Origin of the sequence: Paenibacillus phytohabitans, from assembly GCF_013141775.1 — a bacterium.
In the GTDB taxonomy this organism is placed as follows: Bacteria; Bacillota; Bacilli; order Paenibacillales; family Paenibacillaceae; genus Paenibacillus_AQ; species Paenibacillus_AQ phytohabitans.
The window spans coordinates 1-57,671 of sequence record NZ_WHOB01000088.1; the positions used below are offsets into that span (position 1 = coordinate 1).

Here is a 57,671-nt window from a genome sequence, read left to right on the forward strand (position 1 = left end):
TGGTCTGCAGGCGCTGGACTTCATCTTCGTTAAATATAAGCTTCGTTGACGCCATGTCCACCCTCCCGCTTTGTCCGCACAGCAATATTTCCTATGTAATTTATAATTAAATATATAGGATATTCTTTTTTATTATCGGATTATTTTTCCATGAATTTTATAGTTATCCATCCCTCCGGCATTTCCTTTAACCTTGATCCGTTATCATTCAATCTTCTTCTGCTTTTTTGGCCAAATAAAAACCTCCTGAAAAGTGTAGTGTACTTCTTACACAATTCAAGAGGTTGGGAAGCCGTGATTAACGGCTGCATATTCAGCTGTCTATATTAGATTCCAGTGCTAAATCCCATCATTTACCCGTCTTAGCAAGGCTCAGCCGCCGGCTTGCCTGCATCTTCCTTCGTACGGAAAGAAGATCCGCAGCCGCACGTAGCAGTGGCGTTCGGATTGTTAATGGTGAAGCCGCCGGTCATGCCGGATTCTTCGAAGTCGATCTCCAGGCCGTCGAGGTAACGGATATCGTCTTTGCTTACGACTACCTTCAAGCCCTCAATGTCCATATACACGTCCTGCTCGCTTTCGTTATCATCGAAGCCCATGGCATAAGAGAACCCGCTGCAGCCCCCGGGAGTTACGCCCAGACGGAGAAACATATCAGGTACTTCCTGCTCAGCAAGCATGGTCTTCAATTGGCCTGCTGCTAATTCACTAATGTTAATCATAACTTTAACCTCCCAAAAGTTTTGTGAGCATATTTTTGCAATAGCTTTTATCAACCAGCCCTAAGGCCTCAGGTAATGTTCAAATAATTTGCACTTCTATAATTTAAATTAAGTATACTCCACTATTCTCTTAGCCTCAAGTCGCAAACGTACCGCAGTTATGCATTTCATGCCGGGTTCCCTTAAGTTTTCTGGCGGTTGCTCACCCTCCGGGAGAGGTTTATAATAGGAAAAGCGATATACGTAAAAATTCGGAAATTTGTCACGAGGTTACATCTAACCTCTATTTCATGCCGGTCTGCTGCCGGCTCATTTCATTAGCTCACGATTCTGCGATGCAGTTGCCTCGCCAACCTTCAGGAGGAAATTATATGTCTACCCTTATAACACCCCACATGGATGCCCGGATGGCGAACATCATTGAGAAGGTCCGCGGCGGAGAAAGATTAAATTTGGAAGATGGCGTTTATTTATATGAGAGCAATGATTTATTAACGATCGGGCAATTAGCCAATGAGGTTAACCAGCGAAAAAACGGGAATAAAGTATATTTTATCGAAAACATGAGTCTATATTTCACCAATGTCTGCGAATCCCGCTGTGCATTCTGCAATTTCCGCAAGGATGAGGGAGAAGACGGCGCTTATACCCTTTCCGGCGAGGAAATGGTGCAATATGTGCAGCAGCATATCCATCCCGGCGTACGCGAGTTCCACATTGTCGGAGGCCATAATGATAACGTGCCCTTCCAGTACTATGTTGATTCGCTAAAAGCCTTGAACGAGCACTTCCCTGACGTCACTCTCAAGGCCTACACCGCAGCAGAGATTGACTTCTTCACCCGCATCAGCGGCCTTAGCATCCGTGAAGTACTGGAGCAGCTGCGCGCCGCCGGACTGAAGACCCTTACCGGGGGAGGGGCAGAGATTCTGTCCGACCAGTACCGCAAAAAAATGCGTGTGGACAAAGCCAATGTTGAGGAATATCTGGAGGTTCACCGCACTGCCCATAATATAGGTATGAGAACACATACGACTATGCTGTACGGCTCCATTGAGTCCCGCGAGGACCGCATCCGCCACATGCTGCAGATCCGCGAGCTGCAGGACGAAACGGGCGGATTCATGGTGTTCATCCCGCTCTCGATGCAGCCTAAGAACAAGAATGCAGGCATCATGCGCCGGAACTCTGCTTACGAGGATCTTAAGACGATTGCGGTAAGCCGCCTGATGCTGGATAACTTCGACCATATTAAGGCTTACTTCATTAATATTGGAGCACAACTGACTCAGGTAGCCCTCAGCTTCGGAGCTTCAGATGTACATGGCACGATTCTCAAAGAACGGATCAGCCATGCCGCAGGCGCATTGACCCCGGAAGGTCTGACACGTGAAGAGCTGATCTGGCTCGTCAAAGGGGCCGGACGGATTCCGGTTGAACGGGATACTTTCTACAACGAGATTAAAGTATACGAGTAACAACCAACCGCACCAGCCTATAATCCTGCGGAACTGCCTTGCCCATCTCGCACCATACCTGAAAGGAAGATCGGTTCGCATGAGAACTCTACTTGTCCTGGGCGGCGGCTACGGCGGTCTTGCCCTCATTCAGCAGCTACTTAACAACCATCTCCCCCATGATGTGGAAATCGTCCTGGTTGACCGGATGCCGTATCAGGGAATTAAGACGGAATATTATGCACTGGCCGCAGGAACTGTAACGGATTATCATCTGCGGATTCAATTCCCGGTTCATCCCCGCTTAACGATCCGCTATGGTCAGGTGGGCTCCATCGATCTGGAGAGCCGGGTGATATTCCTCGATACCGGGGAGCCGATATCTTATGATATTCTCGCGATAGCGCTAGGCTGCACCGATAATTACCATAACATTCCCGGAGCCGAGCACTATGCCTGCAGTATTCAGAGCTTTGCCGGGACCCGCGAAACCTACCGCCGGCTGAACGATGTGAAGCCTTACGGAACGGTCAACATTGTAGGCGGAGGACTGAGCGGAGTTGAGATTGCCTCAGAACTGCGGGAGAGCCGGCCTGATCTGAACATCTCCATTCTGGACCGCGGGGAACGGGTATTGTCTTCTTTCCCGGCCAAGCTGTCACAGTATGTGGAGGAATGGTTTAATGAGCATCATGTGGAGACCATAGGACGGGTATCCGTCTCCCATGTAGAAAAGGATGCCATCTTCAATGGCACCCAGGCAATTCCTGCTGATGTTACGGTCTGGACTGCCGGCATTCAGCCGGTGCAGGTGGTCCAGCAGCTTGAACTCCCCAAAGACCGTGGAGGACGGATCATTGTGGGCAATTATTACAATGTGACCGACTATCCGGAGGTATACGTGATTGGAGACTGCGCCAGCCTGCCCTTCGCACCAAGCGCACAAGCCGCAGGTGCCCAGGGAGAACAGGTGGGGCAGATTATTCAGGCCCTATGGCGGGGTGAGACGCCGAAGCTGCATAAGATCAAGCTTAAGGGCACTCTCGGTTCACTGGGTAAAAATGCCGGCTTCGGCCTGATGGGCCGCCGCTCCGTCATGGGCCGTGTTCCGCGCCTGCTCAAAAGCGGCGTGCTCTGGATGTCTAAGCGCCATTTCGGGTAGGACAACCAAACCACGGCTGCGGTTTAGTCGATTTCAAGGCTATCCCATGCCTCAGCCTCTTTAATGGCTGCCTCAATCGCCTCTTCAAGTCCGTCGGCGGATTCGGCTTCAATAATCTCCCCGTCGACCATGGCGAAGGGCTGCAGATAACATTGTCCGCAGTTGTTCAGACAGCCGTACTCCACCACATCGTATTCGGGGTTTTGCTCCAGCTTATTTTTGAGCTTTTCTGTACCATGTCCGATATTACTGGCACAAAATTCTATAATTGGTCTCATGATGATCTCCCTATTCTGCACTAACCATTTTATTTTTTAACTTTTTGTACTATAATAAACATACGAAAGGAGTGATTGAGAAATGAGTGAGAATGTACAAAGTGCAACCATGTACGATGAAGTATTGGAAGTGCTCGATAAACTTCGTCCGTTCCTGCAGCGCGATGGCGGTGACGTCGAACTGATCGATGTAGAAGACGGCATCGTTAAGTTGAAGCTTATGGGTGCCTGCGGCAGTTGCCCAAGCTCCACGATCACGCTGAAAGCCGGGATCGAACGCGCTCTTGTTGAAGAAGTAGAAGGCGTGGAAGAAGTTATTCAAGTATTCTAATCCCGTATCATAGATCATCCCGGCCTCCGTTGAGAAGGCCGGGATTTTTTTTATTATAGTGGATTTCACAGGCAGGATCAACCCGCCGCGTTCCCGGTAAACTTACCCATCCCTCCCAAAGGCCAGAAATGCCCTGTTAACCGTTCCCGGCTGACAGGGCATTTCTGGTCTTCTCTTTAGTTGTTCAGCTTAAGCTTTAGGCTTAGAATGCAGGGATAATTGCACCTTCATATTTCTCTTCGATGAAGGCTTTGGCTTCAGCAGAGTTCAGGGCCGCAGCCAGCTTCTGGATCGCATCGGAATCTTTGTTGTCCGGACGGGCTACCAGCAGGTTGGCGTAAGGGGAATCTGCTCCCTCGATGAACAAAGCATCCTTGGTTGGAACCAGGCCGGCTTCCAGCGCATAGTTGGTGTTAATCAGCGCCAGATCTACCTCGTCCAGCTGACGCGGCAGCATTGCTGCATCCAGCTCAATGATTTCAAGCTTCTTAGTGTTCTCAGTGATATCAGCTTTGGTGGAAGTGATGTTGGTGTCATCCTTCAGTTTGATCAGACCGTTCTTAGCCAGCAGGATCAATGCGCGTCCGCCGTTGGTGGCATCATTCGGGATAGCAACCTTGGCACCGTCAGCCAGTTCGCTGATCGCTTTGATCTTTTTGGAATACGCGCCGAAAGGCTCAACGTGAACTGCGGTTACAGATACAAGATCCGTGCCGTTCTTGGCATTCTGGTCATCCAGGTAAGGCTTGTGCTGGAAGAAGTTCGCATCCAGCCCCTTCTCGGCAAGCTGTGTATTCGGAAGGATATAGTCCGTGAATTCTTTGATCTCAAGCGTAATGCCTTGTGCTTCAAGCAGCGGGGCAATAGCTTTCAGAATTTCTGCATGCGGTACAGGAGAAGCTCCAATGACCAGGGTTACCGGTTCTGCAGCAGGTTCAGTGGTCGGTTCTGCAGCAGCAGCTTCCGTTGGCGCCGTTGTAGCCGCAGAGTTTGCCGCGTTATTCGCAGCGTTATTGTTGCCGCAAGCTGCAAGCACCAATATCATGGTCAAGCTGAAGAATGTGAGCAGTACTTTTTTCATCTGTAAATCCCCCTCTAATCAATAATTTGTATGAATAAGGCTCTATATGGACATACCTTATTTCCGTGTAAAATGTCTTACCAGCCGGTCACCGGCCATTTGCAGCAGCTGCACCAGAATAACCATCAGGGCCACCGAGATAATCATGACTTCCTTCTCATAACGGTAATAGCCGTAACGGATCGCCAGGTCACCCAGACCGCCGCCGCCTATCATCCCCGACATTGCGGTATACGAGACGAGGGTAACAATCGTAATCGTAACACCGGCCAGCAGACCCGGACGAGCCTCCGGCAGCAACACGCGCATTACAATCTGTCCCGTGGATGCTCCCATACCCTGCGCCGCTTCGATGATCCCACGGTCAACCTCCCGCAGTGCGGTCTCTACCAGTCTGGCGAAGAATGGAGCCGCGCCGATCACCAGCGCCGGAATCGTTCCAAGTACGCCTATCGAGGTACCCATAATCGACTTGCTGAACGGAATCAGGGCAACCATCAGAATAATAAAGGGAACCGAACGCAGAATATTTACGACGAATGATAATACCGAGTAAACAACCCTGATAATAGTGTTATTAGACTTGCCCCATAAATATAACACAATTCCGAGCGGTAAACCAAGGATAATTGTGAATATTCCTGAAAAAGCTAACATTTTTAATGTTGCGACCGTGGCATCAAGCATTTCTTCCCAGTTAATCGCGCTAAAATCCAGTCCGCCCATTAAGAAATCACCTCCACATCAAGGCCTTCAGCCGCAAGCTCGGAAAGTGTTGCTTCCACGGCTTCGGATGGCCCTTCAAACCGGACAATCAGCTGACCATAAGGAACATCCTTGATAGTAGAAATGGTTCCCTGCAGAATGGCGAAATTAACTCCGGTTCCCTGAGCCACATGGGAAAGGGTCGATTCGTACGTCTTTTGCCCGAGAAAAGTAATTTTGACCGCCTTAGTATATCCGGCATGTACAGCATCAATCGCTTGCCGCAGCGGTCCGTCTGCCTGAGTTTCACTGCGGATGAATTCTTTCGTAACCTCATGCCTCGGTTTCAGAAAAACCTGGGCAACGTCGCCCTGCTCCACAATCCCGCCCCCATGAATGACAGCCACCCGGTCGCAAATGCTCTGAATGACATGCATCTCATGCGTAATCAGCACAATGGTCAAGTGAAATTTCCGGTTAATATCCAGCAGCAGGCGCAGAATTGAATCCGTTGTCTGCGGGTCCAGTGCTGAAGTCGCTTCATCGCACAGCAGAACATCAGGATCGCTCGCCAGAGCACGGGCTATTCCGACCCGCTGTTTCTGGCCTCCGGACAGCTGAGCCGGATATTTGTTCCGGTGCTCCTCAAGTCCGACTAGAGCCAGCAGATCCTGAACCTTCCGCTCAATCTCCGTCTTGGAGGTTCCGGCCAGCCGCAGCGGAAAGGCGATATTGTCATAGACGGTTGCGGAGGAGAGCAGATTGAAATGCTGAAAGATCATCCCGATCTTGCGCCGCTGCTCCTGCAGCTGTCCCTGGCTGAGTGCGGTCAATTCCACCCCATCCACCCATACTTCACCCTCGCTCGGACGTTCCAGCAGATTAATGCAGCGGATCAGCGTGCTTTTGCCGGCACCGGAGTGGCCGATCACACCGAATATCTCCCCCTTCTTAATCGACAGGCTTAGTCCGGAAAGCGCCGTTGCGGCCTTGCTTCCCTTACCGTATACTTTCGTTAAATCTTTCAACTCTATCAATCGCCCCGTCCTCCTTCTTCCATGCAATTTATAACAAAAAAGACCTCTTACGATCCGTGCAGATCGGAAGAGGCCGTGTGTGTGAAGTAAACAATGCCGTCTCATCTGCCAAGACCGCAAACCTAGCGGCATTGTAGGAATTAGCACCATGACATTTGCAACCAGCAGCTAAGCTGTGTACAAATCGGTTGCCGGGCTTCATCGGGCCTATCCCTCCGCCGCTCTCGATAAGATTATAGTATGAAGTTATATATGCCGTTTCATGTTAGAAGTAAATACTTGCATAAGTATATTAAGTTTCCGGTTCTTTGTCAAAGGTAAGTTTTTACGGCTGTCGGTGCTCTGAACGCTGGCTGGATGCAGCTTTATTCTTGTGCCACTGCTCATTGCTGTACCTGAAGGCTGCCGCCAAAGATTTGCACACCATCTCCAGGCTCTGCCTCAAATCCTCCAGATGGCTGTCGAGATCCTCCAGTTGGATTTTGTCATGCAGCCCCTGATGGCGCTGCCAGAGATCATCCGTCATCTCAGCGTTCATGTAGTGAATCTCGGCATTGCGCCGTTTGCGCAGATTCTCCACCGGTTCGCGGTAAGAGCTCCTGATCTTCTCCAGCTCATGGGCCAGCGGGTTGTGCGCCTGAAGCAGCTGAAATTGGCGAAGCACTGTGAAGTAAGAGAAATGTGCTTTGACTTTACCTGTATTCAGATCATACAGACTGTTCAGGACCGTACCCAGCTTGTCCAGCAGGGAGAACACCCGGATGAAGCCATCCTTATAGAAATACACATACCTGGCGTACTCTCCCTGCTCCGTGGGCGACATATCATCCATATAACCGGCAACCACCGACTTCCGGTAAAAGGCGGCGGCGAACCAGCTCTGCTCCAGCTCGTCCAGCGATGAGATCAGACCGCGTGTCCATATCTCCAGCTTGCGGTATTCATGGTCACGGTCTTGATGTGTGTTCATCTCCTTGCGCAGCATGGAGGCGACCTTCGCCATATTGTCCATGGCTTCGGCCAGTACCCCGCTGTTCTCGCGGGGCGGCTCTCCCAGTAATGTCCGCAGCATATTTGTCCTCCTCAGAATACTTAAGATCTATACAAGAGGGAAATAACGGTTCCAGTTCCGGTTCACCAGTTCAACCGTGTCCTCATGCGGAACCAGCTCCTCCGGGTACCCCGGCTTCATCCGGGCATCTATTACAATCGGCAGGGAATAGCTGATTGCGTTACGCAGTACATGGGTCTCCGCATAAATATCATCCGCCGGATTAAACCGGGTGAACACTGTCCACAGGAAGGAGGTTTGTGTGCGCACCGCTTCTGCAGTATCGTCCACCAGAACAATCAGCGGCCAGGCTGTACTCTTCTCCTTGAAGGAAGCGGCCAGCCTGACGGGAAGCTCAGGGTCTTCTATATAGGATGCTCCGGAAACGGCTAAACATCCGCCGCAATAGGGCACGGCGCCGGTGATTGCTGGAAGCAGGCCCTCCGTATAGGTTCTGGGCAGCTCACGCACCGGGTTGCCGGTGCCCATCATCACAGCCTTACTACCATGATTCAGCTTACGGCCGGTATAGTCAAGGGTATCCATGGAGGTGTTAGCGAAGATCACCAGATCGGATGCCGGATTAAAGCGTTCAAGCACGGTTTCCAGCAGTTTGGGGAAATCCGTAAGCTCAACCGGTTCATTCGTCAGGAGCAGGAATTTCGTTAAGGAGAGCTGGCCTTCCCCCAGGATACGGAAAGCCGAAGCCAGTCCCTCACGCGGATAGCTCTCCCTGACAACAGCCGAAGCCAAGGCGTTTGAGCCGGATTCGGAGTACGCCCACAGAGCTTTTACTGAAGGCATCATCAGCGGATAGGCCGGAGCCAGCAACCGCTGCAGATAATCCTTCAGATAATAATCCTCCTGGCGGGGTTTACCGGTAATCGTGGCCGGAAATATCGCGTCCTTGCGGTGCCACATCCGCTGCACATGCATCACGGGAAAATCATGCTGCAGCGAATAATAGCCGGATTGACTGCCATAAGGGCCTTCCGGTCTCCGCTCAAACGGAGACACCCGCCCGCGGATGGAGAATTCGGCTTCTGATGGAATGCGGTGACCGCCCAGCGGGTCCTGCACCATAGGAAGCTTACCGCCCAGCATAAGGGATGCCAGCATCAATTCAGGAAGCCGCTCTGAAACCGGGGCAACAGCAGCTGCAATCAGGGCAGGAGGCCCGCCGATAAAGACAGAGACCGGAAGGGTCTCCCCCAGCAGCTCAGCCTGGCGGTGATGGAAGCCGCCCCCTTTATGGATTTGCCAATGAATGCCGGTCGTGCTGTCATCATGAATCTGGACCCGGTACATCCCGAGATTATGGTCTTTGGGGTTGGTTATGCTCTCTGTATAGACCAGAGGAAGGGTGATGAACGGCCCTCCGTCCTTAGGCCAGCTGGTAATTCGGGGTAATTCCTGTAGCGGATTACTGCTGCGGCAGATGCCTAGTACCGGTGCTTCACCTTGCGGTATATTCTTGGTTCCTGCTCGGATCAGGTCAAGCAGCAGGCCCTTTTCTCTCCATAGTCCGGCAGCTGATGGCGGAATCATCGTTTCCATAGCTGCCGTCATGGATTTCACTAACTGTTCCGGGCGGGTCCCGAAGGCCTTGTTCACCCGGCGGACAGTACCGAACAGATTGGTTGCAACCGGGAACGGCGTTCCTTGTACATTAGTAAACAGCAGCGCCGGGCCTTCCTCACCGGCCACCCGGCGGTGAATCTCGGCCAGCTCCAGATGCGGATCAACCGGAGCATCAATCACAGCAAGATCCTTGTCTCTGCGGAGCTGTTCGATCCATTGTCGCAAATTACCGTATCCCACTAAGCGTTCCTCCTCGAACCGGGCCCGAACCTTGTCCCCATGCCCTTAACGGTAATCTTATCGCTTCTTGTCCGTTCCGCTTAACTGCCAGACACGGACACTCATATAACATAGAACCCCAAACAAACCGGCAATCAGCAAAATATGCGACAACGCGGTAAATATGTACAGTCGTTCATTATACAGCGTATGAACCACAGCAGCTCCACTGAATACCTGCATCAGGCAGAGCAGCACTGCAGCAAGACCCAGAGCCCTCAGCTCCGGCAGCTCTTTGTATTTCCAGAAAGCCAGATGTCCCAGAATAGCAGTCAGCAGGAACAGCAGCGCCGCTGCAACCCGGTGTATGAATACAATGCCCACCCCGCCAGACAGCTCGGGAATCCATTCCCCGTTGCACAGCGGCCAGCCTGAACAGCCCCCCTGCGAATCGGTATGGCTTACATAAGCTCCAATATACACGACCATATAAGAATATAACGCAGTAAACCAGGTTAAGTTACGGAAGCCCCTGCTAACTTTCGGTTCTGCAGTGCTATTCTCTTCCCCAGAAAGGTAGATCCGTCTGGCTCCAAGCGCAAGCATCAGTGAGCTGGCGAACGCAATCAGCGAGAATCCCATATGTAGAGCCATTACTGCAGCAGACTGCGACTTGATTACCGCAAGCGCTCCCATTCCGCCTTGCACCACTACGAATATAAGGGTTAACAAGGCATAGGTAAGCAGATCCCTGCGCTTACGGGCATAACGCCAGAACGCAAACATGGAAGCCAGTGACATTAGACCCGCAAGTCCGCTGAACAGGCGATGGGTATATTCAATCAGGGAGCCTACGGTATAAGCCGGAATCAGCTTTCCGTGACACAGCGGCCATTCATTCCCGCATTCCAGTCCCGAACCTGTCTTGGTAACCACCGCTCCGCCGAGCAGCGCCAGAAACATAACGAGGCAGGTTATATAGCTAAGCCATTTTAATTGAAGGGTCGTCAATGTTATCACCCGCATTTTTATAGGAATGAATTAGTATAATGATTGCGCCCGCAGACCATTCTAGAAAAAAAACACCGCTTCTGCTCGGGTAGGGCGAAAGCGGTGCTGCTTCATTACTTGTGGATACTAAGGTAAACATCCAGCGCCGTATTCAGGAAATTCTCAATTTCCTCACGGGACTTACGAAGCTTATTCACGAATCTGACCAGTTCCCGTCCATCGGTATACGCGACAAAGCTCGGAATGCCCAGAATATTCTGTTCCTGGCTGACGTCGCCTACTGCATCGACATCCACTTCAACGAGTGTAAGGCGGTCACTATATTTCTGTTCCACATCCGGCATGAACGGATCCATGAATTTGCAATCCGAGCACCAATCCGCCTTGAATACCGCCACCGTTAAGCGCGGAGATTGTATTGACACCTGAAACTCAGCAGGAGAACTAATTTTGTCCATCTATTATCCATCCTTTCTCATCTAACCGTTACCCATGATTCTCTTCTCTTTAAGTGAAGCAAAATGTACGGAATAAGTCAAATAAAAAAGACAAAATAAGACAATGATCACAGCTTTATTCGTTTGCACGCACGTGCGCAGGCTGCAGCTTCATTAAAGGATTCAGCAGTTTGCGCAGCGGACGCGGGTAACCAGCGATTTCCTGGCTGCTCAGTACACCCAGAACAATCAACAGCACCAGGTAAATGATAACCACGGCAGCTCCAACGACCAGACATGTAATCAGGAATGCCAGTCTTGCCGGCATCAGATGAGTCAGCATAATCCCCGCTTCATTGAGGCCATAACCGATTCCGGCCGATGCGAGTACAGCGATTGAGAATCCGCCCCAGCGTTTGCCGAGAATTTCAAAGGGAATAATCTTTTTGAGCATCCGCAGATTAAGCAGCGTAATGACAATGAAGCACAGGGCCGTAGAGCCGATGATGCCATAAATGCCGAACAGCTGGCTGAACAGGAAGTTGGATGCGAACTTCACAATAATCCCGGCAAGCACGTAATACATCGAAATCCGTGATTTGCCCATTCCGAGCAGAATAGAGTTCGTAGTCATCATAGTGATTTGAAAAATAGTGCCCAGCGTCAGCATCGCTACAATCCCGCTGCCGTCCAGACTGCTGAAGATCAGTCCATTGACAGAATATGCCGCCACAACGAGAGAGAGTACAATCGGTGTGCCGGTAAGAATGGAAATACGCATGGCCAGGGTAACCTGGCGTTTCAGATGCTGTTCATCTTTGCGGGCGTACGCCGCTGAAATAATCGGAATGAGCGACGTACTAAGCGCGATGGAGAGCACCGGCGGAATACCCGCTATACTCTGTGCACGGCTGCCGAAGATCCCCAGAGCCCGGGTAGCTTCCTCCATTCCGATCCGTCCGCTGAGCAGCGGTACAATAAAGGAAGTATCGATAAAGTTCACAACAGGTACTGTGATCGAAGATAATACAATTGGAATGGACAGCTTGAAAATATCTTTATAAATTCCAAGTAACGGAAGGCGTGCCTCATTCGATTCATAAAGAGCAATCTGCTCCTCGCTGCGGCGCATCTTCATTGCGTAATACAGCATGACACCGAAAGCGCCGACGCTCCCGAGCACACTGCCGAAAGAAGCGCCTGCAGCCATCCATGTGTTGCTGTAGCCTTGGCGCAGCAGAATAAAAGCCAGCAGAATTGCCGTAGATACCCGGGCAATCTGCTCAATAATCTGTGAGATACCTCCGGCCATCATATTATTGCGCCCCTGGAAGTAACCGCGCATCATCGCGATTGCGGGGAACAGCAGCAGCGCCGGGGCAATCGCCCGGATTGCCAGCGTACTCTCAGGAACTTTGGTGTACTCCGCATAATACGGAGCGGCTATGTACAGTATTGTACTCATTACAACACCTACAACAGCTGCAAAAATAAGGGCGGCACGGTATACCTGCTGCGCTTCATGCGGACGGTTCAGAGCATAACGCTCTGATACCATTTTGCTCAGCGTGCTGGGTATTCCGGCGGTCGCCAGCGGAAGGAGCAGGAGATACACATTGTTAGCCTGTGTAAAGGATGCATTCCCGATATCATTGAATAGATGTTCCAGCGGAACCCGCTGGGCAAGTCCAAGGATGCGGGCCACAAGTGCGGCCGCAGCCAGAATAAGCGTGCCTTTAACAAAAGATTCTTTCTTGGTGGACAAGCTGTTTCGCCTTCTTCACAATAAATTTAATACCGTCCGATCCAGATAAAGAAGAGGACGACCATAACAATCTGCAAAATGATCTTGACTACGGTACTGCTGAACAGCCCCAGCAAGGAGCCGAAGCTGACCTTGACCGCCTTGCCGGGCTTCGAGCCGGCAATCAGTTCGCCGACAAAGGCCCCGAGGAACGGGCCGATCAGCAGACCAAAGGCCGGAATAAGAAAGGGGCCAATGATCAAGCCGATCGTGCTGCCGATGACGGATGCCCGTGAGCCGCCGAACTTTTTGACTCCCCAGGCCCCGACCACATAATCGGCAACGAACAGGACCACTACAATCAGTGTCTGGATAATCCAGAACCAGGCGCCGAAGGAGTGGAAGGAAAAGAACCAGCCGTATACGAAGAAGGCCAGATAAATCGCCAGCGCGCCCGGCAGGATTGGATATACCGCTCCTGCCAGCCCTACTGCAAACAAAGCAATGATCAGAATCCAACCCAGGATCGTCAATTCCTTCAACTCCTCAAGTTTTGATAGCAATAAAAGAACTCCAAAAGGTGTCGCTCGTAACTGCGGTGAATGTTTGAGCTTCCGGCCGCTGTTGCCCCCGGATTTCTTGATCTATACCGCTATTCGCGGTGGAAATCCGGTGGCAAAGGCGGTCGCTACCGCTCCTACAGCTCAAACTTCCCCTCCGTTACTCCCACCAATTGTTGTCTTTCAGATCAAGCTATAAAAAATTTGATAATCCCAAACTCATCACTACATCTACTAAGCCTGCTTAGAAATTCTGCCGGCCGAGGTTCCGGCCTCCGCCAGAATATACTTCTGGATCACTTCCGCGATCCCGTCATTATTGTTCGTAGCCACAACAGCATCGGCTTCCTGCTTAACGGTCTCCTGGGCATTGCCCATCGCTACGCCTAATCCGGCCTGCTGGATGGCCGCCAGATCATTCAGACTGTCGCCGACAGCCACAACCTGGGACATGTTAATGCCAAGCAGCTTGCAGACTTCCAGAATGCCGGATGCCTTGTTGACGCCAAGCGGATTAATCTCCAGATTGAACGGCGAGGAATTGGTGATCTCCAGCCCGCCCAGCTCCTGCAGACGCATCAGCAGCTTATGGCGGATATCATTATCCTCGGTAGAATAACCGAACTTCAGCCATTCCCTGCTGTCAATTTCGCCGTCCCAGGTGTCGCGGTTGTATACTTCATCCACGGAATATGCCCAGAACCAGATATCGAACTCTTCGGCAATCTTATGCATCTGTTTGACCAGTTCCACATCCATCAGGGACCGGCGGTATAGCTCTCCCGGTGCGCGCCAGACTTCACTTCCGTTTACCATAATCATCGGGGTCTCCAGGCCAAGCTGCACGGCATAAGGCATCGCACTCCGGGACGAACGTCCGGTAGACAGGCAGACATGTACGCCGGCATTCATCGCTTTTTTGATCCATTCCACCGTTTTGGGGGTAATTTTCTGTTCATCATTCAGTAGGGTTCCATCCATATCCAATGCAAGCAGGCGGTATTTGGCAATCATTTGCCACCCCTCCATTCTTGTATGTCTCCCGGTCGGGAGCAGCTGTGTATTTGTCAATCAGGCTACGGCGGTTCGTCAGTTTGTTCCTGTCGTTCCGGCAGTTCCTGCCGCATTATCTGCTCCTTCCGAAGTAGTTTCAGCATCTCCGTTGGCCGGATCTGCAGTTTTTACATTTTTCTTCGGGTTGCCATCCAGGCCGTACTCCCAGTCATACGCATCGAATATTTTACGCGCGACCGGCGCGGCACTGTTGGAACCAAACCCGCCTTCAGGGATGACCACAGCAACTGCTAACTTAGGATTATTACGCGGGGCAAAAGCAATAAATACCCCGTTATCACGCAATTCACCTTTCCCCAGCTGCTGGGAGGTACCTGTCTTACGGGCAAAATCATAAGGGAAATCCGTAAATGCAGTAACCTTACTGTTCATGCCCTGTTTGATTTCTCTCCAGAAGGACGGGTCAAAGGTCGTTACTTCATCCAGCACCTCGCGCTCAAACTTTTTGACCACATTGCCTTCAGAGTCGGTGATCTTGCTGACCAGCTGCGGCTTGATGCGCACACCTTCATTGGCAAGCGTTGAAGCGTACTGTGCCAGCTGCAGCACCGTATAACGGCCCTGCTGTCCGAAGGAGGCATAGACCAGTGCGGCTTGCGCACTGCCCGCTGCCTTGATATCGGTATAGTTAATCTGTCCCAGATACTCATTGGGAAGCCCGCTCTGTGTGGAGACACCGAGGCCGAACTCCTTCATATACTTATCCCAAACTTCAATCCCCTTGCCCTTATATTGCTCATAAAGCTTCTTGCCGACCATATCCACCATGAATACGTTGGAGGAATCCTCAATCGCTTTGGCCGGGTCCATCGAACCGTAGACATGTCCGGAGGAATTGCGTACGGAGGATTTGTCATCCTTACCGAAATAAGCGATCCCTTTATCATTGTACCGGTAAGAGGTGCTGAAGAATCCTTCGTTCAAGCCCACAAGCACACTCAGCGGCTTAATGGTTGAACCCAGCAATACAGTTGAACCGAATCCATGGCCCGACATCCCCGAAGAATACGGAGTAATCGTCCCATTCTGATAGTTACCCATAATTTTATTCCAAGTATCTGAATCCAGCTTCTCCGCCGTCCAGACATTGGTATCATAATCCGGCATACTGGCCATGGCAACAATATTGCCTGTATCCACTTCCATAGCTACGGCATAACCCGTGAGTGCATCGGGGTGGGTTTTGCCCTGTACGGCATGACTGTGCAGCCAGCTGATCTGCTCCGTAATGGCCTCTTCCGTCTTGAGCTGGACGTTCTTATTAATCGTCATCCAGACATCATTACCCTTGACCGGCGGCACAACCTCTTCAACCTTCTCGGCCATATTCTGCGGATTCACTGAAATGACCTGATAACCATTCTTGCCGCGCAGCTCCCGCTGATATTGCAGCTCCAGACCGTCAAAGCCGACAAACTCATCATCTTTATAGTTCAGGCCGGGATCGGCATCGATCTTCTTCATTGCGTTCTGTATGTTCTTATAGATATTAAGTGTACTGGACGATTTGAAGGGCTTGATATACCCGACTGTCTGCACAGCAACTGTGTCCTTGTCATAATGCCGCACGCCTTCTTCAACAATCTCAAGACCGGGGAACTCGCTTTTATGCTCCATGAAATAAGCAACTTCCTGGGTGGTAAGACCGGATTTGATCTTGCGTGCCATATAACCCGAATATTTTTTGAAATATAAATCCAATGAAGTAATTACATTATTCACCGTCAGCTTCTCGCCGTCCGGATCACCATGTTTATCGAATTCCTCGACCAGCCGGGTTGCCAGCGCATAGGCGTTAGCTCTAGATTCCGGCTTCAGTGCACTGATTCCGGTCTCCTTATCCACGGCTTTGGCCGTATATTCCTTCGTCAGGGTGATATACAGTGATTGAACGGAGGTCGAATAGGCAATTTCTTCTCCTCCGGCTGCGCGAATCGCACCACGGATGGACGCGAGCGGTACACTTTTGGTATCCCGGCTGGTCTCCACCTCGGTCAGCTTAGGTCCTTCCACAAACTGCACAACAGCCAGACGGATAATAATTACGCAAAAGATTACAAACGTGCTGAAGAAAAACACGTTGAGCCGCAGGCCAAGCGAACTCTTGCTGTCCTTCTCGTCCGGGGGAGAGGCCTGCTTTCGGAAAACACTCACAGTTTTTCACTCCTCTACATCTCAAGTGGAAACGGCTTGGCTGCCCTTGATAAGGACAGCACCGTTTCAGCGGGAAAAATAATATAAACCTCTTAGTTCACAGTTGACTCTTGTTTCTCCGCTACTGGCGGAAGATTTTTTTTGGGGACTCCATCGAGCCCATATTCTGAGTCATAAGCTTCAAATATTTTGCGGGCCACCGGTGCAGCACTGTTCGATCCAAAGCCGCCTTCCGGAATGATCACCGCTACAGCAAGCTTGGGATGCTCGCGCGGAGCATAAGCAATGAAGACTCCGTTGTCACGGACCGCACCGTACGCATCCATTTCAGAGGTCCCTGTCTTGCGGGCGAAGTCATACGGGAATCCGTCAAACACCTTAACTGACGTGTTCATCCCCTGCTTGATCTCCTTCCAGTACGAAGGATCAAACGTAATTTTGTCCAGCACTTCCCGTCCGAATTCCTTAACCGTATGGCCTTCGGCATCTGTAATCCTGCTGACCAGCTGCGGCTTGATCCGTTCCCCTTCATTGGCAAGCGTCGCTGTATACTGGGCAAGCTGCAGTGCGGTATATTTACCTTTCTGACCGAAGGAGGCAAAGACTAACGCCGCCTGGACAGAACCCGCTTGCTTCGTGTTAATATAATCGGCAACTCCGGCACTCTCACCCGGCAGTCCGCTTTGTGTCGACACCCCAAGTCCGAAGGCTTTCATATACTTGTCCCATACCGCGATTCCTTCACTCTGATACTTCTTATAGAGCGCATTGCCGACCCAGTCTACCATAAAAGCATTGGATGACTCCTGGATCGCCTTGGCCGGATCAAGCGGCCCCAGAACGTGACCGGAGGAATTGCTCACTGAGGAACTGTCATCTTTGCCGAAATATGCGATTCCCTTGTCCGTATACGTATCGGTGGTGGTGAACAATCCTTCATTTAGACCAATTAACACACTTAACGGTTTGATCGTGGAACCCAGGAAAATCAAGGACTTCAGCCCATTGCCTGAGAAGCCGGAGATATTCTCATTAATCGTCCCGTTCTGGTAATTATCCTTGATCTTATCGTACACTTCCGGCAGCAGCTTCTCGGCATTCCAGACATTCGTATCATAGTCAGGCATACTGGCCATGGCTACCACATTGCCTGTATCCACTTCCATCGCAACCGCATACCCGGTTAGGGCATCCGGATGATACTTACCCTGTACCGGATTGGTATGCAGCCAGCGGATCTGATCCATAATCGCCTGCTCTGTCTTCATTTGCACGCTTTTATTGATCGTCATCCAGATATCGTTGCCCTTGACAGGCGGAACCGATGCAATGACTTCCTCAGCCATGTTCTGCGGATTAACGGAGAGGGTCTGATAACCGTTCTTGCCTCTAAGCTCGCGCTGATATTGCTGTTCGAGACCATAGATACCGACAAATTCATCTTCCCTGTAAGTCAGGCCGGGATCAGCACCCGTTTGTTTCATGGCATTACGGATATTCTTGTATATATTATAGTCCTCTGTAGAACGGAACAGCTTCATATAACCTACCGTCTGAACTGCCACTGTATCCTTGTCATAATGGCGGACGCTTTCTTCCACAACAGCTACCCCAGGATAGCTTTCCTTGTTCTCCATGAAATGAGCGATTTCCTTCACTGTCAATCCCGTCTTGATTTTGCGCGGGACATAACCAAGCGATTTCTTATAATCAAGATCCAGCAGAGCAAGGATATCCTCCTGCGAGAGTTTTTTGGCGGAAGGATCACCATATTCATTAAAAACTGACGTGAGCCGCGCCACCAGTGAATTCGTCCTTGCCTTGGCTTGAGCAGTGAAGTCGTATACTCCGGTGTCCTTATTCTTGGCTTTGGCTGTATATTCATTGGTTAAAGTGATATATAACGACTGAATGGATGTGGAATAGGCAAGTTTCTCACCGCCGGCAGCATGAATAATTCCCCGGATCGCCGCAAGCGGCACATCCTTGGTCTCCCGGCTGGCCTCGACCTCAGTAAGCTCAGGACTCTCCACAAACTGCAGCCCTGCAAGGCGGATAATAATGATGCAGAAAATAAAAAAAGTGCCGAAGAAAAACAGATTTATGCGTAAACTCAGGTAGTTTCGGGCAGAACCTCCATCCGGGCGGGAGCCCGGCTTACCGAACCATCTCACAGCATGTCCTCTCCTTGTATGTTATGCAAAACCGTGTATCCGGCAGTCCACAGGCAGAGCTCTTCTTACACGCTGTTATTGTACCATAGATGGAGGAGCTCCCGCTTCTTGTCAGAGGATGTTTTCCTTGATATGCGTTGAATCGAAATCCTTGGTATTGAACCAGTTACCGCTGCTGGCCCAGGTAGAATCCAGCGGAATCCAGGCTTCCCTGCTGCTGATATAGACCTCATTCCAGGCATGGGGGCCATAACCGCCCTGCCCGTCATAGCCCCTGCCGGTTACAACCCGCACCTGAAGGCCCTGCGAACGGGCCATCATGGCATAGAGGCGGGCATAATCTATACATACCCCCAGCCGGGTATCAAAGGTATCCTGCGGAGTCTGCTCATGCCAGATCCGTTTCTGCTCATAGTTCTCTGCCTTGGTATAGTCATAGGTGATGCGTGAGCCGATCCAATCATAGAGCAGCTTGGCCTTCTCTTCATCCCCGTCAGCCTGTCCGGCAATATCTGCGGCTGCACCGGCGATGTCCGCGGAGATATCATGGTCAATCACTTCATATTTGCGCCGCAAAATATCATTCATCTCGGCGGCTACCGCCTTGGTCAGCACCGGAAGCTTACCCCGGACCTGTTCACCGGCCAGCGGCTCAAATACCGCTGCCGCACTCTGGCTGTAGATCGGCGAGGACTCCACGTAGCGGCTGAAGCCGCTGTCCGGATTCAGCCCTACGCCGATGTAGAGCGCGAAGACCAGGACAAGTGCGCGGGCAAGCCCTGCAGCGAAGCCGAGAACGGCACCGCTCAGGCGGCTGGCCCCCGTAATCTTCCCTGTAGTCCTTGAAGAAAAGCGCGGCAGCCGGAAAGGCAGGAGCAGGAACAGCAGACCCAGCATTAGGCGGATCAGGCTGTAGGACAGAAGGAGCAGGAGCAGGAACCGCACAAGAGGAGAGTTCGCCAGCACCGATACTGCTGTGTAATACACCTGCTGCCACTGGCTCAGCCGGATGTCAGGCAGAACAACGCCTGATGCCCACTCCCCGGCTAGTGGCGAGAGGTATACAGCGGCCGGAACCGCCATGATCAGGGCCGCGATCGCCATTATTCCTGAGCCGAGCAGTCCAAACAGCCCTCCGGCTGCTCTTTTGAAGCCCCGGCCCCAACCCTGCAGTACGGAGAACAGCACGACCACCAGCAGGACGATCGAGATGATATTGGCCTCACTAAGACTATCTATCCAGCTGTTTAGCATCTCTCTCGCTCCTCCTTCTGCGGCTATATAGTCCTTGGTTCAGCTGCACTTTTATTTGCCGGCCTGTTTCCGGGCTTCATCGATAAATGTTTTGGTGGTATCCGTTACACTCCACTTTCCAAGACTGACCCCGCGGAAGATTACTTCAACCTTATCCTCTGCTGCTGAGCCCTTCACTTCCAGGTTCGGAGTCGTGATCGTAAAAGTACCGTCACCGCCGGAGGTATACACCGCATCCTGCGCTTCCTTAAGCATGACTTCCTGCGCTTCGTTCTTCAGTGTGCTGACCGTCCCGTCCGCCACTTTGTTAACAGCATTACCTATCTGATCCATGGTCACCCCGCTGTAGATGAACAGGCCTGCAACGATAATGATAACAATTGCCCATTTCAGTACAGTCTTAACGAGATTAATTACTGCAAACAGCAGGACAAGCGCAATAACGATAACAAGCCAATTCTCTCTGATAAATTGTGACCACACTGCCGGATCCATCAATTTCACAACACCCCTATCGCAAATTTCGCCACTCCGGAACTCCTGTCCCGTCAGACATTTCAATAATAATCATTATTATACATGAATGCCTCTTATAATTCATGGTTCCCGGGCTGCAGAAGCGCATACAGAGTTTGGCCAAGAAAATGGTATAAGCCCCCTCCGGCGCACGTAAAGTACAAGTAGGCCGTTTCTTCCAAGTGAATTCCGTTCCATTACTCATCGGCTGGCCACCAATCTGGAGGTGTTACCCGTGAAAACCGCGCTGTGGCTGTATCTATTTCTGTTCCTGGCCTTCTTTGATCTGCATGCCCAGTATCCCATTCTGACACCGTTTGCCATGTCTTTGGGAGCTGGGCCGGCCTTCATCGGCTGGATGATGGGGATGTATTCGCTGACCCACCTCCCCGGCAACCTGCTGGCCGGTGTACTGGTTGACCGCAACGGCAGCCGCCGTTACATCGTCTTTGCCCTTACAGCAGCCGGGCTAATTCTGCTGCTGCAGGCCCATGCCCAGCTGCCCTGGCATCTGCTGCTGCTGCGCGCAGCAAGCGGCTTCGCACTGGCCTTCCTCTCGCCTGCCTGCATGACCCTGCTGGCCTCCCTCTCCTCTGACCCGGCTACCCAGGGCAAGTACATGTCAGGCCACGGGATCATCCACACGCTGGCCTCTGTGGTCTCACCGGCGGCCGGTGCGTTCATCGTGGCCAAGGCCGGATATTCCGGTACCTTCAGCACGCTGGGCTGGCTGCTGATCCTGACAGGTGTGATGGCCTTCTTCAGTGTCCCGAAGCATTCTCCTGCGCTGGCTGTACACAAACCCGCTCTGCCGCTGCCGCAGGAGAAAGCGGCGAATCCGCTGTCAGCCGATATTCCAGTCTCTAAGCGCTACTATCTGCTGCCTTTTTTCGTATCCTGCTCCCAAGGGGTACTCTTCTTTGAACTTCCGCTGTCTCAAGGAAGCGGCGGAATGATTTCGACCGGAATTCTGCTGTCGCTGCTCAGCTTGGGGGCACTACTGACCCTCAGCCTGTTCTTCCTGAACCGGCTGGCCCCTGGCATCCGCATTGCTGCCGCCCTGCTGGGAATGGCGATCTGCTTCTTCACTCTGGCCGCCTTCCGCAGCATCCCGGCGGGAGCCGTTCTGTTCATGCTGGGCGCAGCCAAAGGTGTGTTATTCCCGGCCATGGCTTCCCTATTCATCAGTCTGGGCGGTGCAGGCCGGATGGGCCGTACCTTCTCGCTGCAATCCATCGCCATGTCGCTCGGGGCATTTGCCGGGCCGGTAGCCGCCGGACAGCTGCGGGACTATGTCTCCCCTTACTTCATTGCCTTCGTGCTGCTGATGACAGCCCTTCTGCTGCTTCCCCCCGGGAGATCCGGCAGTCCCGCTGCATATTCTCCGAGCTTGAACGGCCATGCCGCCTGATTCCAGCCGCATTCGCCAGCAATCACCCGCATTTTTTCTGCCGGGTGATTGTTTGTTTGATGACGTTTGTTTTTACGACATTTCCCGGGGAATGAATACATATTGCTCTTTGAACTGTTAAAATTGGCGAAGCTTAGGTACAATATCGTCATAACCAACTACGATCCGGGAGTGAGCAACAATGTCTATTACCATTATTGTCGAAGGCAAGAATGACCGCAGCCGGCTGAGACGGCTGCTCGCGCCGGAGGTCGACATTCTGTGCACTTTCGGCACCTTGAACACACTCAAGCTGGAATCCCTGCGCCGCACTGTCGGTGATGGAGAAGTATACCTGTATATGGACAATGACAGCTCCGGCAAAAAAATCCGCGGCGTACTGCGCGATGCCTTTCCCGATGCGGTGCATATGTATACCCGGCGGGGTTATGCCGGTGTCGAAGGCACTCCTGACGAGTACAGCATCACCCAGCTTGAAAAAGCCGGGCTTGAGGAATATATTCTCTATCCGCAGCCGTTCAGCAACAACTAGCTGGCTCCGGTCTATAGTCAACACCAAAAACGCCTTGCCGGTCCCTCCTTAATTGGAAGGAGTCCGGTAAGGCGTTTGGTATATTCCGGCAAATCTATTCACGGGCCAGCTTCTTAACCGATTCGGCCAGAAACTCGGGAGTCACATTCTCCGTATCGCCGGCATCATATAATCCCCGGAGGCGGTTGGTCCGGTCTACCAGACCAATAAGGTTGGCATGGGCGAAATCATCCTTACTGTTGCCGTAGATCAGAACCTTGAATGATTCAGCCGCCAGCTTGCGTACCTGCTCCTGATCCCCGCGCAGGAAATACCAGCCGTTATAATCGGCATGAAACTTGTCGCCGAATGCCCTGATCGCTTCACGTGTGTCGTTCTCCGGGTCAAAGGAAATGGAGACAAATTCAATATCCTTGCCGAAGCTGCCATCCTTCACCAGCAGATCCTGTGTCTGTGACAGCATGTAAGTAGTAATAGGGCACACATCCGGGCATTCGGTGAAGAAGAAATAGACCAGCCTTGCTTTGCCTGCCGTATCCGCCAGGCTCACCTGCTGTCCATCCACATTCTCCAGAGAGAAGTCCTGTACCTCCCCGATGACCGGCAGCTTCTTGTCTCCGAAGCTAAGCGAATTCACTACCAGATAGACGGCCATAATTACCGCCGCCAGCAGCATCAGCCAGGTCCATTTATAGCGTTTCAAGGTCTGCACAGGACCCCTCCCCATTCATCATAAGAATCCGTACTTCCACCGCGTGTATCTAAAATTTAACCGTGGATCGTATTCAATACAAGCACAATCAGACTTATGGTCAGATAGTTAATGGAGAAGAAGAAATTTTTCTTGGCCCAGGCATCATCATCCTTCGCCTTAAATCCGATTAAGGTTAAATAGAGCCAGGCCAGCGACAAAGCTGACGATACAATCAGATAAAATATTCCTGCATAGTCATACATGTACATCAGTACAGGGATAGGCAGCAGCAGTGCCACATAAGGGATCATCTGGAACTTGGTGCGGCGTGTCCCTTTGACCACTGGAAGCAGCGGGAACCCTGCGGCCCTATACTCCTCTTTGCGGCGGATACCAAGTGCCCAGAAGTGGGGCGGCTGCCACAGGAAGAGCATGGCGAACAGCAGCCAGGCACCAAGGTCTACGGTTCCGGTAACAGCCACATAACCGATTACAGGCGGCATGGCACCGGAGATGGCTCCCACGGATGTGCTCCAGGTAGATGTTCTTTTGAGCCAAAGGGTATACACTACAACATATACGAACATGCCGACGATGCCAAACAGTCCGGCCAGTACTCCGCAGAAAGCAAACAGCACAGCCAGGCCGGCAATACCGAGCCCAATGCCGTACAGCAGCACTGTCTGAGGCTTCAGCCTGCCTGTAGGCAAGCCACGCTCACGGGTTCTTTCCATCTTCATATCCAGATCCCGGTCGAAATAATTATTGAATACACAGGCCGAGGCCATAACCAGCATAGTGCCGAGCAGGGTAAGGATTAAGCGCCCATATTGTACATCCCAGCCTGAAGCTACCCAGTAGCCTGCAAAAGCAGCGATCAGATTGGAACGGATAATACCGGGTTTCGTCACCGTAATGAAGTCGCGCCAGCTTGCACCTTCCGGTGGAGACTTGGCAGACATTGATGCGGAATCGGAAGAAGCTTGATATCTCAATTGATTGTCCACGTATGGTGTTCCTCCTTCTAAGGGACTTCTTAACGTTCCGCCGGAGCCTGAGTAACCGTTCGGCTACATCTGGATAATATTACTCGCTCCGCTATTAACTTTATCATAGCAAACTGGGAAAGACTTTGACAATCATTGACCATGATGTTCATCAATTCGACAATTACGTGACAATATTTATTTCCTCCCCCCTAAATAACTGGACGCTAAATTGGGTAGTTATTAATAGAGAACTTCCGTACAAAGGAGATCTGACCAATGGATACCGCTACACATTTTGTTATGGGACTGGGACTCGCCGGTCTGTCGTTCGTTGATCCTTCAGTCGCCGCGAATGGGACACTTGCCGGTGCCGTAATGGTCGCTACTGTACTCGCTTCTCAGGCACCGGATGCTGATACTGCGCTGCGGCTGAAGGACAACGCAGTTTATATCCGCAATCACAGGGGAATCACCCATTCCCTGCCCTTTTTACTGTTATGGCCGGCTCTGATCACAGTGGTCATAGGTCCGGTCTTCGGATTAACGGATCTCCATGCCTTAAGCCATATTGCGCTTTGGAGCTTCATCGGCGTTGCCATCCATGTGTTCTCGGATCTGTTCAACACCTATGGGACCCAGGCGGCACGCCCGTTCACCGAGAAATGGATTGCCTGGAATATTATCCACATCTTCGATCCGTTCATCTTCGGCAGCCATGCGGCAGCGATCATTCTCTGGATCAGCGGGATTGTGCCTCCGGCGCCCTTGTTCATTACGCTATACGCAAGCATCGTCTTGTATTACATCTGGCGGACGCTCGTACATGCGCGTATCACACGCAACATCAAGAACAAGGATGTGCACCATAATGCTGGTGACCGGTACTTTGTCATCCCTACGATTTCGCCTACACGCTGGAACGTGGTCAAAGCCAAGCCGGATGGCAGCTACAACGTCGGACTGCTGAACAACGGCAAGCTGGAATGGTTCAAGCATGCGGTGTGCTCCACTCACCCCGCTGTTGAACATTCGAAATCCCATCCGGATATTCAGGCTTTTCTGTACTTCACCTCTTACGCTGTCGCCGAGGTCGAAGAGCTGCCCTCTGGTTATATTGTACGCTGGGGGGATGTTCGTTATTTACACCGTAAGCAATTCCCGTTCGTTGCAGTACTGGTCATGGACAACCAGTATCATCCGCTGAATACTTATGTAGGCTGGCTCAGCAGTGAGAAGCTCGATGAGCGCTTCGCCATTGATCCGGGGACAGTTAAGACATAGCAGCGTAAACAAGGCATATCATGTAGATGGATGGCATCCGCCCATGCGGATGCCATCTTTTTAATTTATACGGGCAATGAGTTGAAGTTCACCCTCTTTACGAATTGTTGTATGAAATACAGCAATTCCCCCGCTTAGCGGCTATGAAGGAGGAGAATTCTGCCTTTTGTGCAACAATTTTTGATTAGAGGCGATTTAATAAAGAAAATGTTGTATTCTGTGCAGGATTCCGTCATTGGCCCTTTACTGGATTCTGAGGTCTAATTCTCTCGCCGCCTCTTGACGCCCCGGACCGCATAAGGCACAATCACAATAAAGCGGTTACAGTTTATACTTCATGATATGAATTGAAAATCCCGGGGTGCAGAAAGCACTCCGGGACTCACTCCACCGCTATTGCAGCAGAAAGGAAGGCTGGAACATATGGGTAAAGGTCTGTCACTGTGGTTCGCCTGCTCTTCAATTCTCATACTTACGGCAGCTTCCATTTCAATCAGCTATAACATTTGGCTGGCGCTGCTGCTCGGCGCCCTGTGCGTGCTCAATATCGGCTGGGGCTTCATCATCAAAGCCCGGCTGAGACGCAAGGCCGAGCGCAAGCTGCCCTCCTCTTAACGGTAAGGCAGGAAGCCCATCCGTTCCTTCACGCCTTCCAGTGTCCGGGCAGCACTGCTGCGCGCGCTTTCGGCACCTTGAGCCAGAATATCGCCCAGTGTGCCTGAGCTGCGGATCTCATGGTATCTCTGCTGGATGGGTTCAAGCAGGGCGACGATTACTTCGCCAAGCTCTTTTTTGAAGCCGCCATACATTTGCCCTTCATACTTGTCAGCTATCTGCTGGAGGCTCATTCCCGAGCATTCGGCATAGATACTCATCAGGTTGCTGATCTCAGGCTTATTGGCCGGATCAAATACCACTTCGCGTCCTGAATCCGTGGTTGCGCGGCTGATCTTTTTGCGGATGACATCCGGCGGATCCAGCAGACCGATTCTGCTGCCGGCATTGGGGTCGCTTTTGCTCATTTTTTTGGTCCCGTCATCCAGAGACATAATCCGCGCCCCGACTTCAGGAATATACGGCTCAGGAATGGTGAAGAAATCACCGAACCGGTGATTGAAGCGCCCCGCCAAGTCGCGGGTCAGCTCCAGATGCTGCTTCTGGTCTTCACCCACCGGTACCAGATCGGCGTTGTAGACCAGGATATCTGCAGCCATCAGCGATGGATATACGAATAATCCGGCTCCTACGGATTCTTTGCCTGCCGATTTATCCTTAAACTGCGTCATCCGTTCCAGCTCACCCATAGCAGTCAGTGTCGTCAGAATCCATCCCAGCTCAGCATGCTGAGGCACGTGGGACTGCATGTAGACATGGGAGATGGCAGGATCAATGCCTGCAGCCAGATACAATGCAGCTACCGATTCCGAATTCTCACGAAGGGCAGCGGGGTCTTGGGCAACCGTAATGGCATGCAGATCCACCACCATGAAGTAACATTCATATTCCCTTTGAAGCTTGACGAAATTCTTGATCGCTCCGATATAATTTCCGAGTGTGAGCGAACCGCTGGGCTGAATCCCCGATAATACTTTTTTAGCCATGATCTTTATCCTCCATCATCTGTTTATTCCGTTTGCGTCAGGACGCAAAAAGGCCCCACATCCGCAAGGGACGTGAGACCGTGGTACCACCCTTATTCGCTGCTCCTAAGTTATCCCTGAAGGACAGGCAAGCAGCCTTAGCTTCCGTTAACGGGGAAGAGCCGGCCGGTCTACTGAAGGCTTATGCAGCCCGTTCGATCGCGGCGCTCAAGGGTCCATTCGGTCAGAGGTGCACCACCGGTTCACATCAGCCACCGGCTTTCTGAAGGTACAGTCCATGCTTACTTGTCCCTGTCATCACGTTGTTGTCATTCATTGTTGCCTTCATCATAGAGCGTGCCGGAGAAGTTGTCAAATCTCTAACCACCGCCGAATAAATCTGGTATGATAAGGATATTCGTGTATGATCTGATTACAGTTTATCAAAGGAGCATATCTCTTATGAAACAGGTGACCAAAGGGCAGTGGAACGGTTATGATACGTACATTTTGCATAGCCGTGAGCTGGAAGTCACGCTTTTGCCCCGGCTGGGGAACAATGTAATTTCCTTATGGGACCGCAAGGAGGAGCGGCAAATCCTGCGCCAGCCTGATGAAAGCGACTTGGCTTTTTATATTCAGAAACCTTATCACTTCGGCATTCCGCTTCTGGTACCGCCCGGCCGTATCCGAAACGGGCAGTTCGCGTTCGATGGCACCAGCTACCAGTTCGACCGGAATTCAGGCGATCATCATATTCACGGCCTGCACCGTACCCAAGCCTGGTGCGTCAGCGATATTGAAGAGGACGAGGAGGGCTGCGCGGTAACAACCGAATTCACAACTACAGATGATCCGGAGTGGATCAGGCAATTTCCCGAGCCGCTGAAGCTTGAGATGACATTCCGCCTGCAGGGCCCCGACCTGGTGCAGACACTCAAGGTTACCCATCTGGGCGGCAGGCGCATTCCATTTGGTATCGGCTATCATACATGGTTCATGCTTGACGGCGCCCCTGAGCGCTGGAGCCTAACTCTCCCTGTGCAAAGCGTTTATGAGCTAAATAATGAACTTCTGCCTAGCGGACATTTATTACCGCTCGGTGAACTCGATAGTCTTAACAGCCATATGAACCTCCAAGGCAAGAATCTGGATACGGTCCTGAGGATGGATGATCATCAGCCTGCCGAAGCGTTACTGATGCGCGATGACGGCTATGGACTGCGTTATTCGGTGGACAAGGAACAATTCCGCCATTGGGTCCTCTATACCAAAGGAGAAGCTGACCAGTTCCTCTGCATTGAACCGCTCACCTGGCTTCCGGATGCGCCGAATCTTCAGCAGGATGCTTCCTTCACCGGAGTGGTCACGCTTGAACCGGGCCAGACACTCGTGCTCGGCAGCAGCTTGCAGATGATTTATCCCGGCCAATAAATTTCATATAATTACCAGCCTCTAAACCTTCGAAATTCGTGCATGAATTCTCCCCCTAGCGCTCATACTATCTTCACAACGGGCGAAGGAGGTGAACAAACATGGGTCAAGCAGGTCAACAAGGTCGTGGTAGCCGTTCTAACAACCTGGTCGTTCCTCAAGCGAATGCAGCGCTGCAGCAGTTGAAATATGAAGCAGCACAAGAGCTTGGAGTAACTATCCCGGCTGACGGTTATTATGGGAACTACACTTCCCGCGAAACCGGTTCTTTGGGAGGATACATCACCAAACGTCTGGTGCAACTGGCAGAGCAACAACTGTCCGGTCGTTCGTAGTAGCAGCCTTATCATAAGTATCCGGCCAAGCGCATAGCTTAGGCCGAGCAGCTTCACAGCCCTCCCGCGCTTCTCGTCGAAGCGCAGGGGGGCTTTTTATATGGGCATGCAAAGATATATATAATCGGGTAATCAGCCAAAGGACTGGTCGGAGACATCGCCATGGTTACTGCGGGGGTAGCGGATCATCAGGTTGGCCATATTGTAATTAGACTCCAGTGTCGCATCCACCACCACCATCCCCTGGCGGACGGCAAATTCATAGCTGATCTCGCCATGAGTCCAGCGCTTCTTGTACTTCAGGCTCTCCAGAGCCATCACCCGGAAAGAAGATTGCTGACCCGCAGTTAATCCTTCCTGCTCCGCTGCATAGCTCCCGCTGCGACCGGCAAGCGGATTATGGCGGATGCCGAACTTTCCGATGACGTTATTTCTGATTTGCACAAATACGATACCGGAAGTCAATCCTGACAATTCTTCCTGCAGTTCCTTAAACACCAGATCGATTTGTCTTGCCAGCGATAGTTGTTCCGTCCTCAACATACATATCCTCCTAGAAGTTTTGTGGGTGATACAAATTCCATGATTCAGCTTCACAAAACCCGCTTCGTAAGCTATGGCTTAAGTTTTGTGTGGGTAAAAATACAGAGTAGTAAAGTATCAGCCTAACAGCCCTTATATAAGGCTTTAGGCACATTATAGGTCACTAATTAAACGCATTCAACATTATCCAACATAATTGGGTTATTATCCCTATGAATGCGCAAATTTCTTAATACCATTAGCTAAATCAATCCTTTTATCGCCCTTTTTCGACAAAAACGCAACTAAAAAAGCCCCTGTTTCCAGGGGCTTTGCGTATTCATACCATATTCTACAGCTATTGCTTTACTGCAAAAAATTCAATTCGCCTTATTTCCGACAAATTCTTAGGCCAGATGCGCTGTCATTTCCAGGAATTCATTAATGTCTGCAGTAATCAAATCTGCGGCCCCCTGCCAGAAGTCCGGCTTGGACAAGTCCACGCCAAGATGCTTCGACACCAGATTCTCCAGTGTCATAACTCCGGTATCCTTCAGCAGGCTGTCATATTTATCAGCAAAGGATGCACCTTCCTGCAAAGCAAGCCGGTACAGTCCGGTACTGAACATATATCCGACAGTGTAAGGGAAGTTGTAGAACGGCACATCCGTAATATAGAAATGGAGCTTGGAGGCCCAGAAATGCGGGTGGTACTCCGAGAGCACACCGCAGAAGGCTTCTTTCTGCGCTTCTTCCATCAGGGCAGACAGTTCTTCCGCATTCACCAGACCCTCTTTGCGTTTCTCGTAGAAGCGGGTCTCAAACAGGAAGCGGGCATGAATATTCATGAAGAACGCTACGCTGTTCTGAATCTTCGCTTCAAGCAGCGCCAGCTTCTCCTCAGCATTGCCTGCGGATTTCACCTGTGCATCAGCCACTATGACTTCGGCGAAGGTCGAGGCCGTCTCAGCCACGTTCATGGCATAGTTCTGATTGAACAGCGGCTGGTCATCCAGCAGGAATGAATGATAGGCGTGACCGAGCTCATGCGCAAGCGTCGATACATTGGACGGAGTACCGCTGTAGGTCATAAAAATGCGCGATTCTTTGCTCTCCGGGAATGATACGCAGAATCCTCCGGGGCGTTTGGCCGCACGGTCTTCGACCTCAATCCAGTCATTGTCAAAAGCATGTTCGGCGAAATCCGCCAGCTTCGGACTGAATTTGCGGAACTGGGTAACAATATCGGCTGCCGCTTGTTCATAAGGGATTTTGCCGGAGGACTTGCCGACAGGCGCTTCCACATCAACCCAGGCCAGGGATTCCAGACCCAGAAGCTTCGCCTTGCGCTGCAGGTAGGACACAATCGCAGGCTTGTTCTTCGTAATAACCTCCCACATCACATCGAGCGATTCCCGCGTCATGCGGTTAATGCCAAGCGGCTCCTTCAGCACATCCTCCCAGCCCCGGCCCTTATACAGCTTCAGGCGGAAGCCGGCCAGATGGTTAAGGGTATCGGCACAATAATCAGCAGCGCCGGCCCAGGCCTCTTCCCATTTGCGGAACATGGTGCTGCGGACCTCAGGGTCCTCGTCATCCAGCTTGTTGAAGGCTTGGCCGGCAGACAGCAGCTTCAGGCCTTCTTCATCCTCAAAAGGAATCTGGACCCGGCTCACGATCGTTTCGTAATGCTCGCTCCAGCCATGGTATCCGTCAACTGCCAGTTCAAGCGCAAGGCTCTCTAGCTCCGGACTCATCTTCTCCCGGGCCTGATCACGGCTCTCACTGAGCACGAAGCTCAGCGGGGCAATCTCCGGCCGGGCCATCCATTCAGCCCATACCCCGTCCGGAGTCTGGCGCAGCACATTATCGAATGCAGAGCTGACGCCCTCGAATCCGGCCCGCATGCCAGTTACCTTGGACGACAGCCTTACAGCCCCTTTGTCCTGCTGATTCTGGGCTCCCAGACAGCCGGTGAATTCTGCAGCCTGTGTGAGGCGTCCGGCACAGCTCTGCAGCAGTTCGATCACACCGTCCAGCGACTCCGTAGAAGCAGCATCCGTTGGCGCAGCTGCCGCAGCGACCTGCCGGCGCAAGCTCTCAATGTCTTCTTCCAGATGGTTCAAAAAACTCTCAAACTGGGGGGAAGCCGAACCTCCAGGGAAAATGGATTCCAGTTCCCAGGTCAATGATAAAGGCTGTTTCATGTATTCTCACCGTTCCTTTGTTCATATTGGTTTTCTTTGTATTTGTGCTGCAGCCATGGTAAAGTGAATTACGATAGTCCACCAATGTTAAGGAGGCCTCCCTTGTGAAGCCACTGCAAATTTCGCCGGAAACGGCCATTACGTTATCCAAACAACTCGGCGTTCCGCTGGAACACCTGATGCATATGCCTCAACATATCCTGCTGCAAAAAATCGCCGAATTATCCAAGAAAGCAAGTACAGAGCAGGACAAGGAATGATCCCCTTTAGCCATACCTGGCCTTATGATATTATTCTGGGTGACATGTACGTACAGTATTGCCCGTTCTGCGACCAGGAGAATGTTCTTCTGCCTATGAAGCCCAAAGAGCTGCAAATCGTACGTGACGGCAAAAAAAAGCTGCTGGTCTTCCCCTGCTGCAGTGCCAGCCCCACGGTCATCGACAATGACGGGGACTATCTGCTGTTCGACCGGGCTGTCCGCTAAGCAGCGGAAGACAGTTCTCCCGCTTCAGTCACCAAATACAGGCGTATGAGGAGTTTTCTCTTCTACGCCTTTTTGGTGTCCGGATGACTGCGGACCGACATTCAAAATCCAAGTACGGTTCTCTATGTAGCCGACGGAAGGCCGTCCGGATCAATCTCTTCTCCGCGCATCTGCTCCCGCAGAATGGCCCACTGTTCACGTGAAGCGCGGATCATGGCCGCATCTGTAATTCTCTGGTCATTAATCACGCGGGAGAACCACCTCACAGCCACAGTGAACTCGCCGACACGGCGGTTAAGCTCCCCGATCAGATACATCAGACGGGCATCATTTCCTCCCGAGGAATCATTCTCGAACACCTTCACATACTCATCAAGCGAGTAACGCAAGAAACGCTGTTCCTGTACCGTATCCCCTTGATAGCGGTATAGCCAGGCAATATGGTGCAGCAGACTTGCAATGATCCGTTCCTTATCCTTGATGCTTTGTGCGCAGATAAGAGCCAGCTTGTAAGTCTCCAGAGCTACCTCCCAGCTGCGCTTGTCCCCGAAGTCACGGGTTACCCAGCGTCTGCCCACCTGCGCATCAAAAGATTTGCGCTGCCATTCCACCAGTTTGTCTGCTGAATTCTCCGTGGATGCGAAGCCGCACTTCGGACAGACACGCACAACATAATAGTCAGGATTCTCATCCTTGTAATACGAGCAGAAATCAGCATCACGGCGGATGGCTTTTTTGAGACTGGGACGTACTCTGGATGTTGAAAATTCATGTTCGCAGTTGCAGCATACAACCTTAATTGAATACAGGGGTATTAATTCCGGCAAAACGCCCTCATCCTTTCACAGCAGCTCTTATTCATGGGGCATATTGACAAAATGATGCGCAGGACCCGCCAGCCGGCTGAGTACGAACGAACGCAGGGGCTCTTCCACACCGGTCTCTTCAAGTGCGGCCTTCATGCAGTTCAGCCAGTCATCCGCCCGTTCCGGAGTGATGGGAATATGCATATGCCTGGCTCTCATCATGGGATGGCCGTGCTGCTCCGAATAAAGGGCAGGACCACCAAAAAACTGGCTTAGAAACTGATATTGCTTCTCCAGTACAGGAGTAATATCTTCAGGAAATAACGGACTTAGCTGCGGGTGGAGCTGTACCTTGGAGTAGAACACTTCCACCAGACGGTGAACTCCCTCGGCACCTCCCAGGTTATCAAACAGACTCTCATTCGAATTCATTGGAGGCTTCAGCCTTCTTCCCTGTTAATCTGACAAGCAGTTATTTTATTATACCAAAAAATAAGCTCCACAGTTATCCCTGCCTTAAGACATGCATCCTAAGGGAAAAAACACAAAAAAAGGCGCCAAACCTAAGTTCAGCGCTCGTTAACTACTGTAGTCAGTAAGTTCTAAATTCTTCATCACCAGGCGGGACAAGAGAGACCCGGATTACATATACAAAAGCACAAACAAGAACTCCGGCAACTACACTCATCACCATCACTCCATCCCTTAAATCAATCTTGATCAGATGTGCATTAATTAATTTTATAATATCATAATTCCGGTGAAAAAGCACCGGTAAATGTAACCGCTTTCCGCGTTATTTTTGTGCTGTTTGTCCCACTTCCGGCATACAACTAAGCATAGAATTGGAGGTGCCATCGATGTCACTGAACAAAATTGCCGGCCCGCTGCTCGGTATCCTGCTGGCGGGCTGTATGCTGCTGATGCTGGTCCATCCATCCAGCTCTCTGGATGCGGCACTTCGCGGGCTGGCTGTCTGGTGGGACGTGCTCTTTCCTTCATTGTTCCCCTTCTTCGTCATTTCTGAAATCATGCTGGGCTTTGGCATCGTCCACCTCTTCGGGGCGCTGCTTGATCCGCTTATGCGCCCGCTCTTCAATATACCCGGCAGCGGCGGATTCGTGGCTGCCATGGGATATGTGTCAGGATATCCCGTCGGGGCCAAATTAACCGCCAAGCTGCGGGAGCAGGGAATGATCAGCAAGGTGGAAGGGGAGCGGCTGGTGGCCTTCACCACCTCCTCAGATCCTATTTTCCTGCTTGGCGCCGTGTCCGTCGGGTTCTTCCATGATGCCTCACTCGGGCTTATCCTCGCCCTTGCCCATTACGGGGGCGGATTCATCGTTGGCCTGCTGATGTCATTTCATGGCCGCAGCAGACCCGGGGACTCCGGGACAGCTCTCTCTACGCCCGCAGCTCCCTCATCTGCAGCCCCGTCAGGACCAAGCTACGGCAGACTGCGCACCGCGATGAGTGCCATGGCTGAGGCCCGCCGTAAAGACGGCCGAAGTCTCGGCGAACTGCTGAGGAACGCCATCCAGTCCTCGCTGCAGCTTATTATTGTCGTTGGGGGGCTGGTAGTATTCTTCAATGTGCTGATGGAGCTGCTTGCCCGCGCCGGAATTATGTCCATGCTGTTCAGTACCACCGGCCGGCTGCTGTCCCTGGCCGGATTCCCGCCGGGGCTCTCGGCCGCTCTGGTCAGCGGGTTATTCGAGGTGACACTCGGGGCCCGCTCGGCCGGAGAAGCGGCTGCAGGAATTCCGCTGCAGTTCAAGGTGGCCGCTGCAGCGTTCATCCTCTCCTGGGGCGGATTATCCGTTCACGCCCAGGTAGCCAGTATACTGAATGGCACCGGACTGCGTTACCTTCCCTTTATGGCCGCACGGTTAGTGCATGCCCTGCTCTCTGCCGGGCTTGTTCTTCTGCTCTGGAAGCCGGTGGTCAGCTCAGGACTGGCCGGGCAGTGGGGCGCGCTGCCTGTTGCCTCCGGCCTGGCTTCACCGGATTCGGCCCTGATCAGCAGCCTCAGCCTGCTCTGCCTGCTGCTGGCCTGCATGCTTGTGCTGTCGCTGCTGATGCTGCTGGCGGGCAGGCTGCGGCGTTTTTAACTCATTCAAATATTGTGTTCCGGGTCAAGATTGATTATGATCGGTGTATGACTGAATCATACAAAGGAGCCTGTACATCTTGAGATATTATGTTCTGGACCGCGGAGATGAATTGTCCATCCAACTAGCGGAGCAATTTCACAAGCTGGCGGCGGAGCGGGATTTGGAGCTGGATGCCAAGTCTCCGGAAATTGTGATATCGATTGGCGGCGACGGCACCATGCTGCATGCTTTTCATACGTTTATCGACCAGATTCCTAATTTGGCTTTTGTCGGTGTGCATACCGGGCATCTGGGCTTCTATGCGGACTGGCAAGCTGAAGAGCTGCCGACCCTGATCGATTATATGTGCGGAGATATAGGGCCGCATAATCCACGCATGGTGCAGTATCCGCTCCTTGAACTGGAAATTCACAAGAAGTCCGGTTCAAGCTCGCATATTGCCCTGAACGAATTCACACTTAAAGGCGTAGACGGAACGGTTGTCATCCAGATTGATATTAACGATGTAAGCTTCGAAATGTTCCGCGGTGACGGCATTTGCATCTCTACCCCCTCCGGAAGTACCGCTTATAACAAAAGTCTGGGAGGCGCCATGGTGCATCCCACGATCGAGGCGCTGCAGATTTCGGAGATTGCTTCGATTAATAACCGGGTATTCCGCACGATGGGTTCGCCGCTGCTGCTGCCCAAGCATCATCACTGCGATATTTTCTCGCGCAAGGATCAGCGTCTGCTGCTGACCGTGGACCATAACAATATTCCTGTGGATGATCTGATCTCTGTACGTTGTCAGGTGTCCGACAAAAAAATCAGTTTTGCCCGGTACCGCCCTTTCCCTTTCTGGAACCGTGTCCGTGAAGCGTTTCTAGTGTAGGATTTCTGGGGAATAGAAGGATATCCGAACCAGATGATACGTCTGCTTTCCATTGCTCTTACAGCCGGAGATGCCCCGCCTCTCCGGCTTTATCATGCCGCCTGCCCGGAGTCCTGCTACCTCCGGAGCATCGTTCATAAGAAATGGACAGAGGGAATTTTCAAATGGTATAATGAACCTATTTTACAAAGTTTGCTAATTAAAAGGAGAGAATCTATTGAAAAAACTACTATCCCTCATTGGCGTGAGCCTGCTGGCCCTCGTACTGGCCGTTCCCGCTTTTGCAGCAGAGAAACCTATCAAAGTCTACATAAACAACAGCAATCTTACCTTCACCGCCGGAACCCCTTATCTGAAGGATAATACGGTGCTGGTGCCTTTCCGGGTTATATTCGAGAAGCTCGGGCTGCAGGTGCTATGGGATTCCAAGACAGGAACAGTTACAGGGACAGGTACAGGCCTGAATATCAGCCTTAAGGTCGGCAGCAAACGTGCTACTGTCAACGGTACGGTCAAGCAGCTTACGGTTGCTCCGGTATCCACGGCAGGTACAACTTACATACCGCTGCGTTTCATAGCTGAAGCCACCGGCGGAACAGCCGTCTGGGATTCAGCCAGCCGGAGCGTGAAAATTACCGTACCGCAATCCTCCTCCAGCGATGAGAAGGATATTACAGCACTCATTCAATTATCCAATAAATATTATAATGAAGAAAAAGCCATCAGCTTCTACTCCCTGGTGGATTCCGAATCCGATAATATGGAATCTGTAACGGATATGAATTCCCTGTTCGAGCTGTACGACCTCAAGAATACCATTACAAGCCTTAAGATTCTGAGTCTTGCCGGAGACGAGGCTACTGTCTACACTGTGGAAAGCTCGGTTAGAACCGGCGGTTATTATATCCCGGATGAGCAGTTCGAATATTTGTACACACTGGTCCGTAAGGACGGGTCCTGGAAAATCTCCGGAATGGAGGTACAGGAATCCACGGTGCTGCTTACACGCGAGCAAGGCATGAAGCAGGCGGTGCTTCCACAGGGTGACGCCACAGTAATCAAGGATAATCTCAGCAAATATTATCAGAATATGACTACCCAGAATGTTGATGGAACCCTGGCACTAATGACCTCTTACGGTGAGGAATACGACGCTGCCAGTGCAGCCGATCTGCAGGATCTTTTCGATTCCTATGATCTCAGCTACTCGCTGACAAATGCGAATATCTACTATTATGCGGCCGACGAAGCTGCGGTCTACACGGAAGTCTCTATTAAAGACGGTGAATCGGGAGAGAGCTACACCCAGTCCCTCATCTTCATTCTGAGCAAATCGGAAAGCGGCTCTTGGACCATTGACGACACTTATCACATCAGCTTTGATAGTGCGCAATCCTAGAATATCAAAATATATCAAAAGGATGTATGAACTTATGAAATCAGCCAAGATCCTTACTGCAGCCCTAAGCGGCTGCTTGGCTTTATCCATCGCTTGGGCTCCTGCCGCTTCGGCCGCAGACGCTGCTGCTTCCACTGAAGCAGTGCAATCCTCCAAAACGGATATCATCAATGAAATTATGGAATATCTTGAGTACTACAATGTGGAGGGTATTGATCAGGATACGCTCATCCGTGGTGCGATTGACGGCATGGTAAGTACGCTGGATGATCCCTACAGCCAATATTTCGATCAGGCGGAAGCCGCTGACTTCGGCCACGCGGTTGATCTGGAATATGTCGGCATCGGCGTCCGGCTCGTATATACGCCCAAAGAACTCTACATTGAAGAAGTGATGAGCGGTTCCCCCGCAGAGAAAGCCGGTCTGAAACGCGGGGATATCATTCTTAAGATTAACGGTGTAAGGGTAGATGATACGGCAGGCGATGAGCTTGCCGGCGCGTCCGGCACGAAGGTCTCTCTGCTGATCCAGCGGAACGGCGTTAGCAAATCCTACAGTGTTACCCGCAGTGAAATTACCACAACATCCGTTACCAGCACAATTATCGGGTCCAAGGTTGCCTATATTGCCATCAACGGCTTCACACAGACCGCTGACGAAGAGTTCTCCACAGCGCTGGATAAAATGCGGGCAGCAGGAATGAAGTCACTGGTGCTCGATCTGCGTGACAATACAGGCGGCTACATGGATAGCGCCCAGAATATTGCCGCCAAGTTTATGGATGCCGGAATTATGATGTATACCTCCGACCAGAGCGGCGTACTGACACCTGTAACGATCACAAACGGCAGCAAAATCGGCGTTCCCGTTGTTGTACTGACCAATGAATACACCGCCAGTGCTTCCGAAGCTTTGACCGGGGCACTCCGCGACAACAAACTGGCTACAATTGTCGGTACCCGTTCTTACGGCAAGGCGCGGATTCAGAGTCTGATTCCCATGTCGGACGGCGGCGAGCTGAAGCTGACAACGATGAAGTATCTGACTCCAAGCAAGGAGGATTTCAACCACATCGGACTCGCTCCTGATATTGAGATCAAGGGCAAAACGGCCCAGCTGATCACGGCTCTGCAGATCGCCGGACTGACCGGAATCACAGCCTCCGGTGACAATCATATTCTCGATATCAACGGTGCTGCTTTTGCCGGAAATGTCGGTCTGATCAAGCAGGGGGATAAAGTCTATGCCTCCTCCCGCGTACTGTCCGCACTTGTAGAGAGTGAAGTAACCTGGGACACGAAGAACAAGAAGGTGCTGATTACGACCGGAGCCGGCAAAAGTTCCGGATTCACCCTGGCCGCCAAAGAGGCGCTATACCAGGACGGCGAAACCTTCATCGAGCTGGGTGCTTTCAAGAAAAAGTTCCCGCTGCTTACATGGAGCTACAACGCTGCCCAGAATCAGCTGAAATTATCGGTTAAATAATTGGACTTCATTGCTAAAATACAGTACTGAATCAAAAGAGTCCCTCCAGCCATGTGGCTGAAGGGACTCTTTAAGTTATCGGCAGCGTCTAAGCGACACTGCGGGGGAATGCACCGAAACACCGGAGAAAACCTGGAATAACCGCCCCGTGAACAGGCGTTGCCTACCCTTGGCTGTTATTCGGATTCTGGTTGTTCTGGCTATCCTGTTTGTTCTGGTTGCTTGGGTTATCTTGCTTGTTCTGGTTGCTTGGGTTATCCTGCTTGTTCTGTCTGTTGGGATTGTTCTCTCTATTCTCTCTGTTCTCTTTGTTCTGCTTATGATTATTCGAGTTGCCTTGATTGCCACCCTGATTCCCCTGCTGCTGGCCTCTGCCCTGGAACTCTTTGTGGTTCTTCTTGCCTTGCTCCTTGTTGCGGTGATTCCGGCTCTGGTGTTCACGCACAGGTCTGTCTTTGGCAGCATGCTCCCGGCCTGAACCGCCTGCGTTATCCTTGTCCCGGTTCCCTCCCTTGGACGGGGATTCGCGGTGATCTTTCACATTCCCTGCCGGCTCGGCAGACTCCTGCTCCAGTTCTTCCTCCGTTCCCGGTTCAGGAACTTCCTTAATCAGAATATCCTTGAAGGTTCCCTCCTGCGGAGCTTCCTTCAGCTTGTGCAGCACAAAATATGCACAGCCAAAATTACAGTATTCATTAATGTAATCCACCATACCTGAAATAGCCGTATCCCGGTTCACCTTGGGGTGATTATCCCGGTAGAAGCCTTTCAGACGTAATTGGCTGTACCCCCAGTCACCGATAATATAATCGTAGCGGTCCAGCACTTCGCTGTATCTTCCGCGAAATGCTTCCGGGTTCCATCCGTCCTTATGATCGAGCATGAGCTCGTAACCTTTTCCACCTATAACGATCAAGCGTGTGTCGCCTGCCTTTCTATGAGAGGGTTGGGGGCGTTGATAAGCCGTCATTCCGCGGGATTTTGAATTTCCGGCCGCTGTTGTTGGCTGATTTCTTCCATTTAAACCGCTGGGCGGTTGAAATCAGCCAACAAAGGCGGACGCTACCGCTCCTACAATTTCAAAATCCCTCTCCATGACTCCATCAACGCGGAGGGGTGGTGCAACCGCACACCCCAGAACCTCGTCGCTATCGCAACATCGGTTCTTTGCCCCTTTTTTACAACACTAAAACTAAAAAATAAACTTAAGCCTGGGAAACCGAACGCGCCTCACGCGCAACCGCAGCAGACTTCACCTGATCATGCGCATGATAGGAGCTGCGCACCAGCGGACCCGCCTCCACATGGCTGAAGCCGCGCTTCATTCCCTCTTCCTTCAGCATAGCGAATTCTTCCGGCGGATAATACTTCTCCACGTTCAGATGTTTCGGCGAAGGCTGAAGGTATTGTCCTAATGTCAATATATCACAATCTGCCGCTCTCAGGTCATCCATCGCCTGCAGAATTTCGCCCCACTCCTCACCGACCCCAAGCATAATGCTCGATTTCGTTGGAATATCCGGCTTAATCTCCTTCGCGCGGCGCAGCAGCTCCAGGGAACGGCGGTATTTGGCTCTGGCCCGGACACGGTCCGACATGCGTTCCACGGTCTCAATATTGTGATTCAGAATATCCGGATTGCTGTTCATCACGATCTCCAGACTCCCGCGGTCGCCCAGGAAATCGGGAATCAGTACCTCTACGCTGCACAGAGGAAGACGCTTACGAATAGCGGCTACCGTCTCGGCAAAAATCTGCGCGCCCCCATCCTTAAGATCATCGCGGGCCACGCTGGTAACCACACAATGCTTAAGCATCATCCCTTCTGCAGCTTCAGCTACACGTTCGGGTTCGAGCAGATCGAGTTCAGTCGGCAAGCCTGTATTTACAGCGCAGAAACGGCAAGCCCGTGTGCAAATATCACCCAGAATCATGAAGGTTGCCGTACGGTTCGCCCAGCATTCATAAATATTCGGACAGCGCGCTTCTTCACATACGGTATGTAACGTCTTGGAACGCATCATGCCCTTAATTTCCTGATAATCTTCACCGGTGGTTAACTTGATTTTGATCCAGTCTGGCTTGGGCTGTTTGGCTGTTCTATTAGTCAAAATGATGAAACCCCGCTTTCGATCTGAATGTCATTTTCATAGTTAAAAGTTGCTGCCTCATATTATAGCATGTGGAATAGTCATTTGCCTGTTTTTGTGAACCTTTGGGAGGTAACGGATAAAAATAACGCTTTTGCTTCAATCTAAAGAAAAGCACCTGCAAGGTGCCATTTCATGAGGATGTATAGATGACTAAGCGTCCGGAACACAGGAGGTTGAGATTATGCCTGCCCTATTCAGAAGTTATAACACCCGGAGAACCCTTATATGCATGTCGGCAGCCGCCTTGCTCTGGGGCAGCAGCCCTGCTATGAGTACCCCCGCCCACGCTGCCCGTTATCATGAGCTTCCGGAGCTGACGTCCAGCGGTCCCGTAGCCGCAGACAGCAAAGAAGCCGCCGCCGCTGCCCGCAAAGGGCTCTATGAACAGATGAGTGCAGCAACCGGAATTCCCTGGTTCCGGTTCGCTGCGATTGATCAATATGAACGGTCTGTCGCCAAAAAGAAAAAAGGCCCTGCGGCGTCAGAAGCAGACTCCGCAGCAGCTCCGGCCCGGCTCACCGGTATCTCCATCCCGGCACCCGTATGGTCCGGACCCCTAAACCCTAATCAGGAGGATAAATTCCCGGAATCCATCACCTTCTTCGGCGGCTTCGGCCGTGACGGCACGGGAGACGGCATTGCCGATCCAGGGAATGATATTGACGTGCTCTATAGCATGGCAGAGCATCTGCTTAAGTACGGCAGATCGTCCAGCGACTTCAGCATCGGCATCTGGGAGTATTACCATAACGGCCGCGCAGCTCAGCGGATAGCCCAGTTCGCCAAGCTGTATGAGCATTTCGGGCGGCTTGACTTGTCAGGCAGCGCCTTCCCGCTGCCCATAGGTACGAACTACGCCTACCGCAGCACCTGGGGAACAGGCCGGAGCTGGGGCGGGGCACGCGTCCACGAAGGGACAGATTTGTTCGCACCGCATGGCTTGACCGTCCGCAGCACCTGCTTCGGAGTGGTGGAGACCAAGGGCTGGAACCGTTACGGCGGCTGGCGGATCGGCATTCGGGATATCGAGAACCGCTACCATTATTACGCGCATTTGATGGGTTATGAGAAGTCCTTATCCCGGGGGGATATTGTGATCCCAGGCCAGACCATCGGCTGGGTGGGCAGCTCCGGATACGGCAGTCCGGGCACTCAGGGCAAATTCCCGCCCCATCTGCATTACGGAATCTACCGTGACCGCGGAATTACCGAATGGGCCTTTGATCCTTACCCGCTGCTCAAACAGTGGGAGAACCAGGAATTCGGGCAGCTCAAAAAAAACAAAAACAAGAAATGAGCCTCTGCTTCATGCAGTCTTCATTTAATGAAGCATCAGACAGCCAAACGGCTCAATCTCCACTAGCATCCGCTTATCGGTGCGGATGGTGAGTCCGCTCAACAGATCAACCAGCACCGTTTTGTCCGGGCGGTAATTGCACAGCTCAAGCTGGTATGCATTAGGAGAATTATTGATAATAAGGCCCATCCGGTCCTGTTCACTGCGCCGCACATAACCTAGGACATTGCGGGGCTCGTCTGTAAACCACGGGCGGAATCCGCCTGTCCGCAGCACTTCATGTTCTTTTCGCAGAGAGATCAGCTGTTTGTACCATTCCTGCAGCAGCATATTCTGATCCTGAGCTTCCCAGATCATTGGCTGCCGGCAGTGGGGATCCGTAGCCCCTTCCATTCCAACTTCATCACCGTAATAAATCATGGGCAGACCTATATAGGTCATCTGGAAAAATACAGCCAGCTTCATCCGGCTTAAGCTTGTGGATTCCCGGTCCCAGCCCCTGCCTCCCTGCTTGCAGGCAGTCAGAAAACGTAAGGTATCGTGGCTGCCCAGCAGCTGGAACATAGCTGAATTAGCCTGATCATTGTAGAGGGCTTCCTGGTGCAGCACCTGCTCCATGAAGCGGACCGGTCCCGCAGATTGTCCGGCAAAAAACTCCAGCACCGCATCCCGCAGCACGTAGTTCATCCCGCCGTCGAACTGGTCTCCCCGGAGCCACGGTCCGGAAGCATGCATAATCTCACCAATCAGCAGGAGGTCGGGGAACTCGGCCTTCAACTCCCGGCGGAACCTCGGCCAAAAGGCCGGGGACACTTCATTAGCCACATCCAGCCTCCAGCCGTCGATTCCCGCCTCCCGTACCCAATACTTGGCTACCTCCATCATATAATCGGCTACATCCGGATGATCCATATTCAGCTTCGGCATGCTGGCTTCCGCTTTGGCGAAGGTCTCATAGCTGGGAACCGGCGCCTGGCGTACAGGGAAAGAACGGATATAGAACCAGTCTTTATACGGCGATGCCTCTCCCCGCTCCAACACATCCTTGAAGGCAAAGAACGTATCCCCGGCATGATTGAATACCGCATCGAGCAGAACCTTCATCCCGTATCGGTGTGCTGTATCAACCAGCATTTTCAGATCCTCCATCGTCCCAAAGCCCGGGTCCACCTTGTAATAATCGGATGTATTGTATTTATGCTCTGAAGGCGATTCGAAGATCGGAGTCATATAAATGGCGGTCACACCCAGCTCGTGCAAATAGGGGATTTTGTCTGCAATGCCTTGTAACGTCCCCTGGTTGTAGCTGCTGGGATAAATCTGATAAACAATCGCATCTGCAGTCCAGGAAGGCAGCAGGGTTGCCTGCGGATGGTGAATATATGCATATTGAAAAGCCCCTGCCTGCTCCCGGTTCTCCGATATTCCCCTCTCTCCATACCATACATTTTCCCCTGCAGGATTCTTGATATGGAACTGGTACCGGCATTTGCCGGTCTCCGTCCGGAGTACCGCCTCATGAATGTCATAGGCCCCGGCAGAACCGGTCCGCTCCATCTCCTGCGGAAGCTCGCTGCCGGGTGAATCGTAGCGGTCGGAATGGATAACGGTACAGCAGAGCGACTGTCCGCTCTGCACAAATAAACGCAATTTAAGGGTGCCGGGACCTGCCGGGAAAGCGAAAGGGTCCTCGGCCGTATGGTACAGAAACAAATGCTTGGACATCAGGTTCAGTCTCCTTTGGTACTGCATAGAGTAGCTTGCACAATCTGTGTTATTATGGCAGGTAGAACGAGTTCACTGTCATGGAATACAAATACCGTTATGACCGAGAGGGATCGCTATGAAAGTTACGATTAAGGATATTGCCCAGGCGGCAGGAGTTGCCAAATCCACCGTATCCAAGGTAATGAATGACTCTCCCAAAATATCCGAGGAAACGAAAACCCGGGTCAGGGATATTATTAAGCAGATGAACTATACTCCCAGCAGTATTGCCACCGGACTTGCCAGACAAAGCAGTAATACGGTCGCAATCCTGATCGATATGTCTAAGGAAAGCGAATTTCTGAATCAGTTCTTTTATAACATCATCGGCGGGGTGGAGAGCGTCATCGGACCTCTGAAATATGAGCTGACCATTGCCAACATTCAGCATGATCAGGCTGAGGGGCATTTCCTGCACAGACTGGTGCTGAATAAGCGGGTGGACGGTATCATTGCCAACACTTCAGTGCTGACTCCTGAGCTATGCGCAGAGCTTAACAGGCTGGAGTTCCCCTATATCTCGATCGGTGAAATTAATCCTCCCGGGACATGGGTCGATTGTGACAATGAGCTTGGAGGAACGGTGCTGACTGGACATCTGCTGGAGCAGGGGTATTCCTCTATTGCTTTTATTGGCGGAGAACAGAACGAGCCTCTGTTCCTGCGCCGTATCGCCGGTTATACGGCCACGCTGCGTCAGGCGGGTCTTCCGGTGCGCAGCGACCGGATTATCAACGGCAGAGCAGCCGAAGAGGATGGCTATGACGCGGCTATGCAGCTGCTGCAAAGCGCAGAACCGCCCGATGCTATTGTCTGCATGAGTAACTTCTCTGCTTTTGGAGTGCTCCAGGCTGCCCGGGAACTGAAGGTTCAGATTCCGGCGCAGCTGGGCATCGCCACGTTCGATGAATACCCGCTGTCTCCCTATACCACACCTCCGCTAACTTCACTCAATATGGATACCTTCCAGCTTGGGGTCTCCGCAGGACGGTTATTAATGGACAAGCTTGGCACCACGGTCACTACTGAGAGCGGACAGCTGCTGGAGCCGGTGCTGATTCCAAGGTTGTCTTCCCTGCGAAGCAGTAAGTAGCCTGCGGACAGAATAGATTAAATGAGGCAATTCGTCCGAATGAATTACCCGGACTGGAGTTGGCTGGGCTATAACGGCCCCATCCACGGGAAACCGGTTTCCCTAAATTGAAATTAACACGCGCTATAGGCAATGTCAATGTGAAATCATACAATAAGAACTGCATGCCGAAGAGCCCTTTCCACTGAATTGTGAAAAGGGGCTCTTCGGCTTGTCCGTTTACCTTCCCTGAATTAATGACCGGAGCTACGGATAAACTGCAGCACTTCCCTCATCATCGCCGGGCTCTCCTCGCTGTGGCAGACCATATGCCCGCTCTTTTCCATAATCAGCACCTGCTTGCGGCCGGAGGGGATGGTCTGCTCCAGATAGCCTGCACTTTTGAATTTCACCAGATGATCGCGCTTGCCCTGCACAATGAGGGTTGGCAGATCCATCTGCGGATAGATCTCAAAGCTCTCGCGGACCAGACGCTGAAATTCTCTTGTGGCCTTCGCGGGAGTGGAGCCCCATTTACGGATGTAATTCCTGATCATCTCCGGCTGCCCCAGCGTCCGCAGGATCTGGACCGGATTCAGCGGAAACACAGGGGTGGACAGCAAAGTCAGTGATTTGATCCTGGCCTTATATTGAACCGATAGATGGGAAGCAATCAGCGCCCCTGTAGAAAAACCTATCAGATGTACGCCCTCTGTCCGGGTCAGCAATGTACTCAGCTCATCCTCGGCGCTTTGCCGCCAACCCTGGCGGTCCGACTGGAGCAAATCACTCCGGCTGCCCCCGTGTCCTTGTAACGTGAACGTTCTGGACAGGCAATCATGTGCTCCGAGATACTGGGATAATGGAGCAATCTCATACTCGCCTCCGGTAAAGCCGTGTATAAACAGGCAGCTATCCATCATGTATCCTCATTTCACACCTTATTAATATCCATTTATAGAAAAATAAACCTTAACAGAGCCGAAGTCAAGGTTTACTCCCTGTTCCTGCTATAGACCGACTGCATAACAGCGGTTATCTCTCCCACCAGGTCAGACTCAACGCGGAGATAATGGTTCCGACCGCAGCACTTGAGGAGGTTACATTGATGCTGAGTGCATTGTTAGGCGGAACGATGATACTTCCGGTAAAAGCCGGAGTAAATACTCCCGGCGCTAATTGATAAGTGGCTAATACGCTTCCTCCGGTGATTGCCGCGGTAGAGGACTGAACCGTCATGGCACTGGCCGCCGGGCTGCCCAGATTATTGTTCACCGGAGTTACAGTAGCAGGCGAAGTGATTGTCCCTCCTCTAACAATGGTAAAGGTTCCTGAGATGGAGGTCAGCAGCGAAGTCCCGCCGATGCTGCCGCTTACGCGGGATAAATACAAGGTTCTGCCGCTGCCGGCCGGATTATTGATGCGCACTGTGATGATGGCAGAAGCAAGTCCCAGGACAATCGTTGCTGAGTTCGAAGCATTCGCCGAGAATAAAACGGCAGACTGGGAAGCGCTTATCTCCGGCGGTGCGCTAATGTCCGGTGCCCGAAAGGTATTCGTCATCTCTACATAGACCGGCTGGTCATTATCATTAATTACATAATTATTAGGCATGATCCGCTCCCTCCCGTTCTGGCTCTGATCTGATTCTGGTTCTAGTTCTCCCACCAGCTGATGTTCCCGGTAGCCGCTGTACTGCCAGATGCAATTGTAATGCTTATCGTAAGCGAGCTGCCGGGGGGCAGAATTATTCTTCCGTCCAAATCAAGAATCACCGGACCTGTGGCCAGCAGCAGCGACATTAACGTTGCCGGACTTCCGGTGGGTGCCGCCGTTGCTGTCCGTGCAGTCGTCACACTGGTGACGGCGCTGCCGAAGTTATAGTTGACCGGGGTTACGATAGATCCCCCGACTGTTGCATTGCGCAGCAGTGTTAAGGTTACCGCTGCTGTCCCGGTGCTCGCGATTACGCGCGAAATATACACCGTACGTCCGCTGCCACCCGGGTTGGATACCTGCATCACAAGCGGAGCTGCAGTAGTAACTGTGGAAGCAAAGGAAAATCCGAACAATAAGCCTGACATGGCGGCTCCCGCCTCAGGCAGGGTATCAATACCGGGAGCAATATAGGTGTTGACCTGCTCTGTATACAGCGGCTGGCTGTTCTGGTTGAATACAGCATCATTGGGCATAGCTTTACCCTCCCTCGTTCTAGCATATTCTCATAGTATGCAAGGACGTCTGGCAGGTTGTTCGGTAATATGCGTATTTTTGCACCCGCAACCCAGTCATCCTCTTAAATTCTCCATATAGTAATATCACACCATTCGAATGGTCCAGCTTAAACGTACAGGCTTCACCCTGTTCCACCCGCCAGCTTATATATGCTTGAGACCCAGACGACGGTTTGGGTTTTTTCATGAGTAAGCAGACGATATCCATTCTATGAAGAAAGGATGAATAACTTTGCCGAATTTCAGTTCATTTCAAGCCAATCCGGACAATCTGCGCACGCTTATTTTCGGCCGGGACCCTTCGACTCTGATTGACCGCCCACTGACAACGGATGCCAGCGGAAATCTGACCACCGTTATCTTAAACGGAACTATCTCCAGCGTGCTCGGGGCTACGATTACTGCTGGTACATTAACATCTGCCGGTACAGTTACTAACATCCTTGCCGGTACGATTACTAGCGTGCTTGGAGCTACCATTACTGCTGGTACATTAACATCTGCCGGTACAGTTACCAACATCCTTGCCGGTACGATTACCAGCGTGCTTGGAGCTACCATTACTGCTGGTACATTATCATCGGCTGGTACAGTTACTAACCTGCTCGATGGTACCATCACTAGCGTGCTTGGAGCTACGATCACTGCTGGTACATTGTCATCCGCTGGTACGGTTACTAACCTGCTCGATGGTACCATTACTAGTGTGCTTGGCGCTACGATTACTGCTGGTACATTATCATCGGCTGGTACGGTTACCAACATCCTCGACGGTACCATCACCAGCGTGCTCGGGGCTACGATCACTGCAGGTACGTTGTCTTCGGCTGGTACAATTACCAACATCCTCGCCGGTACGATCACTAGCGTGCTCGGGGCTACGATCACTGCTGGTACATTATCATCGGCTGGTACGGTTACCAACATCCTCGACGGTACGATTACTAGTGTGCTTGGTGCTACGATCACTGCTGGTACATTATCATCGGCTGGTACGGTTACCAACATCCTCGCCGGTACGATTACTAGCGTGCTCGGGGCTACGATCACTGCAGGTACATTGTCTTCGGCTGGTACGGTTACCAATCTGTTAGATGGTACGATCACTAGCGTGCTCGGCGCTACGATCACTGCAGGTACATTGTCTTCGGCTGGTACGGTTACCAATCTGTTAGATGGTACGATCACTAGCGTGCTTGGCGCTACGATCACTGCTGGTACATTATCATCGGCTGGTACGGTTACCAACATCCTCGCCGGTACGATTACTAGCGTGCTTGGCGCTACGATTACCGCTGGTACGTTAACCAACCTGCTCGATGGTACCATCACCAGCGTGCTCGGCGCTACGATCACTGCTGGTACATTATCATCCGCTGGTACGGTTACTAACCTGCTCGATGGTACGATCACCAGCGTGCTCGGGGCTACAATTACTGCTGGTACATTGTCATCCGCTGGTACGGTTACTAACCTGCTCGACGGTACGATTACCAGCGTGCTCGGCGCTACGATCACTGCTGGTACATTGTCATCCGCTGGTACGGTTACTAACCTGCTCGACGGTACCATCACTAGCGTGCTTGGCGCTACAATCACTGCTGGTACATTGTCATCCGCTGGTACGGTTACTAACCTGCTCGACGGTACGATTACTAGCGTGCTCGGCGCTACCATTACTGCTGGTACATTATCATCCGCTGGTACGGTTACTAACCTGCTCGATGGTACGATCACCAGCGTGCTCGGGGCTACGATCACTGCAGGTACGTTGTCTTCGGCTGGTACGGTTACTAACCTGCTCGATGGTACTATCACTAGCGTACTCGGCGCTACGATTACTGCCGGTACGTTAACCAACCTGCTCGACGGTACGATTACTAGTGTGCTTGGCGCTACGATTACTGCTGGTACATTGTCATCCGCCGGTACGGTTACTAACATCCTCGCTGGTACAATCACTAGCGTGCTCGGCGCTACCATTACTGCTGGTACATTATCATCGGCTGGTACAATTACCAACATCCTCGCCGGTACGATCACTAGCGTGCTCGGGGCTACGATCACTGCAGGTACATTGTCTTCAGCTGGTACGGTTACTAACATCCTCGCCGGTACAATCACCAGTGTGCTTGGTGCTACCATCACTGCCGGTACATTGTCGTCAGCTGGTACGGTTACTAACATCCTCGCTGGTACAATCACCAGTGTGCTTGGTGCTACCATTACTGCCGGTACATTGTCTTCGGCTGGTACGGTTACTAACATCCTTGCCGGTACGATTACTAGTGTGCTCGGGGCTACCATTACTGCCGGTACGCTGAGCAGCGTAACCTCGATTTCACAACGCAGCTTTATTGAGCTGGCTACAACCGGAATTGCAACTTCAGATACCTACACGCCTTTGCCGGCCAATACTACCAGCGTACTGGGCACCTATTCTTACTTCATTGTGAATACCGGAGCCAATCCGGTGAATACCCGTGTTGAGATCAGCGCGGACGGAACTAACTATTTCGTGGATACTACAGGCGACAATCCGCTGCCGGCTGGTTCGGTTGACGTCATCGTGCCTGCACGGTTCCTGAAATACACCCGCCTCTCCTATCAATCCTCTACGCCGGGTGCGGCTTCTACGCTTAATGTCATTTTTGATGCACAAGGAACGTAAAAGAAATGCCCGTCATATGATGCAGAAGCAAAGAGTGCATGGATATCCATGTACTCTTTCCTGTGCAGCATTCTGCTTCTACATAAGACGGCAAAACGCGACCCTGTGCCTCAACCAGCAATAAGCAGTACCGAATGATATAGCCCGCCAAGGAGGAACAATCGTGAATAAACCTGCCAAACCCACGCTCGGAGTGCAGCTGATTGTCAAAAATGAAGCCGAGCTCCTGCCCCGCTGTCTTGCCAGTCTGAATGGTGCCGATGAAATCATCGTTACCGATACCGGCTCTTCAGATCAAACGATGGACATTGCCCGGGCTTATGGGGCTGACGTATATGCGGTCGGGTGGAGTAATGATTTCTCGGCAGCACGCAATACCGGATTGTCCTGCGCGAATACCGACTGGATACTGGTGCTGGATGCGGATGAAGTACTGCAGACTTCCATAGAGTCAATCAAGGATATCCTGCAAGGCAGCACAGCCGAAGCTTATACAGTGCGCATAGAGAATTGGCTGGGGAGTAATCCGGAGGACCGTCTGTATCACAGCAATGTGCGGTTATTCCGCAATGGACAGGGCTATCTTTTCAGCGGAAGAATTCATGAAAGTGTAGATCCCTCTATCTTAAAAATACATGGAGCCGCCGCAATCGGAACCAGCAGCATAGAGATCATTCACCTCGGCTACCTGCCCTCCATTATGAGCGCCAAAAATAAAATCAGCCGCAACGAACAGCTGCTGCGCCTTGCGCTGGAAGAAGAGCCGGACGATGCCTTTTACAGCTATAATCTGGCGGTCACCTGCTGTCAGGACGGGCGGCTGAAGGAAGCCGAAGAACTGCTGCGCCATACGCTTGGCCATGCTCCGCTGCAGGTCTCCTACCGTCCGTCCATGATTCGTGATCTATGCAAAATTTATCTGGCCACCGGTAAAGTAAAAGCGCTCGACAGCCTCCTGACACGCGAGCTTACGCGTTATGGCGATTATCCCGACTTACATTATATTCAGGGCCAATCCTGGGAGAGCCAAGGGCTTCCTGATCGTGCGTATCAGTCTTACCAGCATGCAGTGGACACTTCCTCCGCCGCTGCTCCGCACAGAGCTTATGTCAGTGAACAAGGCATGGACAGCTTCCGCCCGCTGCACCGCATGGGGGTCATCTCACAGCAGCTTGGCAAGCAGGAGGAGGCCGCCCGTCTGTTCCACCGTTCACTGCAGCATCATTCGCTGTATCTCCCGGCGATGCAGGGTATCGCCTCTGCCTTCCAGCAGCTTGAGGTGCCGGATGAGGATATCGCCGGGCTGCTAATGCAGCTGTCCGGTATCGCACAGAGCACAGCAAGAGGCTCAATTATCCGCACTTTATATGAGCTTGGCGCTTATAAGGTAATTGCTGAGCTGCCGCCAGAGCTTTTTCCGCTGGAGACAGATACTGTGCTGCTTATCCTCTCTTCCTGGGTCAGCACCGGGAAATATCATGCGTTCAGCAGGACTGCAGCCAAGCTGCGGGCACAACCCTTGTTGCTGTCTCCCGGGGAATTGGATACAGAGACTATGCGGCAGCTATGGCTCCTTGAAGCGGTCTGTACGTGGGAGCTTGGCGAGAAGCTCCAGCAGGAGAAATGGTTGCAATCGCCTGCGGAGCTGCGCTCCGGATTGCTTTTTATCGATACACAGCTGTCGTCAGAAGCAGTCCTCCCGCAAGCAGCCGTTGCCGATTCCGGCCACTCTCGACTCATTACCGAGGTAATCCGGCTCGCTGTGAAGCTGGAGCTTGTGACACTGGGTAAGCTGCTTGTGGAGCGTTTTCCTGCTTATACAGGTGATCTGGCGGAGGCGCTCTATGAAGAAGGCTGGCGGGCGGAGGCGGGGGAGCTGTTCATCCGTCTGGTCAGCAGCAAAGAAGCGCGGGGCTCGACACTGCGGTATCTCGGAGAGATGCTGGCGGATAAAGGGCATTATGCCGAAGCAGCGGACTGGTACCGGCTTTCGCTCGAAGGATCTCCCGGGGATGAGGCAGCCAGTGCCGGATTGGCGCTCTGTTATCTGCATTTGGCGGAGCTGGGGCTTGGAGAAGTTGCAAACAGCTTCAAGGGGGAGAAGGCCCACGGGCCTCTTCAGGAGGATCGGGCAGCGATTGCCCATTCCATCGAGGTGCTGAACCGCACGCCCTGGCATACGGCTTGGAATTACAAACAGCGGCAGAGAGGAGCAGACCTGAGCTTATGAAAAAAACACCGCGCAAACCGCTGATCTCCTTATGCATGATCGTCAAAAATGAAGCCGACACTTTGGCACGCTGTCTGCAGAGTGTCCGCGGTGTTGCCGATGAAATTATAATTGTGGATACAGGCTCCACCGACTCCACGGTTTCCATCGCCCGCAGCTTCGGTGCCCGGATCATCCCGTTCCCCTGGACCGGGGATTTCGCGTCCGCACGCAATGCCGGTCTGGCCGGGGCGCGTGGAAGCTGGATTCTGGTGCTGGATGCGGATGAAGAGCTGGAGCCCGGGAGTAAAAAAGAATTGCTGGTGTGCGCGGAGCATACGGAGTATGAGGCGTTTTTTGTGCGGATTCATAACCATAAGGGGACGGACCGCGCCTCGCAGACCATTACGGTCAATCCGATTCTCCGCATGTTTAAGCGCCGCCCGAGCTATCGTTTCAGCGGAATTATTCATGAGCAGATTGCCGCTGTGATTGTGCAGGAAACCCCGGCGGCCGCAATGCATATGAGCACCGTTGTGGTTCATCATTACGGGTATGCCGACGGGGTTGTGGAGAAGAAAGATAAAATCAGCCGCAATATCGGGCTGCTTAAGGAACAGCTGAGGCTGAATCCGGGGGATGCTTTTCATCATTTCAATATGGCGGTTGAATATATGCGGCTGGGCGATTACGGGCATGCCCTGGAGCATATCCTAACCTCGCTGGACCATGTGGAGCCGGATACGAGCTATATTCATCTGCTGTATAAATACGAAATCCGCTGCCTGGCTGTAACAGGTGATCTCCCGGGTGCGCTGGAGGCTTGTGAACGGGGCCTTGCCCTCTTCCCGGACTATCCCGATCTTCATCATATAAAAGGGGCTTTGCTGCTGCAGGTGTCGGCTTTTGCCGAGGCCAAAGCTGCGCTGGGCCGGGCGCTGGACATCGGAGCTTCGCCTCCCGCCTACCATACGGAATCCGGTCTCGGCACTTACCTTACCCGGACTCTTCTGGGGCAGGCATGCCAGCAGATCGGCGAGGATAATGAAGCGATAGCCTGTTACACCAGGGCGGCTCAGCTCCATCCGGAGCCCTGGCCGCTGGTCACCCGGCTAGTGCGGCTGTTCAAATGCGCCGGGCGTGAGCTTGAGATCAAGGGCTGGCTGGCCGAGCATTTGCCCGTCATCCTGGCGGAGCAGCGCCCGGAGCTTGTGCGGCTGCTGGTAACGGACGGTTGTTATGCGGCGGCGGCTGATGTGTTGGGCGGCGGGGTGAATGAGGATGCTGCGGGAGAGCAGGTCGTTCGGGAGTTTGGTGAGGGAGAGCAGGCTGCGGGGGAAACAGTTGCGCGGGAGTTTGGTGAGGGAGAGCAGGCTGCGGGGGAAACAGTTGCGCGAGAGCGTGTTGAGGGAGAGCAGGCTGCGGGGGAAACAGTTGCGCGGGAGCGTGTTGAGGGAGAGCTTGCTGCGGGGGAAACAGTTGCGCGGAAGCGTGTTGAGGGAGAGCTTGCTGCGGGGGAAACAGTTGCGCGGGAGGTTGGTGCAAATGAACGTAGTTCGGGGGCGCATGCTGAGAAAGGGCAAGATTACGCTGGAGAACCGGAGGCAGCATCTGCCGATTCTCTAATTCGGCTGCTTCAGCGGGCGGAAGCCATTCCCGCAGCAGAGCTGACGTACGGCGATATCGCAGCGCTGCTTCAGCATCCTGCGATTGCCCGAACAACGGGCGGGACAATGTCCGCCTCCGAATCTGCGGCTTCAGCGGTACAGCCCTGGATATCCCTCGCTGACAAGGTACTGGCTACGCTGGAGGCTTCATCCGGCTTTTCCCCGGCGGCCGCAAGAGCACGTCTCGCACTTCCGCTTCCCAGACCCGCTGATTAGGAAGGAGCTTCTGACTATGCATAATCCAGGGCTATCGCTCTGCATGATTATTAAGAACGAGGCGCAGCATCTGGAGAAATGTCTGAGATCCGTGCAGGGATTGGTCTCCGAGATCATCATTGCCGATACCGGCTCGACGGATGGCAGCATGGAGATCGCCCGCAGGTCCGGTGCCCGGGTCATTGAGGTGCCCTGGGAGCATGATTTCTCCAAGGCCAGGAACCGGGCACTGCGGCTGGCCTCCTATACCTGGATTCTAGTGCTGGATGCGGATGAAGCAATCGCAGGCTGGAAGCCGGAAGAGGTGGAGCGGCTGCTGGAGACGCAGAGTGCTGACGGTTATTTTCTGCCTTTTATCCACTATGTGGGTGAGTTCTCCGAAGGAGATTATGTTACAGACAATGTGTGCCGGCTGTTCCGCAATGATGAACGCATCCTGTTTCGCGGCAGCATTCATGAGGAGGTGGCCTCCAGTATCTGGAGCCTGCCGGGAGGACATATCGCATACGCAGCTCTGCCGGTGCATCACTATGGGTATCTGGATGGTGAGCTGCAGCGCAAGCATAAAACCAGCCGCAATCTGGAGCTGATCCACTCCGCTCTGCATCTTGAACCCCGCAGCATCCATCTGCGGTACGCACTGGGTACGGAGTATTACCAGCAGGGAAACTACAATGCTGCGGCGGAGGTTCTCCTCCCGCTGCTGGAAGAAGTTCCGGCTGACTCCGGATATACCGCTGACCTTTACCTCAAAACAGCCTACGCTTTGGAGGCCGGAGGACGTCCGGAAGAGGCTCAGGCTGTCTACGAGGCCGGGAGCATTCTGTATGCAGATTTCACGGATCTGCTGGAGAGCTATGCCGGGCTACTGATGGAACAAGGGGAGTTATGGCGGGCTTACGATCTGCTTCAGCGGGCGCTGGACAGCGGTAATACCGCGCATAAATATCCCTCCTCCTCCGGCAGCGGCACAAGCCGCACCCGCTTATTCACCGGGCAGGTCTGCGAGCAGCTGTTTCTATATCAGGAGGCGCTGGACCATTACAGGCAGGTCCTGGTCTACACCCCTGACGATTCCGCCGCCTGGGCACAGCTGGCACCGCTGTGCCTGCTGTCCGGACAAGAGGAGCAGCTGACGGCCATCACCCGTCAGCTGCTCCCTGCCTTGCCCCAGAGAGTGCTGAGCAGGCTGGTGCCTGCAGCACTCAATGCCCGCGCCGCCGGGTGGCTGGCGGCGCTCAGCGCAGCACCGCATCTGCCGGAAGCCATCCGGCAGGTTGTGCAGGTGCTGCTGGATACGCTGTTCCGGGACCCGGAACAGCCTTGTACCGCATCCGTCCGGCTGGAACGGATGCTGCTGCTGGATGAGCCGGATCAGCCATGGATATCCGGCTATTTGTGGGCCTTGTCCTGCCGCAGCGGCGGGCCCGCTGCAGCAGGACAATGGCTGGAGCGCCTGGCCCGGCACAGGCCAGGCATTGCTGCTGTACACCGCTGGCTCGCGCAGCAGACCGGCGGTGCATCAGCTCATCCGGCAGAGCGGGAGCCGGATGCGCATACGGAGTGTGCGGCCGATGAGCCTGCTGAAGCTGCCGGAACTGACAGATGGCGGGAAAGAGGCCCCCGGCATGCTGAATCCGGCAATTCCGCCGTCCCGCAGCGCACCGCTGACGAACACGCAGACAGTTCTGCTACGCCTTCCGGCAGCTCAACCCATCCTGAGCTCAGCCCCGGTACACCGTTAAGCTTTCCGGATATTTCTTACGCTGCGCAGCTGCTGGCCCAGGCAGGTGCTTGGGATACACTGCTCCTGTTATTCAAGCCAATGGAAGCTTCACGTTTCCATTGGAGCCGCTTGCCTCAGCCTCTGCTGCACGGGCTGCTGCACGCGCCTGCTCCTGTCAAGGAGCAGTGGTGCGTTATGTATACCGGGCAAGCACATCTTTACAGCTCACCCGGCGATGCTGCCGAATGGCTGCTATACGCAGCGATGGCCGATTCCTGTGGGCTGATCCCCCGGCTTGACCCCGCTGACGAACAGGCGCTGCGACAATCCGGCGGACCTGCGGCAGCCATTGGCCTCAGCTACCACAACTTGCTGCTCGCAGCCAAGGTTCACCCGCAAGGAATACCTGTCGTTTCCGGCAGCATCCCCTGGCTGATGCTTGTAAAGTCCGCCCTCCAGGCAGCACCGTGACACGGACCTTAGCTGCCAGGAACCGCTTCTGTATGCACATCTCTCACAACACTCATAGAACTTTGAATTTATAGAAACTGCTAAAAGGTCTCGTAACACTCTATGGGCCTCAGCGACACTCGAGCAACAGTCAGCACACTCAGTAACACCTCAGCACACTCAACAACACTCAGCATCACTCAGTAATACTCAGCAACTCTCAGCATCACTCAGCAACACTCAGCACACTCAGCACACTCAGCATCACTCAGCATCACTCAGCATCACTCAGCATCACTCAGTAACACTCAGCATCACTCAGCATCACTCAGCACACTCAGCATCACTCAGCATCACTCAGCATCACTCAGCATCACTCAGCATCACTCAGTAACACTCAGCATCACTCAGCATCACTCAGCACACTCAGCACACTCAGCACACTCAGCATCACTCAGCACACTCAGCACACTCAGCAACACTCAGCAACACTCAATCCTATTCTACACTGGCTGTCCTCAGCTGATTGCATGACGCACGATAGATAGAAATGCAGATAGCCAGCCGCTTCAATCCATTCTGCTTGCACATACAGCAGAATGGAGTCATTTCATCATTTGAGGACAAGCCCAGTAATATTACTCATTTCCCATCCCGCCCACTCCTAGCGCAATCAAAGGTATTCGTATCGCCTATTCCCCACATCGTCAATCTCCAGCACAACCAAAGGTATTTCTATCTCCCACCCTCCGCCAGCCGCTCCAGAGTAACATCAAGAAGTTTGTGTAAAAACATAGAATAAGCTCCCCGGTTTGTTTAGGCGTAGAGTTAGATTAGCAGTTAGATATACGATTAGATATAACAGTTAGATAAACTGAATTTAGACAACAACCCCGCAAGTTACCGTTCAAACACTGCGGGATAGCGAAATACGTAAATATTTATCACTTTTATTCGTTTCCGGCAACATGGAGACTTCTCAGTATGCACCGCAGACCTAAATGTTGTACGTTATGCAACTTCTACCTATAGATAACTGGGTGTTTGGGAGAATTGTTGTAAGAAATACAACAATTCTCCTGCTAAACCGCTTGAAAAAGGAAAAATCCTGCATTTTATACAACATTTTCGGATTTGAGCCGATATCCTGAGGAAAATGTTGTATTATGTGCAAGATTTTATAAAAATTACGCTTTCCACCGCAGAAAGCGGGCGGATGAACCGGGGAATTCCTGCGGCAACTGCAACCGTCAGGAGGTCCAGATAATCGCAGGGTGTAGAATTAGTTTTATAAGCTGCAACCTTAAGTCCAGCCAATAGAGATTTACAGTTAAGTATTCAGTTAGTTTTTCAGTCAGAATTTCAGTCAGTTGTTCAGCTAGTCGTTCAGTTAGTTATTCAGTTAGTCACCCAGTTTCTCCCAGGCTCCCGCACCCTATTCCCTCCACTCCACCAGCCGGGGATGCTCATCCAGAATCGAGCGGTATTGTTCAAGGCTTCCCCATTTCCC

At 52.3% G+C, this 57,671-nt stretch carries 51 protein-coding genes and 1 riboswitch (1 of these 52 running past the window's edge); of the genes, 21 read left to right on the forward strand and 30 right to left on the reverse strand.

All coding sequences use genetic code 11. The annotated features are described in order from the left end of the window. Nucleotides 1-362: 362 nt before the first annotated feature. Entirely contained in the window at nucleotides 363-722 is a 360-nt protein-coding gene (locus GC101_RS28570) for a HesB/IscA family protein (protein WP_039307246.1), read from the reverse strand. A 371-nt stretch (nucleotides 723-1,093) separates the two neighbouring features. Between GC101_RS28570 and mqnE the strand changes: the two genes are divergently transcribed. Next, a complete protein-coding gene (mqnE, locus tag GC101_RS28575; protein ID WP_039307245.1) occupies nucleotides 1,094-2,200 on the forward strand; it encodes an aminofutalosine synthase MqnE in 1,107 nt (368 codons plus the stop codon). A 79-nt stretch (nucleotides 2,201-2,279) separates the two neighbouring features. Continuing rightward, the gene (locus GC101_RS28580) at nucleotides 2,280-3,341 is read left to right on the forward strand and encodes an NAD(P)/FAD-dependent oxidoreductase (protein ID WP_171720118.1); all 1,062 of its coding nucleotides are present in this window, start codon (nucleotides 2,280-2,282) and stop codon (nucleotides 3,339-3,341) included. Between the two features lie 23 nt (nucleotides 3,342-3,364). On the opposite strand, the gene GC101_RS28585 is transcribed toward GC101_RS28580, so the two are convergent. Further along, the gene (locus tag GC101_RS28585; protein ID WP_039307242.1) at nucleotides 3,365-3,619 is read right to left on the reverse strand and encodes a YuzB family protein; all 255 of its coding nucleotides are present in this window, start codon (nucleotides 3,617-3,619) and stop codon (nucleotides 3,365-3,367) included. Nucleotides 3,620-3,701: 82 nt separating this feature from the next. Between GC101_RS28585 and GC101_RS28590 the strand changes: the two genes are divergently transcribed. Continuing rightward, a complete protein-coding gene (locus GC101_RS28590) occupies nucleotides 3,702-3,950 on the forward strand; it encodes a NifU family protein (RefSeq protein WP_039307240.1) in 249 nt (82 codons plus the stop codon). A gap of 202 nt (nucleotides 3,951-4,152) precedes the next feature. Here GC101_RS28590 and GC101_RS28595 read toward each other — a convergent pair whose 3' ends face one another. From GC101_RS28595 to GC101_RS28660, 14 genes are all read right to left on the reverse strand, one after another. Beyond that, nucleotides 4,153-5,031, reverse strand: coding sequence for a MetQ/NlpA family ABC transporter substrate-binding protein (locus GC101_RS28595; RefSeq protein ID WP_171720119.1), 879 nt, complete (start codon nucleotides 5,029-5,031; stop codon nucleotides 4,153-4,155). 57 nt (nucleotides 5,032-5,088) lie between these two features. After that, a complete protein-coding gene (locus tag GC101_RS28600; RefSeq protein WP_039307238.1) occupies nucleotides 5,089-5,757 on the reverse strand; it encodes a methionine ABC transporter permease in 669 nt (222 codons plus the stop codon). Beyond that, nucleotides 5,757-6,773 carry a methionine ABC transporter ATP-binding protein gene (locus tag GC101_RS28605; RefSeq protein ID WP_042139824.1) on the reverse strand — a complete coding sequence of 339 codons (1,017 nt, stop codon included), beginning with the start codon at nucleotides 6,771-6,773 and terminating at the stop codon, nucleotides 5,757-5,759. The genes GC101_RS28600 and GC101_RS28605 overlap by 1 nt, the downstream gene beginning before the upstream one ends. Before the next feature lie 98 nt (nucleotides 6,774-6,871). After that, nucleotides 6,872-7,007, reverse strand: a riboswitch (SAM riboswitch). Between the two features lie 91 nt (nucleotides 7,008-7,098). Then, nucleotides 7,099-7,845 carry a Cthe_2314 family HEPN domain-containing protein gene (locus tag GC101_RS28610; RefSeq protein WP_171720120.1) on the reverse strand — a complete coding sequence of 249 codons (747 nt, stop codon included), beginning with the start codon at nucleotides 7,843-7,845 and terminating at the stop codon, nucleotides 7,099-7,101. A 27-nt stretch (nucleotides 7,846-7,872) separates the two neighbouring features. Further along, nucleotides 7,873-9,645, reverse strand: coding sequence for a UbiD family decarboxylase (locus GC101_RS28615; protein WP_171720121.1), 1,773 nt, complete (start codon nucleotides 9,643-9,645; stop codon nucleotides 7,873-7,875). A gap of 57 nt (nucleotides 9,646-9,702) precedes the next feature. Next, a complete protein-coding gene (locus GC101_RS28620; RefSeq protein WP_144026207.1) occupies nucleotides 9,703-10,635 on the reverse strand; it encodes a COX15/CtaA family protein in 933 nt (310 codons plus the stop codon). Nucleotides 10,636-10,748: 113 nt separating this feature from the next. Then, a complete protein-coding gene (locus GC101_RS28625; RefSeq protein ID WP_171720122.1) occupies nucleotides 10,749-11,093 on the reverse strand; it encodes a thioredoxin family protein in 345 nt (114 codons plus the stop codon). A 115-nt stretch (nucleotides 11,094-11,208) separates the two neighbouring features. After that, the gene (locus tag GC101_RS28630; protein WP_042139829.1) at nucleotides 11,209-12,837 is read right to left on the reverse strand and encodes a putative polysaccharide biosynthesis protein; all 1,629 of its coding nucleotides are present in this window, start codon (nucleotides 12,835-12,837) and stop codon (nucleotides 11,209-11,211) included. A 26-nt stretch (nucleotides 12,838-12,863) separates the two neighbouring features. After that, nucleotides 12,864-13,349, reverse strand: coding sequence for a DUF456 domain-containing protein (locus GC101_RS28635; protein ID WP_042139830.1), 486 nt, complete (start codon nucleotides 13,347-13,349; stop codon nucleotides 12,864-12,866). A 261-nt stretch (nucleotides 13,350-13,610) separates the two neighbouring features. After that, entirely contained in the window at nucleotides 13,611-14,390 is a 780-nt protein-coding gene (locus GC101_RS28640; protein WP_171720203.1) for a Cof-type HAD-IIB family hydrolase, read from the reverse strand. Between the two features lie 75 nt (nucleotides 14,391-14,465). Then, nucleotides 14,466-16,604, reverse strand: coding sequence for a penicillin-binding transpeptidase domain-containing protein (locus GC101_RS28645; protein ID WP_171720123.1), 2,139 nt, complete (start codon nucleotides 16,602-16,604; stop codon nucleotides 14,466-14,468). A 92-nt stretch (nucleotides 16,605-16,696) separates the two neighbouring features. Next, on the reverse strand, nucleotides 16,697-18,778 hold the full coding sequence (locus tag GC101_RS28650) for a penicillin-binding transpeptidase domain-containing protein (protein WP_171720124.1): 2,082 nt from the start codon (nucleotides 18,776-18,778) through the stop codon (nucleotides 16,697-16,699). Between the two features lie 111 nt (nucleotides 18,779-18,889). After that, nucleotides 18,890-20,032: a transglutaminase domain-containing protein gene (locus GC101_RS28655; RefSeq protein WP_039307218.1), complete on the reverse strand. Its 1,143-nt coding sequence runs from the start codon at nucleotides 20,030-20,032 to the stop codon at nucleotides 18,890-18,892. A 51-nt stretch (nucleotides 20,033-20,083) separates the two neighbouring features. After that, nucleotides 20,084-20,527, reverse strand: coding sequence for a hypothetical protein (locus GC101_RS28660; RefSeq protein ID WP_042139835.1), 444 nt, complete (start codon nucleotides 20,525-20,527; stop codon nucleotides 20,084-20,086). A 256-nt stretch (nucleotides 20,528-20,783) separates the two neighbouring features. Here GC101_RS28660 and GC101_RS28665 point away from each other — a divergent pair, with 256 nt between their 5' ends. After that, nucleotides 20,784-21,959 (forward strand): MFS transporter, encoded by a 1,176-nt coding sequence (locus GC101_RS28665; RefSeq protein WP_171720125.1) that lies wholly within the window; start codon nucleotides 20,784-20,786, stop codon nucleotides 21,957-21,959. Nucleotides 21,960-22,140: 181 nt separating this feature from the next. Further along, nucleotides 22,141-22,491, forward strand: a complete 351-nt coding sequence (locus GC101_RS28670) for a DNA primase (protein ID WP_039307212.1) — start codon at nucleotides 22,141-22,143, stop codon at nucleotides 22,489-22,491. A gap of 94 nt (nucleotides 22,492-22,585) precedes the next feature. Here GC101_RS28670 and GC101_RS28675 read toward each other — a convergent pair whose 3' ends face one another. After that, on the reverse strand, nucleotides 22,586-23,203 hold the full coding sequence (locus GC101_RS28675; protein WP_144026206.1) for an SCO family protein: 618 nt from the start codon (nucleotides 23,201-23,203) through the stop codon (nucleotides 22,586-22,588). A gap of 56 nt (nucleotides 23,204-23,259) precedes the next feature. Next, on the reverse strand, nucleotides 23,260-24,192 hold the full coding sequence (gene cyoE, locus GC101_RS28680) for a heme o synthase (RefSeq protein WP_042217328.1): 933 nt from the start codon (nucleotides 24,190-24,192) through the stop codon (nucleotides 23,260-23,262). A gap of 258 nt (nucleotides 24,193-24,450) precedes the next feature. Between cyoE and GC101_RS28685 the strand changes: the two genes are divergently transcribed. After that, nucleotides 24,451-25,455, forward strand: coding sequence for a metal-dependent hydrolase (locus tag GC101_RS28685; RefSeq protein WP_042139837.1), 1,005 nt, complete (start codon nucleotides 24,451-24,453; stop codon nucleotides 25,453-25,455). A gap of 423 nt (nucleotides 25,456-25,878) precedes the next feature. Next, on the forward strand, nucleotides 25,879-26,070 hold the full coding sequence (locus GC101_RS28690; protein ID WP_042139839.1) for a hypothetical protein: 192 nt from the start codon (nucleotides 25,879-25,881) through the stop codon (nucleotides 26,068-26,070). Here the strand turns inward: GC101_RS28690 and trpS are convergent. After that, nucleotides 26,067-27,056 (reverse strand): tryptophan--tRNA ligase, encoded by a 990-nt coding sequence (gene trpS / locus GC101_RS28695; protein ID WP_042139840.1) that lies wholly within the window; start codon nucleotides 27,054-27,056, stop codon nucleotides 26,067-26,069. The genes GC101_RS28690 and trpS overlap by 4 nt on opposite strands. Nucleotides 27,057-27,497: 441 nt before the next feature. On the opposite strand from trpS, the gene GC101_RS28700 reads away from it, so the two are divergent. Together GC101_RS28700 and GC101_RS28705 are read left to right on the forward strand one after the other, a co-directional pair. After that, the gene (locus tag GC101_RS28700; protein ID WP_171720126.1) at nucleotides 27,498-28,469 is read left to right on the forward strand and encodes an aldose 1-epimerase; all 972 of its coding nucleotides are present in this window, start codon (nucleotides 27,498-27,500) and stop codon (nucleotides 28,467-28,469) included. Between the two features lie 101 nt (nucleotides 28,470-28,570). Beyond that, nucleotides 28,571-28,804 carry an alpha/beta-type small acid-soluble spore protein gene (locus GC101_RS28705; protein ID WP_039307200.1) on the forward strand — a complete coding sequence of 78 codons (234 nt, stop codon included), beginning with the start codon at nucleotides 28,571-28,573 and terminating at the stop codon, nucleotides 28,802-28,804. Between the two features lie 132 nt (nucleotides 28,805-28,936). Here GC101_RS28705 and GC101_RS28710 read toward each other — a convergent pair whose 3' ends face one another. Together GC101_RS28710 and GC101_RS28715 are read right to left on the reverse strand one after the other, a co-directional pair. Then, a complete protein-coding gene (locus tag GC101_RS28710) occupies nucleotides 28,937-29,347 on the reverse strand; it encodes a hypothetical protein (RefSeq protein WP_042139842.1) in 411 nt (136 codons plus the stop codon). Between the two features lie 386 nt (nucleotides 29,348-29,733). After that, nucleotides 29,734-31,533, reverse strand: coding sequence for a M3 family oligoendopeptidase (locus GC101_RS28715; protein ID WP_171720127.1), 1,800 nt, complete (start codon nucleotides 31,531-31,533; stop codon nucleotides 29,734-29,736). A 104-nt stretch (nucleotides 31,534-31,637) separates the two neighbouring features. Between GC101_RS28715 and GC101_RS28720 the strand changes: the two genes are divergently transcribed. Further along, the gene (locus GC101_RS28720) at nucleotides 31,638-31,793 is read left to right on the forward strand and encodes a YycC family protein (RefSeq protein WP_076248154.1); all 156 of its coding nucleotides are present in this window, start codon (nucleotides 31,638-31,640) and stop codon (nucleotides 31,791-31,793) included. Then, nucleotides 31,790-32,020 carry a hypothetical protein gene (locus GC101_RS28725; protein ID WP_039307194.1) on the forward strand — a complete coding sequence of 77 codons (231 nt, stop codon included), beginning with the start codon at nucleotides 31,790-31,792 and terminating at the stop codon, nucleotides 32,018-32,020. The genes GC101_RS28720 and GC101_RS28725 overlap by 4 nt, the downstream gene beginning before the upstream one ends. Before the next feature lie 122 nt (nucleotides 32,021-32,142). Here GC101_RS28725 and GC101_RS28730 read toward each other — a convergent pair whose 3' ends face one another. After that, entirely contained in the window at nucleotides 32,143-32,847 is a 705-nt protein-coding gene (locus GC101_RS28730) for a DUF2225 domain-containing protein (protein WP_171720128.1), read from the reverse strand. Between the two features lie 27 nt (nucleotides 32,848-32,874). Next, nucleotides 32,875-33,258 carry a globin domain-containing protein gene (locus GC101_RS28735; RefSeq protein ID WP_042139845.1) on the reverse strand — a complete coding sequence of 128 codons (384 nt, stop codon included), beginning with the start codon at nucleotides 33,256-33,258 and terminating at the stop codon, nucleotides 32,875-32,877. Between the two features lie 428 nt (nucleotides 33,259-33,686). On the opposite strand from GC101_RS28735, the gene ylbJ reads away from it, so the two are divergent. The 4 genes from ylbJ (at nucleotide 33,687) to GC101_RS28755 (ending at nucleotide 38,699) form a co-directional block, all read left to right on the forward strand. Beyond that, nucleotides 33,687-34,937 (forward strand): sporulation integral membrane protein YlbJ, encoded by a 1,251-nt coding sequence (ylbJ, locus tag GC101_RS28740; protein ID WP_171720129.1) that lies wholly within the window; start codon nucleotides 33,687-33,689, stop codon nucleotides 34,935-34,937. Nucleotides 34,938-35,016: 79 nt separating this feature from the next. Further along, nucleotides 35,017-35,814 (forward strand): NAD kinase, encoded by a 798-nt coding sequence (locus GC101_RS28745; protein WP_171720130.1) that lies wholly within the window; start codon nucleotides 35,017-35,019, stop codon nucleotides 35,812-35,814. Between the two features lie 217 nt (nucleotides 35,815-36,031). Then, the gene (locus GC101_RS28750; protein ID WP_171720131.1) at nucleotides 36,032-37,213 is read left to right on the forward strand and encodes a copper amine oxidase N-terminal domain-containing protein; all 1,182 of its coding nucleotides are present in this window, start codon (nucleotides 36,032-36,034) and stop codon (nucleotides 37,211-37,213) included. Nucleotides 37,214-37,247: 34 nt separating this feature from the next. Further along, nucleotides 37,248-38,699 (forward strand): S41 family peptidase, encoded by a 1,452-nt coding sequence (locus GC101_RS28755; protein WP_171720132.1) that lies wholly within the window; start codon nucleotides 37,248-37,250, stop codon nucleotides 38,697-38,699. 163 nt (nucleotides 38,700-38,862) lie between these two features. On the opposite strand, the gene GC101_RS28760 is transcribed toward GC101_RS28755, so the two are convergent. Then, nucleotides 38,863-39,615 carry a YutD family protein gene (locus GC101_RS28760; RefSeq protein WP_171720133.1) on the reverse strand — a complete coding sequence of 251 codons (753 nt, stop codon included), beginning with the start codon at nucleotides 39,613-39,615 and terminating at the stop codon, nucleotides 38,863-38,865. Between the two features lie 289 nt (nucleotides 39,616-39,904). Beyond that, entirely contained in the window at nucleotides 39,905-40,810 is a 906-nt protein-coding gene (lipA, locus tag GC101_RS28765; RefSeq protein WP_171720134.1) for a lipoyl synthase, read from the reverse strand. A gap of 223 nt (nucleotides 40,811-41,033) precedes the next feature. On the opposite strand from lipA, the gene GC101_RS28770 reads away from it, so the two are divergent. Beyond that, nucleotides 41,034-42,149: a M23 family metallopeptidase gene (locus tag GC101_RS28770; protein ID WP_171720135.1), complete on the forward strand. Its 1,116-nt coding sequence runs from the start codon at nucleotides 41,034-41,036 to the stop codon at nucleotides 42,147-42,149. A gap of 24 nt (nucleotides 42,150-42,173) precedes the next feature. On the opposite strand, the gene GC101_RS28775 is transcribed toward GC101_RS28770, so the two are convergent. After that, nucleotides 42,174-43,874, reverse strand: coding sequence for an alpha amylase N-terminal ig-like domain-containing protein (locus GC101_RS28775; protein ID WP_171720136.1), 1,701 nt, complete (start codon nucleotides 43,872-43,874; stop codon nucleotides 42,174-42,176). A 118-nt stretch (nucleotides 43,875-43,992) separates the two neighbouring features. Between GC101_RS28775 and GC101_RS28780 the strand changes: the two genes are divergently transcribed. Continuing rightward, a complete protein-coding gene (locus tag GC101_RS28780) occupies nucleotides 43,993-45,009 on the forward strand; it encodes a LacI family DNA-binding transcriptional regulator (protein WP_171720137.1) in 1,017 nt (338 codons plus the stop codon). Nucleotides 45,010-45,242: 233 nt separating this feature from the next. Here GC101_RS28780 and GC101_RS28785 read toward each other — a convergent pair whose 3' ends face one another. The 3 genes from GC101_RS28785 to GC101_RS28795 all read right to left on the reverse strand — a co-directional run bounded on the left by GC101_RS28785 (nucleotide 45,243) and on the right by GC101_RS28795 (nucleotide 47,180). Next, on the reverse strand, nucleotides 45,243-45,911 hold the full coding sequence (locus tag GC101_RS28785; RefSeq protein ID WP_171720138.1) for an alpha/beta hydrolase: 669 nt from the start codon (nucleotides 45,909-45,911) through the stop codon (nucleotides 45,243-45,245). Between the two features lie 112 nt (nucleotides 45,912-46,023). Continuing rightward, nucleotides 46,024-46,602, reverse strand: coding sequence for a hypothetical protein (locus GC101_RS28790; protein WP_171720139.1), 579 nt, complete (start codon nucleotides 46,600-46,602; stop codon nucleotides 46,024-46,026). Nucleotides 46,603-46,643: 41 nt separating this feature from the next. Further along, nucleotides 46,644-47,180: a hypothetical protein gene (locus GC101_RS28795; RefSeq protein ID WP_171720140.1), complete on the reverse strand. Its 537-nt coding sequence runs from the start codon at nucleotides 47,178-47,180 to the stop codon at nucleotides 46,644-46,646. Between the two features lie 274 nt (nucleotides 47,181-47,454). On the opposite strand from GC101_RS28795, the gene GC101_RS36365 reads away from it, so the two are divergent. From GC101_RS36365 to GC101_RS28825, 4 genes are all read left to right on the forward strand, one after another. Further along, complete coding sequence (locus GC101_RS36365; protein ID WP_246354563.1) at nucleotides 47,455-49,893, forward strand: beta strand repeat-containing protein; 2,439 nt, start codon at nucleotides 47,455-47,457, stop codon at nucleotides 49,891-49,893. 163 nt (nucleotides 49,894-50,056) lie between these two features. Continuing rightward, the gene (locus tag GC101_RS28815) at nucleotides 50,057-52,123 is read left to right on the forward strand and encodes a glycosyltransferase (protein ID WP_171720141.1); all 2,067 of its coding nucleotides are present in this window, start codon (nucleotides 50,057-50,059) and stop codon (nucleotides 52,121-52,123) included. Further along, a complete protein-coding gene (locus tag GC101_RS28820) occupies nucleotides 52,120-53,985 on the forward strand; it encodes a glycosyltransferase (RefSeq protein WP_171720142.1) in 1,866 nt (621 codons plus the stop codon). Before GC101_RS28815 ends, GC101_RS28820 begins: the two co-directional genes overlap by 4 nt. A 16-nt stretch (nucleotides 53,986-54,001) precedes the next feature. Continuing rightward, entirely contained in the window at nucleotides 54,002-56,182 is a 2,181-nt protein-coding gene (locus GC101_RS28825) for a glycosyltransferase (RefSeq protein WP_171720143.1), read from the forward strand. 1,414 nt (nucleotides 56,183-57,596) lie between these two features. Here GC101_RS28825 and GC101_RS28830 read toward each other — a convergent pair. Continuing rightward, on the reverse strand, nucleotides 57,597-57,671 hold the final stretch of the coding sequence (locus tag GC101_RS28830; RefSeq protein ID WP_246354564.1) for a glycosyltransferase. It continues 660 nt past the right edge of the window; the window shows 75 of its 735 coding nt (coding positions 661-735); the start codon falls outside the window, past its right edge; the stop codon is at nucleotides 57,597-57,599.

Excerpts from the sequence above, each read along its gene's own strand:
- GC101_RS28570 (WP_039307246.1), bottom strand. The coding sequence starts at position 722 with ATGATTAACATTAGTGAATTAGCAGCAGGCCAATTGAAGACCATGCTT.
- mqnE (WP_039307245.1), top strand. The coding sequence starts at position 1,094 with ATGTCTACCCTTATAACACCCCACATGGATGCCCGGATGGCGAACATC.
- GC101_RS28580 (WP_171720118.1), top strand. The coding sequence starts at position 2,280 with ATGAGAACTCTACTTGTCCTGGGCGGCGGCTACGGCGGTCTTGCCCTC.
- GC101_RS28585 (WP_039307242.1), bottom strand. The coding sequence starts at position 3,619 with ATGAGACCAATTATAGAATTTTGTGCCAGTAATATCGGACATGGTACA.
- GC101_RS28590 (WP_039307240.1), top strand. The coding sequence starts at position 3,702 with ATGAGTGAGAATGTACAAAGTGCAACCATGTACGATGAAGTATTGGAA.
- GC101_RS28595 (WP_171720119.1), bottom strand. The coding sequence starts at position 5,031 with ATGAAAAAAGTACTGCTCACATTCTTCAGCTTGACCATGATATTGGTG.
- GC101_RS28600 (WP_039307238.1), bottom strand. The coding sequence starts at position 5,757 with ATGGGCGGACTGGATTTTAGCGCGATTAACTGGGAAGAAATGCTTGAT.
- GC101_RS28610 (WP_171720120.1), bottom strand. The coding sequence starts at position 7,845 with ATGCTGCGGACATTACTGGGAGAGCCGCCCCGCGAGAACAGCGGGGTA.
- GC101_RS28625 (WP_171720122.1), bottom strand. The coding sequence starts at position 11,093 with ATGGACAAAATTAGTTCTCCTGCTGAGTTTCAGGTGTCAATACAATCT.
- GC101_RS28640 (WP_171720203.1), bottom strand. The coding sequence starts at position 14,390 with ATGATTGCCAAATACCGCCTGCTTGCATTGGATATGGATGGAACCCTA.
- GC101_RS28655 (WP_039307218.1), bottom strand. The coding sequence starts at position 20,032 with ATGCTAAACAGCTGGATAGATAGTCTTAGTGAGGCCAATATCATCTCG.
- GC101_RS28660 (WP_042139835.1), bottom strand. The coding sequence starts at position 20,527 with ATGGATCCGGCAGTGTGGTCACAATTTATCAGAGAGAATTGGCTTGTT.
- GC101_RS28670 (WP_039307212.1), top strand. The coding sequence starts at position 22,141 with ATGTCTATTACCATTATTGTCGAAGGCAAGAATGACCGCAGCCGGCTG.
- GC101_RS28685 (WP_042139837.1), top strand. The coding sequence starts at position 24,451 with ATGGATACCGCTACACATTTTGTTATGGGACTGGGACTCGCCGGTCTG.
- GC101_RS28690 (WP_042139839.1), top strand. The coding sequence starts at position 25,879 with ATGGGTAAAGGTCTGTCACTGTGGTTCGCCTGCTCTTCAATTCTCATA.
- trpS (WP_042139840.1), bottom strand. The coding sequence starts at position 27,056 with ATGGCTAAAAAAGTATTATCGGGGATTCAGCCCAGCGGTTCGCTCACA.
- GC101_RS28700 (WP_171720126.1), top strand. The coding sequence starts at position 27,498 with ATGAAACAGGTGACCAAAGGGCAGTGGAACGGTTATGATACGTACATT.
- GC101_RS28705 (WP_039307200.1), top strand. The coding sequence starts at position 28,571 with ATGGGTCAAGCAGGTCAACAAGGTCGTGGTAGCCGTTCTAACAACCTG.
- GC101_RS28710 (WP_042139842.1), bottom strand. The coding sequence starts at position 29,347 with ATGTTGAGGACGGAACAACTATCGCTGGCAAGACAAATCGATCTGGTG.
- GC101_RS28715 (WP_171720127.1), bottom strand. The coding sequence starts at position 31,533 with ATGAAACAGCCTTTATCATTGACCTGGGAACTGGAATCCATTTTCCCT.
- GC101_RS28725 (WP_039307194.1), top strand. The coding sequence starts at position 31,790 with ATGATCCCCTTTAGCCATACCTGGCCTTATGATATTATTCTGGGTGAC.
- GC101_RS28735 (WP_042139845.1), bottom strand. The coding sequence starts at position 33,258 with ATGAATTCGAATGAGAGTCTGTTTGATAACCTGGGAGGTGCCGAGGGA.
- ylbJ (WP_171720129.1), top strand. The coding sequence starts at position 33,687 with ATGTCACTGAACAAAATTGCCGGCCCGCTGCTCGGTATCCTGCTGGCG.
- GC101_RS28755 (WP_171720132.1), top strand. The coding sequence starts at position 37,248 with ATGAAATCAGCCAAGATCCTTACTGCAGCCCTAAGCGGCTGCTTGGCT.
- GC101_RS28770 (WP_171720135.1), top strand. The coding sequence starts at position 41,034 with ATGCCTGCCCTATTCAGAAGTTATAACACCCGGAGAACCCTTATATGC.
- GC101_RS28775 (WP_171720136.1), bottom strand. The coding sequence starts at position 43,874 with ATGTCCAAGCATTTGTTTCTGTACCATACGGCCGAGGACCCTTTCGCT.
- GC101_RS28780 (WP_171720137.1), top strand. The coding sequence starts at position 43,993 with ATGAAAGTTACGATTAAGGATATTGCCCAGGCGGCAGGAGTTGCCAAA.
- GC101_RS28785 (WP_171720138.1), bottom strand. The coding sequence starts at position 45,911 with ATGATGGATAGCTGCCTGTTTATACACGGCTTTACCGGAGGCGAGTAT.
- GC101_RS28790 (WP_171720139.1), bottom strand. The coding sequence starts at position 46,602 with ATGCCTAATAATTATGTAATTAATGATAATGACCAGCCGGTCTATGTA.
- GC101_RS28795 (WP_171720140.1), bottom strand. The coding sequence starts at position 47,180 with ATGCCCAATGATGCTGTATTCAACCAGAACAGCCAGCCGCTGTATACA.
- GC101_RS28820 (WP_171720142.1), top strand. The coding sequence starts at position 52,120 with ATGAAAAAAACACCGCGCAAACCGCTGATCTCCTTATGCATGATCGTC.
- GC101_RS28825 (WP_171720143.1), top strand. The coding sequence starts at position 54,002 with ATGCATAATCCAGGGCTATCGCTCTGCATGATTATTAAGAACGAGGCG.